The sequence below is a fragment of the Dialister succinatiphilus YIT 11850 genome (genome assembly GCF_000242435.1).
GTDB lineage: Bacteria > Bacillota > Negativicutes > Veillonellales > Dialisteraceae > Dialister > Dialister succinatiphilus.
On sequence record NZ_JH591188.1, the window covers coordinates 112,807 to 161,843 of the forward strand.

At 52.7% G+C, this 49,037-nt stretch carries 43 protein-coding genes and 1 riboswitch; of the genes, 35 read left to right on the forward strand and 8 right to left on the reverse strand.

The features are described from left to right. From HMPREF9453_RS05865 to HMPREF9453_RS05880, 4 genes are all read right to left on the reverse strand, one after another. Positions 1–585: IS256 family transposase (locus tag HMPREF9453_RS05865; protein ID WP_008859641.1), on the reverse strand; the 585-nt coding region annotated here is incomplete at its 3' end. 1,319 nt (positions 586–1,904) lie between these two features. Further along, complete coding sequence (locus tag HMPREF9453_RS05870; protein WP_008859642.1) at positions 1,905–2,807, reverse strand: metal ABC transporter solute-binding protein, Zn/Mn family; 903 nt, start codon at positions 2,805–2,807, stop codon at positions 1,905–1,907. Beyond that, positions 2,804–3,598, reverse strand: a complete 795-nt coding sequence (locus tag HMPREF9453_RS05875) for a metal ABC transporter permease (RefSeq protein WP_008859643.1) — start codon at positions 3,596–3,598, stop codon at positions 2,804–2,806. The genes HMPREF9453_RS05870 and HMPREF9453_RS05875 overlap by 4 nt, the downstream gene beginning before the upstream one ends. After that, positions 3,585–4,253, reverse strand: coding sequence for a metal ABC transporter ATP-binding protein (locus tag HMPREF9453_RS05880; protein ID WP_008859644.1), 669 nt, complete (start codon positions 4,251–4,253; stop codon positions 3,585–3,587). The genes HMPREF9453_RS05875 and HMPREF9453_RS05880 overlap by 14 nt, the downstream gene beginning before the upstream one ends. Before the next feature lie 350 nt (positions 4,254–4,603). On the opposite strand from HMPREF9453_RS05880, the gene HMPREF9453_RS05885 reads away from it, so the two are divergent. The 9 genes from HMPREF9453_RS05885 to HMPREF9453_RS05925 all read left to right on the forward strand — a co-directional run bounded on the left by HMPREF9453_RS05885 (position 4,604) and on the right by HMPREF9453_RS05925 (position 16,712). Next, positions 4,604–5,059, forward strand: coding sequence for an Hsp20/alpha crystallin family protein (locus HMPREF9453_RS05885; RefSeq protein WP_232217332.1), 456 nt, complete (start codon positions 4,604–4,606; stop codon positions 5,057–5,059). 458 nt (positions 5,060–5,517) lie between these two features. Beyond that, entirely contained in the window at positions 5,518–7,230 is a 1,713-nt protein-coding gene (locus HMPREF9453_RS05890; RefSeq protein WP_008859646.1) for an ABC transporter ATP-binding protein/permease, read from the forward strand. Positions 7,231–8,982: 1,752 nt separating this feature from the next. Then, complete coding sequence (gene nikB, locus HMPREF9453_RS05895; protein WP_083827287.1) at positions 8,983–9,891, forward strand: nickel ABC transporter permease; 909 nt, start codon at positions 8,983–8,985, stop codon at positions 9,889–9,891. Between the two features lies 1 nt (position 9,892). Continuing rightward, positions 9,893–10,720, forward strand: coding sequence for a nickel transporter permease (nikC, locus tag HMPREF9453_RS05900; RefSeq protein WP_008859648.1), 828 nt, complete (start codon positions 9,893–9,895; stop codon positions 10,718–10,720). A gap of 104 nt (positions 10,721–10,824) precedes the next feature. After that, on the forward strand, positions 10,825–12,402 hold the full coding sequence (locus tag HMPREF9453_RS05905; RefSeq protein ID WP_008859649.1) for an ABC transporter substrate-binding protein: 1,578 nt from the start codon (positions 10,825–10,827) through the stop codon (positions 12,400–12,402). Positions 12,403–12,617: 215 nt separating this feature from the next. Then, positions 12,618–13,403, forward strand: coding sequence for an ABC transporter ATP-binding protein (locus tag HMPREF9453_RS05910; RefSeq protein ID WP_008859650.1), 786 nt, complete (start codon positions 12,618–12,620; stop codon positions 13,401–13,403). Then, the gene (locus HMPREF9453_RS05915; RefSeq protein ID WP_008859651.1) at positions 13,400–14,212 is read left to right on the forward strand and encodes an ABC transporter ATP-binding protein; all 813 of its coding nucleotides are present in this window, start codon (positions 13,400–13,402) and stop codon (positions 14,210–14,212) included. The genes HMPREF9453_RS05910 and HMPREF9453_RS05915 overlap by 4 nt, the downstream gene beginning before the upstream one ends. A gap of 211 nt (positions 14,213–14,423) precedes the next feature. Further along, positions 14,424–15,644: an S-layer homology domain-containing protein gene (locus HMPREF9453_RS05920; RefSeq protein WP_008859652.1), complete on the forward strand. Its 1,221-nt coding sequence runs from the start codon at positions 14,424–14,426 to the stop codon at positions 15,642–15,644. 273 nt (positions 15,645–15,917) lie between these two features. Continuing rightward, the gene (locus HMPREF9453_RS05925) at positions 15,918–16,712 is read left to right on the forward strand and encodes a substrate-binding periplasmic protein (RefSeq protein ID WP_008859653.1); all 795 of its coding nucleotides are present in this window, start codon (positions 15,918–15,920) and stop codon (positions 16,710–16,712) included. A 66-nt stretch (positions 16,713–16,778) separates the two neighbouring features. On the opposite strand, the gene HMPREF9453_RS05930 is transcribed toward HMPREF9453_RS05925, so the two are convergent. Continuing rightward, positions 16,779–18,107, reverse strand: coding sequence for an MATE family efflux transporter (locus tag HMPREF9453_RS05930; RefSeq protein WP_008859654.1), 1,329 nt, complete (start codon positions 18,105–18,107; stop codon positions 16,779–16,781). Positions 18,108–19,200: 1,093 nt separating this feature from the next. On the opposite strand from HMPREF9453_RS05930, the gene HMPREF9453_RS05945 reads away from it, so the two are divergent. Both HMPREF9453_RS05945 and HMPREF9453_RS05950 read left to right on the forward strand, forming a co-directional pair. Next, positions 19,201–20,229 (forward strand): YitT family protein, encoded by a 1,029-nt coding sequence (locus HMPREF9453_RS05945; RefSeq protein ID WP_008859656.1) that lies wholly within the window; start codon positions 19,201–19,203, stop codon positions 20,227–20,229. A 149-nt stretch (positions 20,230–20,378) separates the two neighbouring features. Then, positions 20,379–20,759 carry a hypothetical protein gene (locus HMPREF9453_RS05950; RefSeq protein WP_008859657.1) on the forward strand — a complete coding sequence of 127 codons (381 nt, stop codon included), beginning with the start codon at positions 20,379–20,381 and terminating at the stop codon, positions 20,757–20,759. Positions 20,760–21,388: 629 nt separating this feature from the next. Here the strand turns inward: HMPREF9453_RS05950 and HMPREF9453_RS05955 are convergent. Continuing rightward, on the reverse strand, positions 21,389–22,372 hold the full coding sequence (locus tag HMPREF9453_RS05955) for an ABC transporter substrate-binding protein (RefSeq protein ID WP_008859658.1): 984 nt from the start codon (positions 22,370–22,372) through the stop codon (positions 21,389–21,391). Positions 22,373–22,524: 152 nt separating this feature from the next. Then, positions 22,525–22,759, forward strand: a riboswitch (cobalamin riboswitch). Between the two features lie 92 nt (positions 22,760–22,851). Between HMPREF9453_RS05955 and HMPREF9453_RS05960 the strand changes: the two genes are divergently transcribed. Beyond that, positions 22,852–24,780 (forward strand): TonB-dependent receptor plug domain-containing protein, encoded by a 1,929-nt coding sequence (locus HMPREF9453_RS05960; protein ID WP_008859659.1) that lies wholly within the window; start codon positions 22,852–22,854, stop codon positions 24,778–24,780. Between the two features lie 54 nt (positions 24,781–24,834). Here HMPREF9453_RS05960 and HMPREF9453_RS05965 read toward each other — a convergent pair whose 3' ends face one another. Then, positions 24,835–25,464, reverse strand: coding sequence for a flavodoxin family protein (locus HMPREF9453_RS05965; protein ID WP_008859660.1), 630 nt, complete (start codon positions 25,462–25,464; stop codon positions 24,835–24,837). 263 nt (positions 25,465–25,727) lie between these two features. Between HMPREF9453_RS05965 and HMPREF9453_RS05970 the strand changes: the two genes are divergently transcribed. From HMPREF9453_RS05970 to HMPREF9453_RS06015, 9 genes are all read left to right on the forward strand, one after another. After that, entirely contained in the window at positions 25,728–27,314 is a 1,587-nt protein-coding gene (locus HMPREF9453_RS05970; RefSeq protein WP_008859661.1) for an ABC transporter substrate-binding protein, read from the forward strand. Between the two features lie 235 nt (positions 27,315–27,549). Beyond that, positions 27,550–28,575 (forward strand): ABC transporter permease, encoded by a 1,026-nt coding sequence (locus HMPREF9453_RS05975; RefSeq protein ID WP_008859662.1) that lies wholly within the window; start codon positions 27,550–27,552, stop codon positions 28,573–28,575. Next, a complete protein-coding gene (locus tag HMPREF9453_RS05980; protein WP_008859663.1) occupies positions 28,568–29,455 on the forward strand; it encodes an ABC transporter permease subunit in 888 nt (295 codons plus the stop codon). The genes HMPREF9453_RS05975 and HMPREF9453_RS05980 overlap by 8 nt, the downstream gene beginning before the upstream one ends. 24 nt (positions 29,456–29,479) lie before the next feature. Next, a complete protein-coding gene (locus tag HMPREF9453_RS05985) occupies positions 29,480–30,457 on the forward strand; it encodes an ABC transporter ATP-binding protein (protein WP_008859664.1) in 978 nt (325 codons plus the stop codon). A gap of 1 nt (position 30,458) precedes the next feature. Then, positions 30,459–31,277 carry an ATP-binding cassette domain-containing protein gene (locus HMPREF9453_RS05990; RefSeq protein WP_008859665.1) on the forward strand — a complete coding sequence of 273 codons (819 nt, stop codon included), beginning with the start codon at positions 30,459–30,461 and terminating at the stop codon, positions 31,275–31,277. Between the two features lie 502 nt (positions 31,278–31,779). Further along, positions 31,780–33,228, forward strand: a complete 1,449-nt coding sequence (locus HMPREF9453_RS06000) for a serine hydrolase (protein ID WP_008859666.1) — start codon at positions 31,780–31,782, stop codon at positions 33,226–33,228. Between the two features lie 67 nt (positions 33,229–33,295). Continuing rightward, positions 33,296–33,787 carry a GNAT family N-acetyltransferase gene (locus HMPREF9453_RS06005; protein ID WP_008859667.1) on the forward strand — a complete coding sequence of 164 codons (492 nt, stop codon included), beginning with the start codon at positions 33,296–33,298 and terminating at the stop codon, positions 33,785–33,787. A 193-nt stretch (positions 33,788–33,980) separates the two neighbouring features. After that, positions 33,981–34,427, forward strand: a complete 447-nt coding sequence (locus tag HMPREF9453_RS06010; RefSeq protein ID WP_040380074.1) for a hypothetical protein — start codon at positions 33,981–33,983, stop codon at positions 34,425–34,427. Between the two features lie 174 nt (positions 34,428–34,601). Further along, complete coding sequence (locus HMPREF9453_RS06015) at positions 34,602–35,072, forward strand: MarR family winged helix-turn-helix transcriptional regulator (protein ID WP_008859669.1); 471 nt, start codon at positions 34,602–34,604, stop codon at positions 35,070–35,072. 131 nt (positions 35,073–35,203) lie between these two features. Here the strand turns inward: HMPREF9453_RS06015 and HMPREF9453_RS06020 are convergent, their stop codons facing one another. After that, complete coding sequence (locus HMPREF9453_RS06020; protein ID WP_008859670.1) at positions 35,204–35,929, reverse strand: gamma-glutamyl-gamma-aminobutyrate hydrolase family protein; 726 nt, start codon at positions 35,927–35,929, stop codon at positions 35,204–35,206. Between the two features lie 1,236 nt (positions 35,930–37,165). Here HMPREF9453_RS06020 and HMPREF9453_RS06025 point away from each other — a divergent pair. The 14 genes from HMPREF9453_RS06025 to HMPREF9453_RS06090 form a co-directional block, all read left to right on the forward strand. Beyond that, positions 37,166–38,227 (forward strand): glycosyltransferase family 4 protein, encoded by a 1,062-nt coding sequence (locus HMPREF9453_RS06025; RefSeq protein ID WP_008859671.1) that lies wholly within the window; start codon positions 37,166–37,168, stop codon positions 38,225–38,227. Positions 38,228–38,293: 66 nt separating this feature from the next. Further along, positions 38,294–39,436, forward strand: a complete 1,143-nt coding sequence (wecB, locus tag HMPREF9453_RS06030; RefSeq protein WP_008859672.1) for a non-hydrolyzing UDP-N-acetylglucosamine 2-epimerase — start codon at positions 38,294–38,296, stop codon at positions 39,434–39,436. Positions 39,437–39,537: 101 nt separating this feature from the next. Next, a complete protein-coding gene (locus tag HMPREF9453_RS06035) occupies positions 39,538–39,768 on the forward strand; it encodes an AtpZ/AtpI family protein (RefSeq protein ID WP_008859673.1) in 231 nt (76 codons plus the stop codon). A gap of 1 nt (position 39,769) precedes the next feature. Further along, positions 39,770–40,150: a hypothetical protein gene (locus HMPREF9453_RS06040; RefSeq protein ID WP_008859674.1), complete on the forward strand. Its 381-nt coding sequence runs from the start codon at positions 39,770–39,772 to the stop codon at positions 40,148–40,150. Between the two features lie 43 nt (positions 40,151–40,193). After that, positions 40,194–40,856, forward strand: a complete 663-nt coding sequence (gene atpB / locus HMPREF9453_RS06045) for a F0F1 ATP synthase subunit A (protein ID WP_008859675.1) — start codon at positions 40,194–40,196, stop codon at positions 40,854–40,856. Between the two features lie 127 nt (positions 40,857–40,983). Further along, positions 40,984–41,235, forward strand: a complete 252-nt coding sequence (gene atpE / locus HMPREF9453_RS06050) for a F0F1 ATP synthase subunit C (protein ID WP_008859676.1) — start codon at positions 40,984–40,986, stop codon at positions 41,233–41,235. Positions 41,236–41,268: 33 nt separating this feature from the next. Beyond that, a complete protein-coding gene (atpF, locus tag HMPREF9453_RS06055) occupies positions 41,269–41,763 on the forward strand; it encodes a F0F1 ATP synthase subunit B (protein WP_008859677.1) in 495 nt (164 codons plus the stop codon). A gap of 2 nt (positions 41,764–41,765) precedes the next feature. Continuing rightward, positions 41,766–42,305 carry a F0F1 ATP synthase subunit delta gene (locus HMPREF9453_RS06060; RefSeq protein ID WP_008859678.1) on the forward strand — a complete coding sequence of 180 codons (540 nt, stop codon included), beginning with the start codon at positions 41,766–41,768 and terminating at the stop codon, positions 42,303–42,305. Between the two features lie 19 nt (positions 42,306–42,324). Then, positions 42,325–43,869 (forward strand): F0F1 ATP synthase subunit alpha, encoded by a 1,545-nt coding sequence (atpA, locus tag HMPREF9453_RS06065; RefSeq protein WP_008859679.1) that lies wholly within the window; start codon positions 42,325–42,327, stop codon positions 43,867–43,869. A gap of 5 nt (positions 43,870–43,874) precedes the next feature. Continuing rightward, the gene (atpG, locus tag HMPREF9453_RS06070) at positions 43,875–44,753 is read left to right on the forward strand and encodes an ATP synthase F1 subunit gamma (RefSeq protein ID WP_008859680.1); all 879 of its coding nucleotides are present in this window, start codon (positions 43,875–43,877) and stop codon (positions 44,751–44,753) included. A 30-nt stretch (positions 44,754–44,783) separates the two neighbouring features. Further along, on the forward strand, positions 44,784–46,217 hold the full coding sequence (gene atpD, locus HMPREF9453_RS06075) for a F0F1 ATP synthase subunit beta (protein ID WP_008859681.1): 1,434 nt from the start codon (positions 44,784–44,786) through the stop codon (positions 46,215–46,217). A gap of 3 nt (positions 46,218–46,220) precedes the next feature. Then, a complete protein-coding gene (locus HMPREF9453_RS06080; RefSeq protein ID WP_008859682.1) occupies positions 46,221–46,640 on the forward strand; it encodes a F0F1 ATP synthase subunit epsilon in 420 nt (139 codons plus the stop codon). A gap of 133 nt (positions 46,641–46,773) precedes the next feature. Continuing rightward, positions 46,774–47,463 carry a hypothetical protein gene (locus HMPREF9453_RS06085; RefSeq protein ID WP_008859683.1) on the forward strand — a complete coding sequence of 230 codons (690 nt, stop codon included), beginning with the start codon at positions 46,774–46,776 and terminating at the stop codon, positions 47,461–47,463. An 881-nt stretch (positions 47,464–48,344) separates the two neighbouring features. Then, positions 48,345–49,037: UPF0236 family transposase-like protein (locus tag HMPREF9453_RS06090; RefSeq protein ID WP_008859684.1), on the forward strand; the 693-nt coding region annotated here is incomplete at its 3' end.

Consider the following 49,037-nt stretch of genomic DNA (forward strand, 5'->3'; position numbering starts at 1 on the left):
CCCAAGGATGACGTAGACAGCCTTTTGTTTCAGGGCTCTGTCAGTCTTCATGGGAACATACAGACAGTCGATGAAGAGAAAGGTATAAAAAGGAAACAGTGGGCGATTCTGCCACGCATATACTTCGTCCAGGATCCGGTCCGTAATATGGGCAATCTGTTCATGGGAGATGGAGAAACCGTAGATTTCTTCAATGGTCGAAGAGATGTCTCTCTGGCTCATTCCACGGCCATACATCGCAAGGACTTTCCCTTCGATAGAGGAAACATCACGCTGGTATTTTTGGATTAACTGGGGTTCAAAAGTACCTTCCCGATCACGAGGGACTTGGATGGGTACCGTTCCCATGGAGGTCTTCAGGTTCTTCCTGGAATACCCATTTCTCGTATTCTTGGAATCCTCAGGGGTGCTGCCGTTCTTGGGATAGCCTAAATGGTTATCCAATTCACCCTTAAGAGCTGCTTCAAACAATGGTCCAAAGACACTCTTTAAGGCGGACTGCATCTCTTCGACAGTGGTCGGTTTGTAGGTTTCGTAGATTTCCTGCGCAATTTTTTCGCCAGGGGTAGGGGTACGCTTTGCCATGGTAGTAACTCCTTTTCCTCTTTCTCCCCTTAAGTATGAGGCTCCCCTTAAGTATGAGGTATGAAAATATTTTGAGCAAGATTCATTTACACAAAATATTTTACACTACCTGTGTTCCCGACCACAAGAAAGATTTCTCGACTCCTCGTAGCTGTAGCGGCTTTGGCAGTATCCTCAAGCGGCATGATACCACCGCTCGAAATGACGGGGAGCGGGATGGTCTCGTACATCAGGTATACTGTCTTCACCGATGTGGCTCTTTCGGTCTGTCATCATCTCAAGACCCATCAATCCATCCTGCGCCTTTGGCGCGACCCTTCTCTAAGGGCCTGCATGATAAGGAAAGAAGCTTGAAACATAAGCTCCCGACAACAAGCCTGCTTTAAGGGTAACTTTATAAAGCCCCTGGAAAATCTAATTTTTTCGGGGTTATTCCCTCCTAAAGCTGTTGTATAATAACTTTAGGTTCTTTATGAACCGGACGTGGTTAATTATGGAATTGGGGTGATGGGCGAGATCGTGAGATCCTGTGCTGGGGGAGTCTGCGGCTGCTGTCCGGCGTCAGCTATCCGCTGTCCGCCGACTGATGACTCCGGACCGTATTCCCGAGAGCAGAGAGACATCAGACGGTCAGACCTCAGAGGATGCTGAGGGTCATAGCGGTGCTTTCCAGTATTCCCGAAGGTTGACACGCCCTTACGGGCGTGAGGGTTGATGGCGCCGCCGGGCCTTTGGCCCTGGGCGCCAAGGGTTCTGTCCGGGACCGGCTGACGCCTCCCGGACGGGTTGAGGGCTCCGCCCTCGGGAGGTATGAAGTACCGTTCCACTGGGGAGGTACGGCGCCTTCGGCGCCATCATATATATGCCTATACCGCCTGCGGCAGGGGGGGACAATAAAGCTTCGTGACGCTATCTTTTGATAAGTGACTCTACTTTAAGCACAGGTTGTTCTTCCCCCTGAACCGGGGGAAGTCCGGCGCAGCCGGATAGGGGGAGGCGAACGCAGTGAGCCAATCCGCAGAATTGTTTTTCATACCATATGATACTGAAAGTAAATCCCGTAACGCTGACTTTATAAGCATTGCCGCAGAGCGGCAATACAGCAACCCTCGGGGCCGAAGGCCCCGTCAAACTTAAGAACCTTTGGGCCGAAGGCCCATCCATCTTAAGAACCTTTTTCCACAACCCTTCTACACAACCCGCGGCGGAGCCGCGCCCCTTTTTTTATTTGCGGCGGAGCCGCCACCACCACCCTCTGAACCTTTTGAACCCTCTGAACCCTCACGCCGCAGGCGTGTCCATAGGGTGTCCCAAATCCTCTAGTTCAAGGCTTTATCTATTTTTTCCAGATTGTCCCTCATGGTATCCAGGTAGCCTTCGCTGCCCGGCTCTTCCAGGGTGGACAGGGTTTCGGCGCTGGCGCCGGCTTCGCTGGCCAGGGTGCGGGCCAGGGCGGGGTCCATCATTTCTTCGGTAAATATGGTTTTCACATGATGAGCGCGGCAGAAGCGGATGAGTTCCACCAGTTTTCTGGCCGGCGGTTCTCCGGTGGCGAAGGCATCTTCCACGCTTTCCTGGGTAAGGGAGAAGTCCCGGGCCAGGTAGCCGAAGGCGGCGTGGCCGGTGACCAGCTCTTTCCGGGGGGCCTTGGCCAGTTTTTCCCTGTATTCCTGCTGCAGGCTGTCGATGCTTTTGGCGAAGGTGTCGTAGTTTTTCATGAAGCGGTCTCTGTTTTCCGGGGAGGCGGCGATGAGGCCGTCCCGGATGGCACGGGCCTCTTCTTTCGCTTCAGACAGGCCCAGCCAGGTATGGGGATCGTAGTCGCCATGTTCTTCTCGCTCTTCTTCATCTTCCAGAGGGATAGGAGCCACCTTTTCGGACGCCTTGACCACCACCTGGTTTTCGGCGCCTGCACTCTGCAGGGCCTTCTCTGCCCAGTGTTCCATGCCCATGCCGTTGTAGACGAAGACTCTGGCCTGTTTCAGCCTGATCAGGTCCCCGGCCCGGGGTTCGAAGTCGTGGGGCTCGATGCCCTCGGGCACCATGACGGAAATGGAGACGGCGTCTCCTCCGATGGCTTCTGTCAGTTTTTCCATGGCGCCGAAGGAGGCGGCCACCGGGATTTTTCCTTCTTCCGCCGGCGGCGCTTCTCTGCCGCAACCGGCCGTGAGGGCCAGCAGGGTGAGGAGAAGGGCCATTTCTTTCTTGAAATAGGATTTCATGGGCGGAGCACCTGCTTTACAAAGATGGTCACAAGGAGCAGGAAGGCGGCGGTGAGGGCTGTCACGCCGCCGGGGGCAGCACCGATGAAGTAGGACAGGAAGAAACCGGACAGAATGGAAAGGAAGCTGTATGCAAGGGAAGCCAGGAAGGTGGTTTTGAATCCCTTCTGCAGCTGCAGGGCGCTGGCTACAGGCAGGGTAATCATGGACGTAATGACCAGAATGCCTACGGAGCGGATGGATACGGAAATAGCGGCGGCCACCAGAAAGGCGAAGAGGTAGTTCAGCCGCTTCACGTGGACCCCGGCAATGCGGGAGGCCTCTTCGTCATAGGTGATGTAGAGAAGCTGGTGGTAGTTCAGGATGACCGTCACCACAGCGAAAAGGCTCAGCACGGCGGTGACAGCCATGTCTATGGGAGACACGGTAAGCATGGAGCCGAAAAGGTAGGCGTCGGCGTTGGCATGAAGATGGCCGGAGCTGATGAGGGTGATGGCAATGCCTACGGATACGGACAGCACAATGGAAAGAATGAGATCCGTATATTTTTTGAAATACTGGCGCAGAAATTCGATAAAAAGCCCCGAGAGGGCGGTGAAGGCAAAGGAAGCCAGCACCGGACTTTCCCGGAAGAGAAGGCCCAGGGTGACGCCGGCCAGGGATGAGTGGGCCAGGGTGTCCCCAATCATGGAGTAGCGCTTCAGTACGATGAAAATACCGATGCAGGGGCAGAGGATGGCGATGCAGATGGAAATGAAAAGGGCATTCTGCATGAAATCATAACTGAACATGGCCGCCCTCCTTTTTGATATACTCTTCTATATAATGGGATACGCTGCAGAGGTGGCCTTTTCCGCCGTCCACATGGTAGAGGCCGGAAGACACCTGGCCGGCTTCCTCCATATTGTGCTCCACCGCCAGCACGGTGAGCCCTTTCTCCCGGTTCAGCCGGGACAGCTCTCCGTAAATCTCCCGCTGGCTTGCAAGGTCCACGCCTGTGGAAGGTTCATCCAGAATGAGAAGGTCCGGGCTGCCCATGAGGGCCCGGGCAATGAGTACCTTTTGGTGCTGCCCGCCAGACAGATTTCCCATCAGCTCTCCTCTATAATCCTCCATACCGGTGACGGAAAGGACATCCTTCAGGGAAATGGATTTCAAATGGAGCAGCTTTCCATAGGAATGAATCACCTCGGCCACCGTAATGGGGAAGGCATGGTCCCGGGAAGGCATCTGAGGCACATAGCCGATCCGACTGGCCTCACAGCGGATGGTGCCCTTCACGGGGGCTAAAAAATGAAGGATCAGTTTCAGCAGGGTGCTTTTGCCGCTGCCGTTGTTTCCTACAATGGAAATATAGGACCCCTTCGGCACATGGAGGGAAATATCCTCCAATAGCCAGGGCTCCCTGCCAGTGTAGGAAAAATACAGGTTTTCTATGTCCAGCATAATGGCTCCTTTAAGGAAGCGCAGGCTTCCGGAATACAAATATCTTCTCTCATCATATCATAGCGGGGAAGAAAATCTGAAGCATGAAGTTTCCCAGGGCCTGTCCGTGGGGCCCCATCAAAAAAATTGTGAAAAATTTCTGGAAATCTGAGTATAAAATAGTCAAATAAACGACTTTAAATAGTCAAAAACATTAGATATTATCGGAATAGTCAATACATTAAAAAGAAAAGTCAAAAATATTTTAGCACTCGCTTGACAAGAGTGCTAAAAGTGCTATACTATAGTTGTCAGGAGGGAAGGGAACCGGACAGGGAAACCGGAAAGGTTCCCGGACACCTGAACATCACATGAAAAATAAAGGAAAGAGGTCTTTGATTATGGGTAGCATGATTCCGTTTGATGGTTTGTTTGGTGACAGCGTTCTGGATCATTTCTTTGATGATGTTCCCACCATTTATAAAGATTATGTAGCAGTACCGAAAGTAGATATCGAGGATCTGAAAGACCGTTATGAAATTACCTGCGATATGCCGGGATTCACCAAAGATGAAGTTCATATCAGTTATGAAAACGGCATCCTCTCCATTGCTGCTAAGAAAGAGAACAAGACAGAAACGAAAGACGAAGAGAAACATTACATTCGTCACGAAAGAGGCGCCGTTGGATTCCAGCGTCAGTTCTCTGTGAAAGGCATCAAGGAAGACGGCATCAAAGCCAGCCTGAAAGACGGCGTGCTGAAGATTGCCCTTCCGAAAGAAGATCAGAAGAAAGTGGAAGAATCCCATCGGATTACCATTGAATAATTGATTCTGTTTGTGAAACGAAGATTCCTGGTGATGCCAATGAAAATGGTAACTCCAGAGGTATGATTCCTGCCGGCTGAAGCACGGTCAGGCGGCAGGAATATCCTCTATAGGGACCTGCCCTTGGAAGGGCAGAGCCCCTTTCGCAGGAGAGAAAGGCAGATGCCGCTGCCGCCGGCTGCGGCTATGATTCCTCTCCTGCAAAGAAACGATTGCTTTTCTTACAAATTATCTCCCTCCCAAATCCCAAAATATTTGTTCATACTAACCACCCCTGAAAGGCCCGGAAAAGAGCGCTCCTCTTTTCCGGGCCTTCTGCGTTGGCCGGATTCCTTTATCAAGTCTGATCATCACATGCCGGGCAAGGGGCATGGAGGTTAAACCGCTGGATTTTCGCGCCGCCTTTCTGCCTGTAGTATAATAAAAAATATTTTCATCATAACTGTGAAGGAGGACCTATGGTTTCAGGGCAGTGGAACCGGGAGACGGTGAAGGCTTTATGGCAGCTCACCAGCCGGTATTGGAGAAGTGAAGAAAAGAAAAGCGCCTGGATGTACCTTGTGGGCATTATTATCCTTACCATGGCAGCAGTGTACATGACGCTCCTTTTGAATGATTGGTTTAATGAATTTTACAGCGCCCTGCAGAATTACGACAGCACCGCCGTGTACCACGGACTCATCCGGTTCACTGCCATTGCCTTCGGGCACATCGCCTTTTCTGTCTATGCCTACTACCTGCAGCAGACCCTGGCCCTCCGCTGGCGCCGGTGGATGACGGAGAAATACCTGTCCCGCTGGACGTCCCGCCACATGTTTTACCGGCTGGAAATGTTTTCCGGCGGCCGTTCGGACAATCCGGACCAGCGTATTTCCGAAGACATCAATCTATTCACCACCCGCACCCTGTCCTTCATGGCCGGCCTGCTCAAAGCCATTACCACCATATTCTGCTTCATCTTCGTCCTCTGGTCCCTGTCGGAACCGCTCACCCTTCCTCTGCCGGGCTTCACCATCCACATCTACGGCTACCTGGTATGGACCGCCCTGGCCTATTCCGTGATAGGCACCTGGATTACCCACAAAGTGGGCCATAAACTGGTGGGGCTGAATTTTGTGCAGCAGAAACTGGAGGCCGACTTCCGCTATGCCATGGTGCGGCTCCGTGAAACTTCGGAAAGCGTGGCCTTCTACCATGGCGGGAAAGAAGAAAAGAAAATTCTCTCCGGCCGTTTCCATAAACTCCTGGTGAATACGGTGTACATTATCAGAAAACAGAAACAGCTGTCCTGGCTCACCAATTCCTATGGACAGATTGCCATTATCTTCCCCTTCGTGGTGGCGGCGCCCCGGTACCTGTCGAAAAATATTTCCCTGGGCGGCCTGATGCAGGTGGCCAACTGCTTTGGAAAAGTACAGGAATCCATGTCCTACTTCGTGGATGTCTACTCCTCCCTGGCGGAATGGATGTCCTGCGTGGAACGACTCCTCACCTTTGATGCTCATATGGACCATATGCTCCGGGAAACGGAAAAAGAACAGGGCCATCTGGCGCGGAAAGAAGGAGGTTCATCCCTCATCCTCTCCGACGTCACCGTCCGCCTGCCCCAGGGTAAAACACTGCTCTCTTCCCTTTCCTGCACCATTCAGGAAGGAGAAAAGGTGATTCTGAAAGGCCCCTCGGGCTCCGGAAAATCCACCCTCCTCCGCCTGCTGGCCGGCCTCTGGCCCTACGGCGAAGGAGTCATCCAACTGCCTTTGACCTCTGAAGTCCTCTTCATTCCCCAAAAACCCTACATGCCCATGGGCACCCTGGAGGAAGCCGCCTTCTATCCCAAAGGAAAAGGAAACAGGGAAGAACTAGTGAAACTCATGGAAGAATGCGGCCTCTTGCGCTGGAAGGACCATCTGGAAGAAGAAGGAGACTGGAGCCATATCCTTTCCCTGGGAGAACAGCAGAAACTGGCCTTCGTCCGCATTTTCCTCACCCGTCCCCGCTGGGTATTCCTGGATGAGGCCACCTCCGCCATGGATGAAGAAACGGAAAATCACCTCTACCGCCTCCTCACCTCCATTCCCAATATCACCGTCATCAGCGTAGGCCACCGGTCTACACTGGATAAATACCATACCCGGGTGCTGAAAATCCAGGAAGGAAGACTGGAAGGGTAGGCTCCTGCACTTCGTCATGCACTGCTGGAGGCATAAAAAGTAAGCCCGTAACGCTGACTCCTTATGGACAAGTCCCTTTGGGGGCTTGAGGGTTCAGGCGCCTGTGGCGCGGTCGGGATCGGGACCGGGGCGGTGCTTGCCGGTATTCCCGAAGGTTGACACGCCCTTACGGGCGTGAGGGTTGAGCCAGCCGCCGGGCCTTTCGGCCCTGGGCTGCCAGGGTTCTGCCTGTGATCGGCTTCGCCTTACAGGTGGGTTGAGGGCTCTCGCCCTCGGGAGTTATATAGCATCGCTGCGCTGGCGAGGTGCGGCGCCCTTTCGGGCGCCATTTTTTATGCCGCCTTTGGCGGCGAAAACCTTTACAACCGCCCTGGCGCCCTTATGGGCGTGAAGGTTCTAAAGTTTGACGGGGCTGTGGCCCCGAGGGTTCTTAAGTTTGACAGCGGCTCTGCCGCTGAGGGTTGTGGTGGGCGCCTTACATTTATAGAAGGCGCCCTCTTATAATAAAACCTTTACAACCGCCCTGCGGGCGTTGGAAATGAATCCCCCCCCCTTTGGTGGCTGGCGCCACCACCTTTCCGCCCCGCTGGGAAGCGTGTCACTGGATTCTCAGTCGCCTACGGCTCCCTGCGAATCCAGTTCCCTTGCCACCCGGTGGGAAGCATGTCACTGGATTCGCGGGTCGCGGGGCTCCCCTATGAATCCAGTTCCTTTGCCACCCCCGCAGTTCGGTGGGGCGGCAAAAGGAAAGCGCCTTAATGGGCAGGCTAGGCGCCTTACTTCGCCCCACTTGGAGGTCCTATGCAGGACCTCCACAGGGGACTATAAAGCTCCGTTATGCTGTGAGCTGCTTATGAAAGGACTGCTTTTCAGAGCTTTATTCTGCCCCCTGAACAGGGGGAAGTCCGGCGCGGCCGGATAGGGGGAGGCGAGCGCAGCGAGCCAATCCGCAGAATGGTTATTTTGCCATATGATGCAGACAGGTTAATCCGTAACGCTGACTTTATAAGCATTGCCCGCAGGGCAATCCACCACCCTCAGCCCGTCAGGCGCTGTCGCTCCCCTGAGCGCTAGCGAACACAACCCTTCTACACAACCCGCGGCGCCAGCCGCACCCCTTTTTTATAAAACTTGCGGCGAAGCCGCCACCACAACCCTCGGCCCAAAGGGCCGTCAAACTTAAGAACCTTTAGAACCCTCGGGGCGAAGACCCATCAACCCTCATGTGCGCATTCTGCATAGAATGCGCAAGTCAGCCGAAGTTGGCCCTTAGCCTGCCCATAAAAGGGCCTTCCTATTGTCGGCTGACCGTTCGCAGGCGTGTCCCCTGAACCCTCACACCGTAGGTCTGTCCTTCAGGGGGCTTTTTTTATGAAAAAAGCAGGGAATCTAAACCATGAAATAAAATCATGCCATGATTGAATATTAGCATTTCATAAATAATTGTTAAATAAATTATTGCGAATTTCAAAATATAATGATATACTGTTTTCATAAAAAACCAATGATAGCGAGGGCGAGACGTCACGCTAAGAAGGACGCAGCCGGTATCGTTGGGAAATTTAAAGAGTGATGAGGAAACAGCTCTTTATCTGTTATGGGGTAAAGCAAGCATTTATTTTTTGTTTATGTTTCTACAAGGTCCCTGTTTCCGGCCTTGCTTTTTTCGTGCTTTTTTTTGAAATGTGAGTTGACTAAAACAGGAGATGGTGGGATTTGGGAAAGAAACAGTTGGCCCTGAGGCTGGGAGAAATGGTGCTGGTTCTTCTGGGCATCAGCTTTATCACGTTCTGCCTGGTCATGCTGGCGCCGGGGGATCCGGTGCGTCAGATGATTGCAGGCAATGAAGATATTGTGGTGAGCCAGATAGAAATCGATGCGCTCCGTCATGAGCTGGGATTGGATAAGCCTTTCCTTTTCCAGTATCTGGACTGGCTGGGAAGGGTGCTTCATGGTAATTTCGGCTATTCCTTCATGATGAAGAAGCCGGTACTGGAGGCCCTCATGGGAGGCCTGCCGGCTACCCTGATTCTGGCGCTGGCATCTACTGTGTTTATGCTTGTTTTTTCCATTCCTCTGGGGATTTATACGGCGGTGAAGAAAAACAGCTGGTTTGATTACCTGGTCCGGGGCTTTTCCTTCCTGGGCGTTTCGGTGCCCAATTTCTGGATGGGCCTTATGCTTCTCTGGATTTTTGCCCTGAAGCTGGGAATGCTTCCCATCGTGGGCGGCAGCATTTCTTTAGAAAACCTGATCCTCCCCATGGTGACGCTGGGCGTGGTAATGACGTCCAAGTACACCCGGCAGGTACGGGCGGCGGTGCTGGAGGAGCTGAACCAGGACTACGTCATGGGCGCCAGGGCCCGGGGATTTTCGGAATCCCATATCCTCTGGAAGGAAGTGCTTCCCAATGCCCTGCTTCCGCTGGTGACCCTGCTGGGGCTGGCTTTCGGCTCCCTTCTGGGCGGCGCAGCGGTGGTGGAAATCGTATTTTCCTGGCCGGGCCTGGGATATATGGTGGTAGAAGCCATTACCTACCGCGATTTCCAAACGGTGCAGGCCATTGTGCTCTGGATTGCTTTCATGTACATGGTGATTAATCTGGTGGTGGATCTGTCCTATCGCCATCTGGATCCGAGACTTCGAAAAGGAGGCCGGTAATATGGGGAATCTTTGGAAAGGATTCAAAGAACATCGAACCTTCCGGTTCACCAGCCTGCTGGTTATCCTGCTTATCGCCCTGGTGGTGCTGGCGCCGGTGATTGCTCCCTATAACCCCCTGGAAACGGTGATGAAGGACGCCAACCAGGCGCCTTCCATGGCCCATCTTTTCGGCACGGACAAGCTGGGGAGAGATGTGCTGTCCCGCATTCTCTACGGCGGAGCCTACTCCCTGTCCAGCGTGCTGGCCCTGGTGGCCATCATCTTCTGCGTAGGCACCTTTCTGGGCCTTGTGGCCGGCTACTTTGGCGGCCTCATTGACACCGTCATCATGCGTATAGCAGATATGATGATTTCTTTCCCCGGCGTTATCCTGGCCATTGCCATTGCCGGTATCATGGGCGGCAGTCTGGTGAATGCCATGATTGCCCTGACAGCGGTGACCTGGACCAAGTACGCCCGCCTGTCCCGGTCCATGGTTTTGAAAATCAGGAAACGGGATTTCGTGGATGCTGCCATTGTCAGCGGTGGTACCAGTTCCCATATCCTCTGGACCCATATCATGCCCAACGTAGTGCCTATTCTGGTGATTACAGCGGTATCCGACATCGGTGCCATGATGATGGAACTGGCAGGCCTGTCCTTCCTGGGCTTTGGCAGCCAGCCGCCGGCACCGGAATGGGGCCTCATGCTTAACGAGGGCCGTCAGCAGCTGCAGACAGCCCCCTGGCTCATGGTTTTCCCGGGGCTTGCCATCTTCATTTCTGTGGTCATCTTCAACCTCTGGGGCGATGCGCTCCGGGATGTACTGGATCCAAGAGATCAATAGCGGGTCGGCGGTATGGTGAGCCGGTAGGCCGCGAAACGGCTCTTCCCATCGTTTTTTTCACGCCTATGGCGTTTATTTCCATATAGAAAGGAAGCGTTCAACAGATGAAATCAATTTACAAGAAAGGTGCTCTTTTGGCTGCAGCTGCTTTGATGGCCTTTGCCATTACGGGGTGCGGCGGATCAGGATCCAATTCCAAAACAGCCAAAGACACCCTCACCGTGGGGGTAACGAACTTTGCAGACAGCCTGGAACCGACAGACAACTACTTCGGCTGGCAGGTCATGCGCTATGGTATCGGCGAATGCCTTGTCCATTTTGATGACAAAATGAATGCAGAACCCTGGATTGCAGAAAGCTGGAAGGTGTCCGATGACAAAATGTCCTGGACCTTCAAAATCAAGGACATCAAGTTCTCCAACGGCACACCGGTCACCGGCGAAGCAGTGAAGAAATCCATTGAACGTACCTTTGCCAAGGCGCCCCGGGCGAAAGCCATGTTTGAGCTGGACCACATCACCGCTGACGGCCAGAACGTGACTATTTATACGAAAAAACCGGTGGCTACTCTGCCGGGCATGCTGGGGGATCCGCTCTTCATTATTGTAGACACTGATTCTGACGGCAAGGTGGACTTTGCCAAGCAGGGCCCCGTTTCCACAGGCCCCTACATGGTGAAATCTTTCTCCAAGTCCAAGACAGAACTGGATGCCAACCCCCATTACTATGACAAGGTGCCCTTCGCTCACGCCCAGATCAATACCATTGATGATCCCAATACCCGGGCCATGGCTCTCCAGAAGGGGGAAATCGATGTGGCTGTCAACATTGCCCCCGGCGATATGCAGCTTTTCCAGGATAAGAATAAATTCACCGTGAGCACCATTTCCTCCATCCGCGATGTACTGGCCCGCCTGAACGTTTCCAATGGCAAGCCCCTGGCTGACAAGAATGTAAGAAAGGCACTCCTCCAGTCCCTGGACCGGGACACCTACTGCAAGGTGCTCCTGAAAGACACCTTTACTCCTGGCGGTCCTCTCCTTCCGCCGTCTGTGGACTATGGCTTTGACAAACTGAAGGCGGAATATCCGGATAACTACAATGTGGAAAATGCGAAGAAACTGCTGGCAGACGCTGGATGGAAGGATACCGACGGCGACGGCTATGTGGATAAAGACGGCAAGAACCTGGAACTGGATTTCATTTACTACAGTGGACGCGCAGAACTGCCTCTCTTTGCAGAAGCCACCCAGTCGGATGCCAAGAAAGTAGGCATCAAGGTGAACCTGAAGAACGTGGACTACAACGTCCTTGACGGCATTGGCACCCGCGGCGAATACGACCTGCTCATTTCCAACGTACTGGCCGAGCAGGCAGGGGATCCGGAAGTTTTCATCAACATGTACTGGAAGACCAATGTAAACGGCAGCAACCCCCAGAACGGCTCGGGCTACAGCAATCCTGCCTATGATGCTCTCTCTGACCAGCTGAGCCAGGAATTTGATCCGGCGAAGAGAAAAGACATTATCGAACAGATGGAAAAAATCATTCAGGACGATGCGGCTACCCTGGTCTTTGGCTACCCCCAGACCAATATGATTTCCAGTAAGAAGGTAAAGAATGCGGACATTAAGCCCTGCGACTATTACTGGGTAACAAAGAGCATCGTTCCGGCGGAATAAGGGCTGCTGTCCGCTGTCCGCTTACCGCCTGTGCGGGAAGGGGCCGCGAAGCGGTAGAAGCCGGTACTATAAAACTTGCGGCAAAGCCGCCACCACAACCCTCGGCCCAAAGGGCCGGTCAATCCTAAGAACCTTTCCCCTATGAACTCTCTGAACCTTCTGAACCCTCGCGCCCACAGGCGCATCCATAGTATTCATCATTCACAGGAGCCAATATGCTGTTAGAAATCAAAGATCTGGGCATTGCCTATGGTAAGGCAGAGCCTGTAGTACGCCACGTTTCCTTTACGTTAGACCAGGGAGAAATCCTTGCCATTGTAGGGGAATCGGGGTCAGGAAAGACCACGGTGATCCGTGCCATCCAGCATGTGCTGCCTGGAGGCGGGCACATTGCGGAGGGCACCATGATTTTTGAAGGAGAAGACACCAGGAAGCAGTCTGCCGAAAAGCACCGCAGTCTGGATGGGAAGGACGTTTCCATGATATTCCAGGACAGCGGGGCCATGATGAATCCCATCCGGCCCATTGGCGTCCAGTTCCGGGAGTACCTGGCCCTTCACGGCATGACCGATGAAAAAGAAGCCCACCAGCGCATGGTGGACATGCTCTCCATGGTACGGCTGCCGGACCCGGAGCAGATTCTGAAAAGCTACACCTTCGAACTCTCCGGCGGCATGCGCCAGCGCGTGGGCATTGCCATGGCCATGGCCTTCCATCCGAAACTTCTCCTGGCCGACGAACCCACCAGCGCCCTGGATGTAACCACCCAGGCAGCCATTGTGAAGGAAATGATGGAAGTAAGAAAAAAGATGAACACCGCCATTATCATCGTCACCCATAACATGGGGGTGGCAGCCTATATGGCAGACCGCATCATGGTGATGAGACAGGGCCGGGTAGTGGAATACGGGAAAGCAGAAGACGTTATTTATCATCCCAAAGAAGACTATACGAAAATGCTTCTGGCTGCTGTACCGGTGCTGGGAGGTGAAACGGCATGAAGGGATATGGAGAAGAAATCCTCCGCATGGAAGATATTGTCAAAACCTTCGACCTTGGCGGCGGGAAAAAGCTGACAGCTTCCGATCATGTGACCGTCAGCCTCCACAAAGGAGAAACCCTGGGAATCGTAGGCGAGTCAGGCTCCGGGAAATCCACCCTGGCCAAAATTCTGACCCGGCTCTACACCATGGACAGCGGGCGCATCCTCCTTCACGGGAAAGACATGACTGCCCTGAAGGGCGAGGAATTCCGGCAGGCCAGGAAGAATATCCAAATGGTTTTCCAGGACCCCTCTACAGCCTTCGACCCCAAACAGCGGGTCCGGGATATTATCTGCGAGCCCCTCAGGAACTACGGCCTCATCGGAAAAGAAAAGGTGGATGAAAAAGCGCGGGAAATGCTCCGCCTCGTGGATCTGCCCGAGGACTTTGCAGACCGCTATCCCAACAGCATGTCCGGCGGACAGCGGCAGCGTATCGCCGTTGCCCGGGCCCTGGTGCTGAAGCCGGAAATCATTATCTGTGACGAAGCCACCAGTGCCCTGGACATGTCGGTACAGAAGACGGTGATCGAACTCCTTCACCGTCTGCAGCTGGAAACAGGAGTGGCCTACTTCTTCATCTGCCACGACCTGGCCCTGGCCAACATGTTCTGCGACAACATCGTGGTCATGCAGCATGGCAGGGTAGTAGAAAAAATCAAAGACCTGTCCGAAGCGAAAGATCCCTATTCCAGAAAGCTGCTGGCCTCCGTCTTCACCATTGAAGAAGGCAAAAACAAAGTCCTGCCGGATGAACTGTTCGGCTGAAAGGCAGCAGGGGCTGGCTTGTTCCCTGCCGGCAGAAAAGGCCATAGTGCCACGCCGGACAGGAAACCATTCGCAAACCGTTTCCTGCGGGTAAGGAATACCATCAGTGTCCTGCCGGACAGGAAACTTTATGCGAACAGTTTCCTGCCGGCAAGAAACACACTGTTCCCAAGCCGGACAGGAAACCTATTATATCAAAGGAGAGTACATTATGAAGAAAATCATGGTCCTGGCTGCAGCGGCAGCCCTGACTGCCGGCGTTTCCGCCCTGGCAGCCAATCCCTTTTCCGATGTAAGCACCGATGACTGGGCTTACCAGGCGGTATCCGACCTGTCTGACCAGGGAGTGGTGGAAGGATACCCTGACGGCACCTTCAAAGGGGAAAGAAATATCACCCGCTTTGAACTGGCCCAGATCATTGCCCGCCTTATGGCAAAGGAAGATCAGCTGAATGCAGAGCAGCGTGCCACCCTGGATAAGCTGGCCGGTGAATATGCCGACGAGCTCTCCAACCTTGGCGTCCGCGTATCCAATCTGGAAAAGAAAGCGGGCAATCTGTACTGGTCCGGCGATGCTAAAATGTGGTATATTAACAACTCCAAGGAAACCCGCGCAGATACCTGGAAAGGCCGTATGAGAATCAAAGTGAAGGGCCAGGTGAATGACTCTACCTATGTACAGGGCCGTATCAAGAACCAGATGGATTTCAAAGGGGACGATACGTCTAAGACCGTCATGGACTGGCTCTATGTGAATCATACCTTCGGCGATGCCAATGTGACCCTGGGCCGCATGCCTGTCACCATTTATGACGGCTTCATGTTCGACGCAACCCTGAAGGGGGCAAAACTGGCCTACGGCAGGAATGCATTTGATGCCTCCGTTTCCTTCGGACGTCTCATGAATAATGGATGGCTGTATGACTCCTCCACCTTCGACACTTTCCTGGCGGAAGCAGGCTATGACTTCGGTGCTGCCAAACTGCGGGCAGCCTATGTGAAGCTGCCGGGAGACAAGGGCAAGGAAACAGCCCACTTTGACAATATGTGGAGTACCCACCTTTCCATTCCGGTGGACAATTTCCAGATTTTCGGCGAATACTGGGATTCCAATGCCAAAAAGGCGGACAAGTCCTGGCAGGCCGGCCTGGGATACAGCAATTTCTCCATGAAGAAACCGGGCTCCTTTGACCTTAATGTGGCTTACAACAAGGTGGGCTATAATGCCAATCTGGACGGCACCACCTATGATACAGGGGAAATCTGGAACGGCATAGCGAAAGACAAGACCCTTACCTACTGGAGCGTATTCGGTGATGTGGCTCTCATGAAGAATGTGTCCCTCCATGGTGAATATGCCTTTGACCTGGACAATCAGAAGGATGGATTTGATGATAAAGCCTGGACCCTGGCACTGAACTATAAATATTGATGGGGATTTCCTGTAGCTTCATCTGCGGGATGCCGGTACCAATGAAAAAGACTCTGCCTTCCAGGGCAGAGCCTTTTTTCGTACCCGGGAGAGGATTCATGGGATTTCCTTCCTCCTCCGGGGCATCGGGCCGCCATCTGCTTTATAAGTTTTTTATACGCACACGATTAAAAAGAATTGAATAATTAAAGCTGAAAAATTAGAGGGAATAATATATATTTAATATAAATGATTTATAAATCGTTATAATATAAAAATTAGAGGGAGGCTTCTATGAATAACTGGAAGAAACTGGCAGTTGCCGTCATGCTGGCAGGGGCCGTCGTCATGATTCAGGGGTGCGGCGGAAACGGGGAAGAAGCAAAAAGCATGGAAAAAGGCAAGGTATGGAAGGCAGCCACGGAAGCGGCCTATCCGCCCTTCCGCTATGTGGATGAGAACAGCAACCTGGTGGGCTTTGAGGTGGACCTGCTCAAGGAAATCGGCCGCAGAACCGGAGCGACCATCGAGTTCAGGGATATGCCCTTTGACAGACTGCTGGACGCGGTGGCCGGAAAACAGGTGGACATGGCCATAGGGGCTATCACAGTGACGAAAGAAAGAGAGAAACTGGTGGCCTTTTCAGACTCCTACTACCGGCTGAGCGGATACTCTCTCCTTGTAAAAAAAGGAAATCCACCGGTGCGGAATGAAGAAGAACTGGCTGGCAAAGTGGTGGCGGCCAAAAGGGGATCTACCAGTGAAGCCAGGGCAAAAGCCCAAAATCCCAAAGAAATCATATCCATGGACCATTATGAGGACATTTTCAAAGCCTTGGAAGCAGGAAAAGCGGACGTGGGCATTACAGGAGACCAGGCGGCCCTTTACGAACTGGAGCATGGCGGCAGCAGCCGGCTGTCCCTGTCCGGCACCATTCCTACGGAAGACAATTTTGCGATTGCCCTTTCCAAAGATAATCCTCAGCTGAAGAAAGAAATCAATGAGGCCCTGAAAAGCATGATGGATGACGGCACCTATGACAGCCTGGCCCATAAATGGTTCTTTGTCAAAGCGGCTGACAAAGAATGAACCCATCACAGGCCAATCAAAAACTGTGCGGAAATGAGAAATTTCTGCACAGTTTTTTGATTTCTTTTATCCCGCATCGGGAAGGAAGCCCCTCTTTGCGGAAAGGCGGTTCACCAGAAAGGCGGCGCAGGAGGCGCGGATGACCTGGTCAATGAAAAGGGCGCACCAGGTGCCGATGAGGCCCATGTCCAGCACATAAATGAAGAAGGCTGTCATGAGAGGCCTGAGGAAGGTGATGGACAGGAAAGAATAGGCCGCCACCTGGGCCGTCTGTCCGCTGCCCCGAAGGATGCCGGCGCCCCAGAGGGCCAGCGCCTCGGGGTAGCTCACCAGGGCGATGAAAACCATGATGGGGCCCGCCAGCACGTGAAGGGCGGGATCGGAAGAATAGATAGAAAAGAGGGAGTCCTCAAAGAAAAGAATGCTGACGCAGGCTGCCGTGGAAAGGAGCAGGCACCAGCGGAGCCCTCTTTTCCGGTACTGCTGCCAGTCGGCCATGCTGCCCCGGCCCACAGCCTGCCCGGCGCTCACCATGCCTGCTTTGCCGAAGCCCATAATGAAATCATAGTAAATATCGCAGATATTCATGCAGATGCTGTGCACCGCGAAGGGCACCGTACCAAGACCGGCGGCCATACGGGAAAAGAGCACCATGCCCATGCGCTCGCTGCCCTGCTCGCTTAATACACTGCCGAAAAGGGGACCCACCTTTTTGAAATAGGCGGTATCGGGAATCCAGCGGCCCCCATGGAAGAAGCCTTCCCGTTTCAGAAGGAACCAGGCATAGAGAAGAGAGAAAAGAGTGCCGGCAGCGGTGCCTATGGCAGCACCAAAAACGCCATAGGCAGGTACAGGCCCCAGCCCCCGGATGAGGAGGAAACTCAGCGCTGCGTTCAGCAGATTTCCGCAGATATTGGTTTTCATGATGGAAGCCGTATTTCCATACCCCAGCTGCACCGCCTGCAGAATGAGGGTAAGGGAAGTGAAATACACCGCCAGAAGGGCCAGGGGGCTGTACTCCATGGCCATGGGCAGGTAGTCGGAAGAGGCGCCCATGAGGATTAATATATCTTCAAGAAAAATGAAAAAAATCCCGTGCAGCAGTCCCAGGGCCAGGGCACCCAGGAAAAGAGACTTCTTCAGAAGATCCGCCGACGGCTCCTTCTCTCCCCGGCCTGCATAGTTACAGGACACCAGCGTCACCGCCGACGCCAGGGAACGGGAAAAGCAGAGAAGGATGAGACGAGGCTGGAGAAAGATGCTCACTGCAGCCACCGAAAGGCTCCCCAGAGCTCCCACCAGTATGAGGTCCGTGGAAGCAAGGAGAATCATAAAAAGCCCCTCCAGTGCGGCAGGCAGTGCGATTTTCAGGTAATGTCTGTCGTAACAGTTCATAGGAAATCCTTAAAATACAATATTAAAACATTAAATTATTATAACAATATTGTACAGGAAAATGAGAAAACAGGCAACTTGATTCTTTCAAGTATCCCTGTCCGCCTGTGGCGCGGTCGGGACCGGGACCTGGTCGGTGCTTTCCAGTATTCCCGAAGGGTCCTGCGCCTGCGGCGCAGAGGGGCATATGGCATCCATCGGGCCTCTGGCCCTCGGTGCCAAGGGTTGTGTAGAAAGGTTGCATCGCTTCGCTCAGGGGGCCGCCGATTGGCGGTCAGGACCGCGATGGACCATCCTATCGGTGCTCTGCCCCTACACCCTTTCCCGCTTCGCGGGACTTCCCCTCAAGGGGAAACGAGAAAATAGGTGTCACTGGATATTGTGTCACATATGACACAGACAGCCAATCCCGTAACGCTTCTTGCGTCCCCTTTAGGGGAAGAGGGCCACAAAGTGGCGAAGGGGTGGACGGTGGTAATCCTGATTATGATACTCGATGTGGACGTGACTGCCGAAGGTGGCCCTCCGGCCCTTGGTGCCAAGGGTTGTGTAGAAAGGTTGCATCGCTTCGCTCAGGAGGCCGCCGATTGGCGGTCAGGAAAACGATAGAGTATCAAATCGGTGTTTTACCTCGTACACCCTTTCCCGCTGCGCGGGAATTCCCCTCAAGGGGAAACGAGAAGGATGGAGAGGAAAAACAGAGAGTCATATATTTCATGTACCATTCCGCAGTTTCCCCCTTTGGTGGTGAACGCAGTGAGTCAATCACCGGAATGCGTATCATGCCATATGACCTATAAAGCCAATCCCGTAACGCTGACTTTATAAGCATCGCCCCATAGGGCGATACCACAACCCTCGGCCTGAAAGGCCGTCAAACTTAAGAACCCTCGGGCCAAAGGCCCGTCAACCCTCCCCTCTGAACCTTTTGAACCCTCTGAACCTTCTGAACCTTCGCGCCAAAGGCGCGTCCTTGAACCCTCACGCCGCAGGCGTGTCCCGTACCCCGTTTATCCTCTGCTTATCTTCCTGAAGAATGATATAATAATAAATAATTCAAAGCTTTCAAAGGCAAAGGAGAAAGGACAATACTATGTCAACCACATTAGGAGCGGATTTCCGCAGCCCCACGTTCTGGCAGCGGCTTGCTTTTATTATCGGGATTACCCTGGTGGGTACCTTTTTATACTCCGTAGGCGTCAATGCCTTCCTGGTGCCTCACCAGTTCCTTTCCGGCGGGCTCACCGGTATGGCCATGGTGCTTTACTATCTCACCGGCTTCCCCATCGGCATGGCAAACCTGCTTATGAACATTCCTATCCTTCTTCTTTCCCTGAAATTCATGGGAAAATTCTACACCCTCATTACCATTCTGGGCACCGTGTGCTGCTCCGTTTTCATTGACCTGACATCCTTCCTGGCAGACTACAATGTGGTGAAAGAGCCGCTGGTGGCAGCTATTTCCGGCGGCGTGGTGCTGGGCCTTTCCATGGGTCTCCTCTACCGATATAACAGCAACACCGGCGGCCTGGATGTTGTGGGAGCCATTTTGAAGAAATATTACAATCTGGAAATCGGCTACGTGGTTTTCGCCCTGAACTTTGTCATTGTCACTGCCGGCGCCTTCATCTTTACTCTGGAACCGGCCATCTGCACCCTGATTTCCATGTATATCAATGCCAATCTCTCCAGCCGCATTGTCATCGGCTTTGCCCAGCGCAAAGCTGCCTTCATCGTGTCCGACAAGCCTCTGGAAATTTCCGATGCCATCCTTCGGAATATCCATCACGGCGCCACTCTTCTCTATGGCCAGGGCGCTTTCTCTGGCGTAGAAAAGAAAATCGTCTTCGCCATTGTGGACCTCACCCAGATTACCAGGGTGCGCCATCTCATCGAAGACATAGACCCTTCGGCCTTCCTCTTCATCATGAATACCACCGACGTCATAGGCCGCGGCTTTACCAGCCCCCTTTCCACTGCCAGAACCATGCCCAAGTCCGTGCGCTATACCTGCGATAAGGATGGAAATATGATTCCCACTCACATGTGGTCCTATGAAATGGAAGCAGAAGCCCATCCGGAAGCGGACAAGCAGGAACCGCCCCGGGAAGACGGGAAGTAAAGGGGCGCTGACCGCTGGGAAGGTATGTAACAGACTTTCCGCTCATTGCCTGCAGGGCCTGTTAAATCTGAGAACCCTCCGGCCCATGGGACCGGAGGGTCTGAACCATTCGCACCGGTAGGTGCCTTTTTATCAGCAAGGAGATTATGATGGAATACCTCATTGACGACAACTATGTACCCCTGGACAGTACCCTTGGAAACGTGGAATACCTGATGGAAAAGATCCTGCTGGATGCCCGGTATATGGAAAATCTGGCAGAACGCCTGGACGATAACGATGATGATTATGATGATGACTATGATGATGACTATGATGATGAAGACGAGGATCATGAAGGCCGTGCCAGCCTGGAGATCATCAAACTGAAGGGCCAGATCCGGCTGCTCCAGATGGAAAAGGAAATGCTTCGGCAGAATTTGGCAACGGTGACAAGCATGGTAGAAGACTTGAGAAGGGATGCCGAGGAAGCAAAGGACAAGGTGCATAAGCTCAGGCACGACATCGACTGGTACGGAGAAAGACGATAAGATTTTGTCCCATGGAGATACTATAAGAATAGAGAGACCGAAAGATCCGGGCTTTATTCCATCCATTTCCCGAAGCCCTTGATCCATGGAAAAGGGGAAGGAAAAGGGCGCTTCCTTAATCCCACCTCTCCGGTGTACCAATCATCGGAATATTGTTCTTGTTGATGGTTTTAAAAGTACAAGTCGGAATCAGCCCGCAGCCGGAAGCTGACTGCTTTCGGATCTGCATGCAGCGGCTCTTTCCAGCCGACTGGTATTTAATGACAAATGATTCATATACGGCATGTACCGAGATTCTTCGCTGGCGCTCAGAATGACTGCAGTGGAGGCAAGAACGTAACGCTGGCTCCTTCCTCTGGAAGGAGCTCCGCGATAGCGGTGAGGATAGACCTTTGCTGCGCAAAGGCGCCGACAGGCGGCATTAAAACTCATGGCCCAAAGGGGCGATACCACAATCCTCGGCCCGATAGGGCCGTCAAACCTGAGAACCTTTGCGCCGTTAGACGCATTAAACGTAAGAACCCTTTCGTTCACAACCTTTCTACACAACCTGACTGCGTCAGCAGGCCACAACCTGCGGCGAAGCCGCACCCCTTGAACCCTTTGAACCCGGGCCGCGAAGCGGCCCTTTAATACCCTTTTATCTGCCCTTCGCCGCTCATGTCGAAAATGGGTCCGTAGGCGGCGTTGGCCAGGCCTTTGATGGCCCATACGCAGTTCTGGGAGGCGGAGTAAATGTAGCGGTCTTCCACCGGTACAATGTGTCTGGCGGCCCGCATGGAGGCGATGGCGGGATTGGAGAGGAAATCATCCCTGTATTTGGCGGCGCCGGTGGTATCAGAGGTGCGGTCGGTGGATACGAAGAGCATGTCCGGGTCTGTCTTGATAATAAGCTCCGGCGATGTGGCCTGGCCGTTGACGCCGCCGGCCAGGGTGATGGCGTTGTCAATGCGGGCTGCCGTGAGGAGTTCGTTGAACATGGAGCCGGGCCCGCCGTAGCGGGTCATCTGGGATACCAGGTATACCACCGGCTTTTTTCCTGTTTCTTTGGAAAGGCGGCTTTGGATTTCCGAAAGGGTCTTGTCCATCTGGGAAATCACCTGGTTTCCCCGTTCTTTTTCGTCCACTGCTGTAGCAATGATGCGCACATCCTCCTTCACCTGGTCAATGGACCGGGGGCCGTCGATGACCACCACCGGAATGCCCAGGTTCCGGTAGAGATCCAGTTCTTTGCCGTCGGTATAGGTAGAGGCCACGATGAGGTCCGGCTTTGCTTCCGTCACCACTTCCATGGAAAGACCGGTAAGAGGGACGGTGAGGGGAATGTCTTTCGTTTCATTGGCAATATAGGAAATATTGGGGTCCCGGTCTGCTTCGGTGGCGGCCATCAGTTTGTCCGGCGTCACCACGGAAAGGAGCATGGTGTCGATGGAAGCGGAATTTCCCAGAATCCTCTTCGGCTTGGCAGGAATTACCACTTCTTTCCCTGTGGCATCGGTGACGGTATAGCTTTTTCCTTCTCCGGAAGGGGCCATCTGCTTCATGCCGCAGCCGGAAAGGGTCAGAAGAATGAGAAGACTGGCGCATAAAGCGCCGGCTTTTGCGTATTTCATAATAACCTCCCTGGAAAAGCGGATTCCATGAGTGAATCCGTTCTTCTGCACGAAAATATCAGCTTCATTATAGCATAGAAGAAAAGATTCAGTCCGAAATATTAAAAAATAGTTTACAAAATCTGAGATTTATGTATAATAAAGAGGTAAGTTTATTAAGAATTCCGTAATGGTTTGAATCCGGGAGATTCCCGGAGGAGATGAAAAGGGAAGCGCGGTGAGGGGAGACCCGATTCCGCCACGGTCCCGCCGCTGTGAAGCTTCGGAAAGCAGGCAATGATTGAATCGGCCCTTTCCAGGGAAATTTCATGATGTCACTGGGAAACTGGGAAGACGAAATCTCTGAGGAAGCTGAGTCAGAAGAACTGCCTTATGGAACCGGTTTTCCGCCTTGCAGGATAAGGGGTACGATGTATACTGCTTCCCTGCGGGCGGCATGGTTTCATATACCCTGATTGGGCAGCGAGGGAGGAACTTTTATGAACAGGAAAATTATGGCAGCGTCACTGGCAGTTTTATCACTTTCCGGCGGCGCTTTTTGCGTGGAAGCATCCGATATGCCGGTGTACACCTTAGACGGCATCGTGGTCACCGCCAGCCGGGTGCCGGAAAAGAAAATCGACTCCAACGCCGATGTGTCCGTGGTGACGGCGAAGGAAATCGAAGAGAAGCACTATGACGATGTGAGTGAGGCCATCCGCCATGTGCCGGGGGTGATGGTAGGATATCAGGGAGCGTCCGGGCAGACCAGTTTTAGCAATCCGCTCTTGATTAACGGGTCTGAAAATGTGGTGGTCATGGTGGATGGTATGCGAGTGAATACGAATGGTACCATGGGTGGTCATGCTCCTATAGCCACGCTGACCAATATGGACGGAATTGACCACATTGAGGTTTTGAAAGGGGCCGCCTCTACTCTTTATGGTTCTGATGCTGAAGGCGGAGTTATCAATATTATTACAAAGAAACCGGCAGAGGGAACCGTAAAATCCAAGGTGACCATTTCCCGTTCCAGCTATGATGGTGAAAAATACAGTCTCTACAATGAGGGGAGAAAAGATGGATTCTTCTGGGCAGTGAATGCACAGAAGGAGCTTATGGGGGAATACAAGGATGGCTGGGACCGCCATGTGATTAACCATTTGAACAGCAAGTCCTATGGCGTTAAGCTAGGATATGATTTTGAAAATGATAATGACCTGATTTTTAATTATCAGACATATGATGGGAAGTATACGCGTCCGGACAATGGGACGAACGATAAGACCGCAGATTTAGGAAAACAGGACACGGACAGAATCAGCCTGCAGTATGATTCCAGAATCAACCGGCGCCTGACCAATCGCTTCTCCGTGTATAGAAACAGAAATCATATCAATGATAACTATAATGCGGGACCCAGCGGTGTCACCAATATTCGCATGAAGACCATCGGTATTTCTGACCAGATGGTATATCGTATGGATCACCATACCATTACCGGCGGGGTTGACTGGTATGAAGATAAAATTCCTACTTATCTGACAACCCTGTATGAGACACATCCTCCTTATGCATCTTATTACGGGCATTCAGCTATGGAAGGCCATTCAGTTACCAATACAGGCTATTATATCCAGGATAAATGGGATATTAATGATCGCTGGAATGTGACGCCGGGGATTCGCTTTGACCATAACAGCCAGTATGGAAATCATACTTCTCCCAGCGTGACTGTGGGATATAAGGCTGGTGAAGCAACCAATTACTATATCAGCTATAAGAAATTCTTCCGTGCACCCAGCTTAATGCAGTTATACTATCCCAACGGCGGTAATCCGAATCTGGACCCTGAGATCGGATATACAGTGGAGCTGGGCGCTGCCCATCGGTTTAATGATACCCTTTCCGGAACACTCAGCGTGTATCGCCAGTGGTCAGATAATCAGATTACATGGCCGGAAAGCGGGTACATCAATACGGGGAAAATGATTCAAACCGGTGTGAATGCTTCATTGAATAAAGACTTTGGTGATCACGTAACTGCTACTGTAGGATATAGTTATATTGATGCTGACACACATAATATTAATGTTTCCTATCTGCCGAAACATGAGCTGAATGTTGGGGTTGACTATCATAATGCCGGCTTTAAAGCATCCCTTTGGGGCAGAGGCATTATAGATAGATACACATCTCCCAAATATCCTGCCATGAAAGACTATGCAAACTTCTGGGTATGGGATTTGAGTGCCAATTATCGGATTAACAAAGAGGCATCCCTTTTTGTAAAGGTGAACAACATTTTTGACCAGTTCTATACCGATGTAGGCAGCTTCTATGGTCCCAGTGCCGATCCGGCAAAGTCTAAGGGCTGGTATTCCGCACCGGGCCGCAATTTTGAGGTGGGCATGCAGTTTACCTTCTGATGGAGCAGCAAAAATCCCCCAGCCAGGCTGGGGGATTTTTTGTATCCGGATTTCCTATGTGTTTTGGATGAAGTGGGTGGGAATCCAGGGCTCCTGCAGGGGCTGGGGGACGCTTGCCTTTTTCCCTGCGTCCAGGCATTTCAGAATCCAGGCGGTCTGCCGGGCCAGGGTGCGCATGGTCTGCAGGCCTTCCTTGTCCTTCAGGGCGTCTTCCCTGGTGAGGCCGTGAATCTGGTTCCAGTACTGGGAACCGGGCACAATCATGCGGTTCATGAGGAAATATTTATTCATCCTGTCAAAAGCGGCAGTGGCGCCGCCGCGGCGGCAGCTGACTACGGCAGCACCGATTTTTCCTGCCATGCGGTTTCCGGCTGCATAGAAAAGACGATCCATGAAAGAGGTAATCTGGCCGTTGGGACCGCCGTAATATACGGGAGAACCGAAAATCAGCCCGTCCCAGGTGTCCAGCTTTTCAATGACCCTGTTCACCGAGTCCTTATCCTGCACGCACCGTCCATGGGACTGGCAGTAATTGCAGGCGATACATCCGGTTACCGGTTCCCGGCCGATTTGAAGAATTTCCGTGTCTATGTTCTCTCCTTCCAGCGTTTTGGCGATTTCTTCCAAAGCAGTGTACACGCAGCCTCTTCTGTGGGGACTGCCATTGATCAGTAAAATTTTCATGAGATGCCTCCTTCTGCTTTTACGCGGCTGTACTGTTCCTGTCTTTATTATAGCAGGCAGGAATAGAGGACCCTCTGTTTTCTTACTTTCTGCCATTTCCCTATTTACAAGCGCATACTTATCAACTATACTGTATACATATTGATAGAAAGACGAAGGTGCCCTTTTTGCCGCAAGGCAGGAAGGGCTTTTCTGTCTTTCATGGCAAAGAGGCTGCACTCATCTTTGATGACTGCGGCCTTTTTTCGTAAGGGGGAGAGACTATGAAAAAACTTCTGAAAGCTGTACTGACCGGTTCCCTTCTGGGCCTGACGGTCCTTGGTTTTGCAGGCTGCGGCGGGCAGTCGGGAAGTTCTTCTTCCGGCGGTTCCGTGCCTAAGGACACCATTGTGGTGGGCATGGCAGTGGATCCGGAGACTCTGGACCCGGCGGTGACCATGGACAATAAGGGCTGGCAGATTACCTATCCCGCCTATGAACGGCTGGTGAAATACAAGGTGGCAGACGGCAAGGCCACTACGGAGGTGGAACCGTCCCTGGCCAAGTCCTGGACCGTCAGCGATGACGGACTCACCTGGACCTTTACTTTGAATGAGGGACATAAATTTGCCGACGGTTCTCCGGTGGACGCCAAAGCGGTGAAGTTCTCCATCGAAAGGGTACAGAAAATGAAGAAAGGACCTTCCGATTATTTCAAAGTGGTGAAATCCATCGAAACGCCTGATGATAAGACTGTCATTTTCCAGCTGGACAAGCCTTTTGCGCCCTTCCTCTACACCCTGGCGGTGAATGGCTCTTCCATCGTGAATCCGAAGGTCATGGACCAGGCAAAGGATAACGATATGGGCTCCTCCTACCTGGCCACCCACACCATGGGTTCCGGTGCCTATGAAATCACGTCCTACACCCCCAGCCAGTCCATCAAACTGGATGTACAGAAAAATTATGCCGGCAAGGCGCCTTCTATTAAGCATATCCTCTTCAACAGCATCAAAGATCCCTCGGCCCAGCGGCTGCAGCTGGAAAAGGGGGATATTGACATTGCCGAAGGCATTCCCATGGACCAGATCGACCAGCTGAAGGATAACAAAGCCATCCATATTTATGAAGATCCTTCCCTCCTCTGCTCCATCGTATACCTGAACAATCAGAAACTGCCTACCAGCAATAAAGTATTCCGCCAGGCCCTTTCCTATGCCATTGACTACAATGCCATCATCGACGGCGCTGTGAAAGGCCGGGGCCAGCAGCTTACCAGTGCTGTGCCGGAAGGCATGTGGGGCAAAGATGAATCTATCAAGGGCTATTCTTACAACCTGGACAAAGCAAAGGAACTTCTGGCCAAATCCGGCGAGAATGTGACGGAAATCAATCTTCTCTACTCCGGCCACGCAGCCTTCGACGAGGCGGAAGCCCTCATTATCCAGAATAATCTCCAGCAGCTGGGCATCAAGGTGAACCTGGAAAAGGTGGCCTGGGCTACGTTCCGGCAGAGAGCGGACAAAGGCGATTTCCAGATGGCCCTGGGCACCTGGAGCCCGGACTACAGCGATCCCCAGTTCTTCCTTTCCTACTGGCTTGATTCCTCCTACTGGGGCCTTCCGGGGAACCGTTCCTTCTATAAGAATGACGAAGTGGACAAGCTCCTCCGTGAGGCAGAGGTGATGACCGACAAGGATGGGAGGACGGACATCTACAAGAAAGTGCAGCATATCGCCTTTGACGATGCTCCCTACCTCTTCCTTTTCCAGACCAAGGTACTCACCCCCATGAGGGCCAATATCAAAGGATTTGCCTACAACCCCATGCTGGACAGCATGTTCGATTTCGAGCACCTTTCCAAGGAATAAAGGGCCCTTTTCGGACAGGGGCTGCGGGCACGGGAACTACGGATGCCTGGGGCCGAAGAAAAGAACCGCTGTCTGCTATCCGTTATTCGCTGTGTGACTCCCTGCAGTCACCGCCGTAAGGCGGATTTCCCCTGGCAGCTGACGCAGCCCTTGCGGCGAGGCCGTGGCAGCCTTCGGGAGTACAGTCATTTCCCGCAAGTGTTACTCATGTCCATTTATCATACAAGGAGGGCTTATGATTTCATGGCGATTTGTATTTCAAAAACTGATTCATCTCATCCTTGTCTTTATAGGCGTTTCCATCGTTACCTTCTGCATTTCCCATGTCATTCCCGGTGACCCGGCCCGCATGCTGGTGGGGCCTCATGCGTCGCCGGAAACGCTGGAGGCGGCGCGGCAGTCCCTGGGACTGGATAAGCCGGTGCTTACCCAGTACGTTCTCTACATGGAAGGCCTTTTCCACGGAGACATGGGCGTGTCCATCCGCACCCAGATGCCTGTGGCCGGCGAACTGGCCCGCTATTTCCCCGCCACCCTGGAGCTCACGTTGGCGGCCATGGTGATTGCCGTGTTTTTTGGCATTTTCCTGGGAGTGCTGTCGGCGGTGCATCGGAACTGCTGGATCGACCATATCTGCCGGGTGATTTCCATGGTGGGCGTATCTATTCCCCTCTTCTGGTCCGGCGTGGTGTGCCTCATTCTTTTTTACAAAGTATTTCCCCTTTTCCCCGCTTCCGGCAGGCTGGACACCTTCCTGACGCCGCCGCCTGCGGTGACGGGACTTTATGTGATTGACGGGATTCTTTCTGGAAATATGGACGTAGTGATTTCTGCCATCCATCATCTCCTTCTCCCGGCCCTCTGTCTGGCCTATGCCCAGCTGGCCATCATTGCCCGGCAGGTCAGGAGCGGCATGGTGGACGTGCTGGAGCAGGACTATATCCGCACCGCCCGGGCCTGCGGCATTCCAAGGCGCCGCATCATTTACCGCTACGCTTTGAAAAATGCACTGATCCCCACAGTCACCATTACGGGCCTTACCATGGGAGAGCTTCTGGGCGGCGCCGTCATTACGGAAACCATTTTCGGCTGGCCGGGCATGGGAAAGTATGTGATGGATTCCATTGCCTACCTGGATTTTCCGGCCATTATGGGCTTTACCCTGGTGGTGTCCGTGGGCTATGTGGTGATTAATATGGTGGTGGATATGATTTACAATATCCTGAATCCACAGATCAGCGGAGGTGATGGCCATGACTGACGTGAAGGCAGAGGAAATTCGGGAAGAGGGGGAAGGCTTTTTCCATAAATCCCTGGATATCCTTCTGAAGAACAAGCTCACCCTGGCAGGCATGGTCATTGTGGCCCTCATTATCCTGCTGGGACTTCTGGCACCCCTCATCAGTCCCTGGGACCCCAATCTCATGAACGTGGCAGGCAGGCTCCAGGCACCTTCCCTTCATCATTTCTTCGGTACCGATGAAATGGGACGGGACATTTTCTCCCGCATCCTTTACGGCGCCCGGATTTCCATTACCGTAGGCCTGTCCATCGTCATCATTGCCGCCGCAGCAGGCGTGGCCATCGGAAGTGTTTCCGGCTTTTGCGGCGGGAGGGTGGACCGCATCATTATGGCGCTGACCGATATGATTTTGTCCTTTCCCTCCATGGTGCTGGCTCTGGCTTTGACCGCCGCCCTGGGGGTAGGTCTTTTCAATACCATGCTGGCGGTGTGCATCGTCAGGATTCCCCTCTATGTGCGCCTCGTGCGGGGGCAGGTGCTGTCCCTGAAAGAGGAGCCCTATGTGAAGGCATCCAGAACCTTCGGCGCTTCGCCCGCCTGGATGGTGGTGCACCATATCCTGCCCAGCTGCCTGTCGCCCCTCATGGTGCAGATGACTCTGGGCATTGGGGATGCCATCCTCATTGCCTCCTCCATGAGTTTCATCGGCCTTGGTGCCCAGCCGCCCATGCCGGAGTGGGGCGCCATGATTTCCACCGCCCGGGTCTATGCCATTGACCAGTGGTGGTACGCCGCTTTCCCGGGGCTGTTCATCCTGGTCACAGTGATGGGATTCAACCTGCTGGGTGATGGCCTCAGGGACATTCTGGATCCCCGGGAAGGGTCTAATCATTCATAGGTCCTGGAAGTGGAGAGTGATGATATGAAAAATATACTTGAAATCGAACATCTATCCCTGTCCCTTCCTTCCAGGAAGGGCATGGTGCCTATCCTTCACGATGTGAACCTACATGTGGGAGAGGGAAAAATTCTGGGACTGGTGGGAGAGTCGGGCAGCGGCAAATCCATGACCGCCTTTGCGGTGACCCGCCTCCTTCCCGGCGGAGAAAAGGCGGAGCTTGACGGTTCCATCCGCCTCTGCGGCCGGCAGCTTCTGGGTATCAGCAGGAAAAGCATGGAAGAAGTGCGGGGGCGGGACGTGTCCATGATATTTCAGGAACCCATGACCTGCCTGAATCCCGTCTTTACCATAGGCACCCAGATGATGGACGTCATCAGGACCCATGAAAAAGTGACCAGAGGCGATGCCCGGAAGAAAGCCCTGGCCATGCTGGAAGCGGTGCATATACGGAACGGGGACGACGTGATTTCCTGCTATCCCTACCAGCTTTCCGGCGGCATGCGGCAGCGGGTGATGATAGCCATTGCCCTGTCCTGCCATCCCAAGCTCCTCATTGCCGATGAACCCACCACCGCCCTGGACGTGACGGTGCAGGCCCAGATTCTCTACCTTATTAAAGAAGCCTGCCGGAAACTGAAAACGGCGGTGCTCTTCATTTCCCACGACCTGGGAGTGATTTCGGAAATCTGCGATTCCATTGCCGTCATGTACTCCGGCCACATTGTAGAGTCCGGTGACACGGCGTCGGTACTGACAGCCCCTTCTCATCCCTATACCCGGGCTCTCATCGGCGCCCTGCCTAGGTTCACCGGCAGCCATACCCATGACCGGCTCACCGCCATTCCCGGCATGGTGCCGGATCCGTCGGAACACATAGGGGGCTGCCGTTTCGCACCCCGCTGCCCGAAGGCCAGCGCCGCCTGCCGGGAAGGCCTGCCGCCGCCTCTGGAAATCCGCCCGGGCCACCGGGTGTACTGCTGTCATCCCGAGGAGGTGTGACATGGATATACTGGAAATCAGGAACGTAACGAAAACCTTTCATACCCGGAGCTTCTGGGGAAAATCAAAGACCGTGCATGCCTTAAACGGCATCAGCCTTTCCCTGGCCAAAGGGGAGTCTTTAGGTATCGTAGGGGAGTCGGGCTGCGGCAAATCCACCCTGGCCAGCCTTATCATCCGTCTGGCAGAGCCTACCTCCGGAGAAATTCTGCTCTACGGACGAGATATTTCCCATGTAAAGGAAAAAGAACTGAAAGACATCAGGAAGAAAATACAGATCGTCTTCCAGGACCCCTATTCTTCCCTGTCGCCCCGCATGAAAATAGGGGACATCCTCATGGAGCCTGCCAGGGTAATGGGCGAATTTTCCGAAGCCCATCGGAAAGAGCGGGCAGAAATGCTGCTGGAAATGGTGGGTCTTCGGAAAAACGTGATGGACCGCTATCCCCACGAATTTTCCGGCGGCCAGCGCCAGCGCATCTCCATTGCCCGCTCCCTCATGACCAGCCCGGAAATCCTGATTCTTGACGAGCCCACCTCTGCCCTGGACGTGTCAGTGCAGGCCCAGGTGCTGAACATCCTCATGGACCTTCGGGAAAAACTTCACCTCACCTATCTCTTCATCTCCCACAACCTGGCAGTGGTGCGCTATATTTCCGACCGCACCGCCGTCATGCAGAAGGGAAAAATCGTGGAAATCGGTGGGTCCGATGAAATTCTGACCCATCCCAGGGACCCCTATACCCGGGAACTCATAGCGGCCGTACCTATGATAGGGAAACCCTTCGTACCGCCGGACAGAATTATGGAATTGGGGTGATGGGCGAGATCGTGAGATCCTGTGCTGGGGGAGTCTGCGGCTGCTATCCTAATGTTACAGGAAGTCAATCCCCTGACACCACTCGCTCCCCTGCTTGTCAAGTGATACGATTCCCCGCGGGGCGGAGGGGAACCGGCAGGGGAAAACCTGCCAGCCCTCCGAGACCTGGGGCTCCCCCTTTGGTACTGCGTACCACCTTCCCCCCGCAAGCGGTGGGACAATAAGAGCGATGGGAAGAACCTTTTCCCTGCCCCCTGAGCGCTAGCGAACAAACCCTTCTACACATCCTGCGGCGGAGCCGCGCCTCTTTTTCTAAAAATTGCGGCGTCAGCCGCCACCACAACCCTCGGGGCCAAAGGCCCCGTCAAACTTAAGAACCCTTGGGCCGAAGGCCCATCCATCTTAAGAACCTTTCCCTTTGAACCCTCTGAACCCTCTGAACCCGGGCCGCTCTGCGGCGCCAGCCGCAGCCCTTTATATAAGATATAAGGAGGTGCCATCCATGACCATGGATTATGAAAAACTGTTTTCTCTCATCCGTCAGATGATGGATTATTACTCCATTCCCGGCATGGCGCTGGGGATTATTACGCCGGACAAGGTGCATACGGAAGGCTTTGGCATCCGGGACGGAGCGGGCCATCCTTTTTTACCTGATACCATCAGCGGTATTGGCTCCTGCAGCAAGTCCATGACGGCCTTTGCGGTGATGAGACTGGCAGAGAAGGGACTGCTGGATATCGATGAACCGGTGGCTTCCTATATCCCCGGCTTTGCCCTCTGGGATGAGGCGGCTTCCCGGCAGGTGACGCTTCGGGATATGCTCTGCCACCGGACGGGGGTGGGCGGTCACGACGGAGCCTGGCCGGATAATTCCATTTCCCGTGTGGATTACCTGAAGCGGCTGAAGTATCTGGAGCCCAATGCCCCTTTCCGCAGCCTGGCCCAGTACAGCAATGTCATGTATGCGGCCATCGGCGGCATTATGGAAGCGGTTTCGGGAAAGAAATGGGAAACTATTCTTCGGGAAGAAATTTTCGAGCCTCTGGGAATGGACCGCACTTTCTGCCTTATGGATGAGGCTGCGTCTGATGAAAACTGCGCCATGCCCTTCCGCTGGAATCAGGGCCTTCATGAGATTCCCCGCTGGAACATCGACCAGGCCGGGCCCTGCGGTTCTGTGATGAGCAGCGCTGAAGATATGGTGAAATGGATTTCCCTTCATATGGAAGGGGGAAAGAAAGAGGGAGCCTATCTTCTTTCTCCCTCTGATTTCATGGAAATGCACAGGCCCCAGATTCTCATGGATTATCCCCATGTGCGGGGCGGACGGAGCCTGGGTTATGGCTTCGGCTGGCGGGTGATGGAATACCATGGCGCCCTGGTGCAGCAGCACACCGGAAAGATTGAAGGATACAGCGCCTTCCAGTTCTACATTCCCTCTTTATCTTCCGGCGCCGTGTACCTCCAGAATCTTCATGCGCCGGACAATCCTTTGATTTTTGCTCTGCAGGGATTCCTGCTGGATGCCTTCCTTGGGCGGGAAGAGGAGGACTGGTATGGCATGTACACGGAAAAAGGAAAATCCCATGCCCCCGAGGATATGTACCATCATCTGGAGTTTGACTGTCTGCCGAAGAGCAGCGCCCGGGGGCCCCTGTCCCATGGCGCAGAAGATTACAGGGGCACCTATTTCCATCCCGGCTACGGCACCTTCCGGGTAACGGAACGGGAAGGGCGCTTCTATCTCCAGGAGCGGGAGGTGAAGGACCGGCCCATGACCCATCTCTATTACGACACCTTCAGCGTGGAGAACGTGAAGGAGGATACGGACCTGTATCGTCTGCCCCTTACGTTTTACGCCGATGACGCCGGAGACATAGCGGGATTTCATCTTCTCATGGAACCGAAGGTTCATCCCCTCTGTTTTAAAAAGGTAGAGATGGTATAATAAAACAGCACAGGATGATACCGCAGGTATGACCTGCGGTATTTTAATGACAGATAAGGGGATATATATGATATCGTATACCATCAGACAGGGCAGGGCAGGGGACGCAGCGGCGCTGGCGTCAGTGGAGGCGGAATGCTTTCCGGCGGCGGAAGCGGCCACGGCAGAGGAAATCGGAGAAAGACTCTCCGTGTATCCCACCCATTTCCTTCTCCTTTACCGGGACGGGAAGCTGGCAGGATTTATTGACGGTATGGTCACTGATGAAAAGGATCTTCGGGATGAAATGTATGAAAAGGCATCCCTCCACAACGAGAAAGGGGCCTGGCAGATGATTTTCGGCCTGAATACCATTCCTCCTTTCCGAAGGGAAGGCTGCGCCGGACGGCTCATAGAAGCCTTCAAGAAGCAGGCAAAGGAAGAAGGCCGGAAGGGCATGGTCCTTACCTGCAAGGACAGGCTGGTTCATTACTATGCCCGATTCGGCTTTGAAAATGAAGGGGTTTCCACCTCCACCCACGGCCATGTGGTGTGGTACCAGATGCGGCTCACTTTCTGAATCAAAAGCGCTGATTTGCTATAGAATCTATTTATAAGTACTGAAAAGAAAAACGGATATGCATAGATATCATTGGAAAATTTCCGGTCTCCCGGGGAAATGGGATGATTCTTTTCTTCCATAAGTCCATGCATTATAATAAATGCATATAGATTTTACTATGAATTCCATGGCTTATTTGGGGGTTGTTTTTATGAAACGCTCTATCGTGAAAGGGCTGTTCCTGGCGCTCTGCCTTCTTCCTGCTGCGGCTGGCGCCACGGAGGGAGGAGTCCCCGATAGAAATGAGGACAGGGGCATACAGTTTTCCTCGGCCTTTTCTTCCGTAGAAAAGGGCGGAGAATCGGAATCGACCCTGTATTTCAATGACGGCTTTGGCCGGATGACCGAGTTTCATATGGTATCTGACAATCATGTAATGACCGTGACCATACGGCAGAATATGAGAATCGTGTGGAAAGGCAGCTGCCACGTGAAAAATGATGATTTCTCCGTGGTCCGTAGAGAAGGGGAAGGACATATTTATTTTCTCATCACCATGGGAGAACATACCTATCGCGGCGAAATTACCGGAGACGACAGCTGGGATGTGCAGGAAGTCAGAAAGACACTGCCTGTTCATGCTTTAACAGCAGAATAAATGATTTTTGCACTGAAATTGAATATTTTCCCAATTTTTTGACTGGCAGTAGAAATCTGTAGTATAATAAAAACACAATCTGAGTTAAACATCCTATCGTATGCTATTATAAAAGAATTGTTTCAGAGGAATTGGAAAAGAATTTCATTAGCGTCTTAGAGTAAGGTGAGAGTTATGAAAAGACAAATACACTTAAAACCGGAAGATTTAAAAGGAAGCGATAAACTGGGACTGACCTACAACTTGGGGCAGGCCCATAAAATGATGCTTCTCCGCCAGTCGGGCATTATGAAGAAGTTTGGACTGACAGCCCGCCAGTCTCTGATTATCGCCTATTTGTCTACCCATAAAAAGGAAGTGGTTACCCAGAAAACACTGGAAGACCACCTTCACCTGACCAATCCCACCATTACGGTCATGGTGAAATCCATGATTGAAAAGGGACTGATCCGCAAGGAAAGAATGCCCGATGATGCCAGGAAGTACCGCCTTTTTATGACAGAAAAGGCAAAGCAGGTGGAACAGGCCAGCCAGAAGGCGTCCAAGGATCTGGACGAATCTTTCTATGAAGGCATTCCGGAAAGCGATATGCAGGTGTTCAAGGGCGTGCTCAGCCGTATTATGAAAAACCTGGATATGGGCTGATTCATAAGAAATAAAAAGAACTGTGAGAGAAGGGGCTCACAGTTCTTTTTTTATGGCATGGGCCGGGCGAAAAGCTCCGCCTGCCCCTGAGGCGGCAGGGGAAATGATGCTCTATGCCGTCCCGGCTGCGCCTATTTCAGCCGTATGATTCTATCTGCAAAGGCACGGAAGAGGGGATCCATGACACCATCCTCCATATTTTCCGGATGCCACTGCACCGCAGCAACCAGTTCATTATCCCGGCTCTCCACCGCTTCGATGATGCCGTCTCTGGCGCGGGCGGCTTCCTTCAGGGAAGGCGCCAGTTTCTTGATGCCCTCTCTGTGACGGGAGTTCACATAGAGGCCGTCGCCCAGAATATCATGGAGACGGCTTTCCTTATTGATTTCCACGTAATGGGTGGCTATGTTTCCCGGTGCCTTCTGCATATGCTGGATGAAAGCCTTGGGGTTCTGGGAGGGCATGTCCTGCCAGAGCGTGCCGCCCAGGGCCACGTTCAGAATCTGCATGCCCCGGCAGATGCCAAGAATGGGCTTTCCCATTTTCAAGCAGGCCTTGATGAGCCTGATTTCAAAGATATCCCTTTTTTCATAGGTGGGTCCGATGCACCACAGCGGCTCTTCTCCGTAGAAGCGAGGCGACGGATTGGGGCCGCCGGGAATCACCAGAGCGTCAAAGGTTTCCACAAACTCCTCGGGATCCGCATAGTCGTCATAAGCCAGAATCACGGGCAGAAGGCCTGCCTTTCCCAGAGCATTTAAAAGAGGCCGGGGCGCATAGTCCGCCATTTTCTGGTTTATGGGCTTCATGTCTGCCAGAAGGGTGTCGGCGGTGACCGCAGCGATTGGTTTTTTCAAGATGAATTCCTCCTTTTGGAAATCTGTTTCCTACATCATACCATGAATGGGGACACAGGGTGAGGGGGAGATAGACGCCGCCTTCTCGTTTCGAATTTCAGGTGTATCACTGGCAGTGTATTTGTCCGCTGTCGGCTTACCGCTGCCTGCTGACCGTGGGATGGTATTCCCGAACGAGGCCATGGACTTCAGACTATCAGACTTCAGACAGTTTCGCCATCCGCTTACCGCTGTCCGCATAACACAAAAAGCCAACCCGCGGCGCTGACTTCTTATGGACAAGTCCCTTTGGGGCTTGAGGGTTCAGGCGCCTTTCGGCGCCCGGGTTCTATCGTTCGTGTGCTGCGCACCGAACGATGGGTTCGGCCCACAGAGCGGGCTGGTTCAGAGGGGAGTTTTATATGCCGCTGCCTGAGGCAGCGAAAACCTTTACAACCGGGCTTTCGCCCGTGGGTAAACAGGCTAACCGCCCTGCGGGCGATGGAGATTCCCCCTTTGGTGGCTGGCGCCACCACCTTGCCCGGTGGGAAGCATGTCACTGGATTCGCGGGTCGCCTACAGCTCCCCTATGAATCCAGTTCCTTTGCCACCCCCGCAAGCGGGGGCACTATAGAGCTCCGTCATGCTGTGAGCTGCTTATGAAAGGACTGCTTTGCGGGTCTTTATTGTCCCACCGCTCAGCGGGGGGAAGGTGGTGCCGTAAGGCACCAAAGGGGGGGAAGCCACCGGAGGTGGCTGATCGAAGTAATGCTTTTCATAACGTATGACACAGAAAAGCCAATCCCGTAACGCTGACTTTATCATCTGCGGCGAAGCCGCCACCACCACCCTTTGAACCTTTTGAACCCGAGCGCCGAAGGCGCTTGTCCATAAGGCGGTTGTATGGTTTTCGCCGCCAAAGGCGGTATAAAAAATGGCGCCCGAAAGGGCGCCATACCTTCCCAGCGGAGCGGTGCTATATACCTCCCGAGGGCGGAGCCCTCAACCCGCCTGTAAGGCGAAGCCGATCACAGGCAGAACCCTGGCAGCCCAGGGCCGAAAGGCCCGGCGGCTGGCTCAACCTTCACGCCCGTAAGGGCGTGTCAACCTTCGGGAATACAGCTTTCTGCCGATTCCTCACAAAAGTTCATGATTTTCGCCGCCGCAGGTGTCCCCTGATTCCCTCTCTTCTTTCACAAACAGGGGCCTATGTGATAAAATAACGTAGAAGTATTGTCTTTTTTAGGAGGTGTTACGTTGTTCGCCTATGCGTTCACGTTCCTGACGGCCCTGGTAGTCACCTTTGTACTGACGCCGGTGGTGAAGAACCTGGCTATCCGTATCGGCGCCGTGGACAAGCCCGATGCCCGCAAGGTGCATCATGGACTGATTCCGCGGCTGGGAGGCCTTGCCATTTATGCGGGCTTTATGGTATCCGCCGTGGCTACCATCGGGTTTACCTATGAAATGGTAGGCATTATGCTGGGGGCCACGTTCCTCATCATTGTGGGCATTGCAGATGATGTGGTATCCCTGCCGCCGAAGGTGAAGCTTTTGGGACAGATTATTGCCGCTGCCATTCCGGTGGTGATTTTCAACATCAACATCGACTGGATTCACATTCCCCGGCTGGGGATTATTTACCTGCCGGAAATCATTTCCCTGCCGCTCACCATTTTCTGGATTATCGGGTTTATCAATACGGTGAACCTCATCGACGGCCTGGATGGGCTGGCTGCAGGCATTGCCACCATTGCCTCCATTGCCATTGCCCTTCTGGCATTCCAGATGGGCCAGTGGACGGCGGCTGCTGCCATGGTGGCCATGACCGGCGCCTGCCTGGCTTTCCTGCAGTATAATTTCAACCCTGCCAAGATTTTTATGGGTGATACGGGCTCCATGTTCCTGGGATACATCATTGCCGCCGTTTCCGTGATGGGTTCCATGAAGACCGCTGCCGCAGCGGTACTGGTGGTTCCACTGGTGGCACTGGCTGTGCCTATTACCGATACCTTCCTGGCCATTATCCGTCGGAAGAGCAGCGGCGTGCCCATTTTCTCACCGGATAAGAACCATCTTCATCACCGCCTTCTGGCGAAGGGGCTCAATCAGAAGCAGGTGGTGCTCATCATGTATGCCCTCACCGCCTTTTTCTCCTGTGTGGCCCTTCTGGTTATCCATCTCCGCACGCTGGTGGGGATAGCCATCGTGGTCATTGCCCTCATCCTTTTCATCCTGTGGGCGAGAAAGCTGGGAGTGATGAAGGAAATCGTTCCTACTCCCTACCAGATGGAACATAAGAAAGACAAGAAGAAATAAGATTTCATTTGCCGCCTTTCTCTTTCTCCGGAAAGGGGAGAGCTGTTATTTATAAAGAGGTATAGTATGAAAGTCATGACCATTTTCGGCACAAGGCCGGAAGCCATTAAGATGGCCCCTGTTGTGAAGGAGCTTTTGAAGCACAAGGAAATAGAAACAAAGGTGTGCCTCACTGCCCAGCATCGTGAAATGCTGGACCAGGTGGTGGACCTCTTCCAGCTTCCTGTAGATTATGACCTGGACATCATGAAGAGCGGACAGACGCTCTATGATATTACAGCCCGGGTCCTTCGGGGGCTGGAGGAAGTATTGAAACGGGAAAAACCGGACTACGTACTGGTGCATGGCGATACCACCACCACCTTTACCGCCGCCCTGGCTGCTTTTTACCAGCAGATCAAAGTGGGCCACGTGGAAGCAGGCCTTCGCACGGGCAATCTTCTTTCGCCCTATCCGGAAGAAGCAAACCGCCAGCTCACCGGCGTACTGGCCAATGTGAACTTTGCGCCCACCGAAACGGCCAGACAGAACCTGCTTCGTGAAAACAAGAAAGACAGCTCTATTTTTGTGGTGGGAAATACGGTGATTGATGCGCTGCTGCATACGGTGAAAAAGGATTACCATTTCGAAGACCCGGAAATCGAAGCCATTGAAGAACATAAAAGGGTCATCCTCGTCACCACCCACCGCCGTGAAAACCTGGGAGATCCCATGCACCAGGTATACCGGGCCCTGCGCCGTCTGGTGGAAGCAGTTCCTGATACGGAAGTGGTTTTCCCGGTTCACCGGAATCCGCTGGTGCGGGAGGCTGTATCGGAAGAACTGGAAGGGGTGCCGGGCATCCATCTGGTGGAACCCATGGAGTACGAACCCTTCACCAACCTGATGGCCAGAAGCGCCATCGTACTCACCGATTCCGGCGGAATCCAGGAAGAAGCGCCAAGCCTTGGCAAGCCGGTACTGGTACTCCGGGATACCACGGAACGTCCGGAAGCGGTAGAAGCGGGCACTGTCCGCCTGGTAGGAACCGATGAGGACAAGGTATTTGAAACAGCCTACAAACTTCTTACCGATGATAAGGAGTACCGCTCCATGGCGGAAGCAGTCAATCCCTATGGCGACGGACATGCGGCCGGTCGTATCGTAGATGCTCTTTTGTGGATTGAAGGAATTAGTGACAAAAAACCTGCTAAATTTATAGCCAAGTGACAATGGTTATGGTATACTGTAGCAGTATAAATGCAATTTGTGTTTAACGTGCCCATTTTTGAAAATGCAAATCCGGCCCGGCCGGAGACAGTGGAGAGGACATGGATAAGAGGAAGGACAGGAAGGCCGATGATTTTGACCCGCTGCACAGCATTGCGGTAGCGTCGGGGGCAGGCCTCACCATTCTCTGTTCCATCGGCATAGGCCTCTGGCTTGGCATGAAGTGTGATGAATATCTGGGGACCACACCCTTTGGCATCATCATTTTCTCCATTGTAGGAGCCATGTCCGGCATGTATTCGGTGATTAAACAGATTTTGGGAAAGAAATAGCATGAAATTTGATCTTACATTTCCAAAGTATGCAGCTCGCATGACCAGGTTTCTCCTTGTATTTCTCATCGTCGGCACAGGAATCCTCTTTGCGTGGAAGGGTTGGACCTACGGCGCTGCCTGGGCCCTGGGGACTCTTTTCCATATACTTTTCTATAAATTAATGGTGGTCAAGTTTAACCAGTGGGTTAAAGCTGAAAGGGAGCCGGAGTTTATTGGACAGCATCTATTCATATTCACTACAATGCGGTTCATTCTGGAAATACTTTGCGCCCTGGCGGTGGTATTTAGCCCGCTGGATATACTGGCCTTTTTAGGTGGCTTACTTACACTGCCCGTCGCGACTCTGGCAGAGCGCGTGGTCGGTTTAATTAAGGAATAGGGACTTTTTCTTGACATCCTTGTAAGAGAGAGGGGGTGAGATTATGCATCTGCACACAGGTACACACGTTGTAGAGCAGCTTTTCGGCATGTCTGTGAACATGGACACGATTTTTACCACGTGGCTTACAGCCCTTATCGTTTTCATCCTTGTCTTTGCCGCTACCCGGGGCAAATCACTGATTCCCGGCGGCTGGCAGAATATGGTGGAATGGCTTATTGAAGGTTTGTGCAATCAGTTTGACAGCAATCTGGGGCATAAATACCGTCAGGTAGTCAACATTCTTCTGACCTTTTTCCTGTTTATCTTTACAGCCAACCAGATCGGTCTTCTGCCTACGGAGCATCTGACTGCTTCACCAACCAATGACGTGAACACCACACTGGGTCTGGCTATTGCCAGTTCTCTGCTCCTTCACTTCTACTTCATTAAGAATAAAGGTGTTGGACACTGGCTGAAGCACTTTTTTGAACCGTTCCCGGTTTTCGTTCTGATGAACCTGATTGAAGAGATTGCAAGGCCGGTTACGCTGGCTATGCGTCTATTCGGCAACATCTTGGCCGGCGAAATCCTGCTGGAAATTCTGTATTTCCTCTGCCCGTGGTTCGTACCTATGATCTGGATTGCTTTCAGCTTGTTTGTCGGAGCAGTTCAGGCATACATTTTCACCACCCTGGCTTCCGTGTACATGAAGGAAAGCCTCTAATCTTCGGTGGAGCAGAGCGCCGCTCTTTATCAAACGGCACGGCACCGTCCGTCCAAACGGCTTGTCAATCTATCGGTACCGGCCGTCTCCGGAAATATTTAAGTGATTCTCAGGAGGAATTATTATTATGGATCAGACAATCGTCGCACAGTATTCTCTTATCGCAGCCGCTTTCATTGCTGGCCTGGCATCTATCGCAGCTGCCTTCTCCGACTCCAAGGCAGCTTCCCATGCTCTCGAAGGCATGACCCGTCAGCCTGAAATGGCAGGCAAGCTCTTCACCAACATGCTGGTTGCCATCGGCCTTATCGAATCTATTCCGATTATTGCTATCGTTATCGCTCTGGTTCTCGTATTCGCTAACCCATTCCTTAAATAATATTACTCAATATTACCTTAAGGAGGGATCGAATTGGTAGAACTGAATGGTACACTGCTGATTCAGATCATCAACTTCGTTATTCTGTGTGCAATTCTCGGTCATTTCTGCTACAAACCGGTACTGAAAGTTCTTGATGAACGTAAGAACCGCATTAAGAATGACCTGGACTCCGCTGCCGCTTCCAAGGCAGATGCTGAAAAGCTGAAGGAATCCTATGAAGAACAGCTCCGCGATGCACAGGCTAAAGCCCAGGAAATTGTGGACAAGGCTGTAAAAGAAGCCAAAGTCCAGGCAGATGCCCAGATTAAGGAAGCTCATGCCGCTATTGAGAAGGAAAAAGAAAACGCAACCAAACAGATTGAGAGAGAACGCAAGGATGCTCTTGAAGAATTGAAATCTCAGGTTGCCGGACTCTCCTGCGAAATCGCAGCTAAGATCATCAGCAAAAATATGACGCCGGAAACAAATGACCGGCTGATTGCGGAAAGCATCGCCAAGCTGGATGCCCGCAAAGCAGGTAAGTAATCATGGATAAGAACGTAATCCTTGCAAAAAAGTACGGACGTGCTATCTATGAGATCGCTGCTCAGCAGAACAGCCTGAAAAAAACAGAAGAAGATCTGGTACTGATTGCAGATGCTATCCGCAAAAATCAGAACCTCAAGGATTTTCTGAATCATCCTCTGCTTGCCAGGGATGTCAAGAAAGATACGTTAACAAAACTCTTTGCAGACAAGGTACAGCCGGTTGTCATGCAATTCTGCTACGTGGTTATGGACAGAGACCGTTTTGAGGTATTCCCCATGATGGTTGACTACTACGTGACCATGGCCCACCAGGGCATGGGCGTGGAAGAAGCGGTGGTAACATCCGCCCTCCCGCTCAGCAAGTCTCAGGCTGAAACGCTGAAGGAAAAACTCTCTGCCATTACCGGCAAGAAGATTCTCCTGAAGCAGAAAGTGGATGCAGCCTTAATCGGCGGATTCACCGTCCAGGTGGGCGACCGCCTCATCGATGGCTCCGTAGCAAGGTCCCTGCAGACACTGAAAGCGAAAATGATGCAATAATTGAGGTGACTTATAGGAAATGAAAATCAGTTCAGATGAAATCACATCTGTCATTAAAAAACAGATTGAAAACTACAAAGTAGACCTCAATGTCGATGAAGTTGGTACAGTCCTTGAAGTCGGCGACGGCATTGCCCATGTATATGGCCTGCAGAACTGCATGGCCGGCGAACTCCTTGAACTGCCGAACGGCGTTTACGGAATGGCACTGAACCTGGAAGAAAGCAACGTAGGTGCCGTACTTCTGGGTCACTCTGAAACCATTAAGGAAGGCGACACTGTTAAAAGAACAGGCCACCTTATGCAGGTACCGGTAGGCAACGCAGTTATCGGCCGCGTTGTAAACGCACTGGGCCAGCCGATTGATGGCAAAGGTGAAATCAAAACCGACGAATATCGCGACATTGAAATCAAAGCACCGGGTATTGCCGACAGACAGCCGGTTAATGTCCCCCTGCAGACAGGTCTTAAAGCTATCGACTCCATGGTTCCTATCGGAAGAGGCCAGCGTGAACTTATCATCGGCGACCGCGGCACCGGTAAAACAGCCATCGGCATTGATACCATTCTGAACCAGAAGGGTCAGAACGTCATTTGTATTTATGTATCCATCGGCCAGAAGAACTCCAACGTTGTTCGTGTATACGAAAAATTGAAGGCAGCTGGCGCCATGGATTACTCCATCATCGTCCATGCAGGCGCATCCGAAGGTTCCCCGATGCAGTACCTGGCACCATACTCCGGTGTCTCCATTGCAGAACACTTCATGCACCAGGGCAAAGATGTGCTCATCATTTATGATGACCTCTCCAAACACGCTGTAGCATACCGTGCCATGTCCCTGCTGCTCCGTCGTCCACCGGGACGTGAAGCATATCCGGGCGATGTATTCTATCTGCATTCCAGACTGCTGGAACGTGCAGCCCGCCTCTCCGATGCACTGGGCGGCGGCTCCATTACAGCACTTCCTATCATTGAAACCCTGGCAGGCGACGTAGGCGCATACATTCCGACCAACGTTATTTCCATTACCGACGGCCAGATTTACCTGGAAACCGGCCTCTTCTACTCCGGTGTCCGTCCGGCAATCAACGTAGGCCTCTCCGTATCCCGTGTAGGCGGCGCTGCCCAGATTAAAGCCATGAAACAGGTAGCCGGCACCCTCCGTCTGGACCTTGCCCAGTACAGAGAACTGGCAGCCTTTGCACAGTTCGGCTCTGACCTTGATCCGGCCACCAAAGCCCAGATCGACCGCGGCCAGAGAACCACCGAAATCCTGAAACAGCCGCAGTATTCCCCGTACCCCGTCGAAGACCAGGTACTGGCTATCTACATCGCTGTTAAAGGTGCCCTGGACGACATCGAAGTCAGCCAGGTCGTGGACTTTGAACACAAGTTCATTGATTTCATGCACAGCAGCCATCCGGAAGTTGGCGAAGACATTAAGAAGGCAAAGAAACTGACCGACGAAAATGAAGCCAGACTGAAAGATGCCATCGCTGAATTCAAAGACCGCTACAAAGCAGCTGAATCTGAAGAAAAGTCGGAAAAGAAAGAGGGGTGATCTGATTGGAAAGTACGCGTGATATAAAAGGGCGCATTAAGTCTGTCACCAACATCCAGCAGATCACAAAAGCAATGAAGATGGTAGCCGCTGCCCGTCTGCGCAAAGCAGAAGAAAAGGCAAACGGCTCCCGTCCCTATGCTGAAAAAATCGGAGAACTTCTGCGCCGGGCTTCTTCCGTAACCCCAGGCTTCACCAGCCCCCTCCTTGCGACGAGACCGGTGAAGAAGGTCGGCTATCTCATTATCAGCTCTGATAAAGGCCTTGCCGGCGCTTATAACTCCAACGTTATGAAGCGGACCATACAGGAAATCTCCGGTAAGGATCCGGCCAGCTACAGCATTTATATGTGTGGGAAACAGGGAAGAAATTTCCTGAAATTCCGTGGCTACGAACTGGCATCCTACCATTTCGGCTTTTCTGATAAACCATCCGCCCAGGACTCCATTGACATCGCCAAGGAAATGGTGAAATACTTCGTTGACGAAGATGTGGATGAAGTTTATCTTATTTACACGAAATTTATCACTGCCCTCCGTCAGCAGGTACGGTGCGACCGGCTTCTGCCGATTGAAACCCCCGATGACGGTGCGGCAGAAGGAGCAGCTGAAGAATCTGCTGCCAGCGATGAATACATGTTCCTCCCTGACGCAAACAAGGTTCTTTCCAAACTGCTTCCTGAATATGTACAGGTCCAGGTTTACAACGCCATGCTCCAGTCTGCCGCTTCCGAACTGGGAAGCCGTATGGCTGCCATGTCCGCTGCCACCGACAACGCAACCGAAAGAATCGCCGACCTCAACCTTACCTACAACAAAGCACGTCAGGCCCAGGTCACCAACGAAATTTCCGAAATTGTCGGCGGCGCAGCTGCGCTGGAATAACCTATATCGATTAAGGAGGAATGCTTCTTCATGGCAAATGAACAGGAGATGCAGGTGGGTAAAGTCGTCCAGATTATCGGCGCCGTTGTCGATATCGCCTTCGACGATGACAAAGAACTTCCTGCCATCTATAATGCAATCCATGTAAAAGACGACAAAGGCAGCGTTCCTGTAGATGTTATCTGTGAAACCATGCAGCACCTCGGCGACGGCGTCGTCCGCACCGTAGCCATGAGCTCCACAGATGGCATGGTACGTGGAATGAAAGCTGTCGACACCGGCCGTGCAATCGCTACCCCGGTAGGCGACGGCGTCCTTGGACGTATTTTCAACGTATTAGGCCAGACCGTAGATAAAGACCCCACACCGGTCAAAGCAAAAGACTACTGGCCCATTCACCGTCAGGCACCGGCCTTCAAAGACCAGTCCCCGGCAGCTGAAATTTTCGAAACCGGCATCAAAGTCGTTGACCTTATCTGCCCATACGCAAAAGGCGGTAAAGTAGGTCTGTTCGGCGGTGCAGGCGTAGGCAAAACAGTCCTGATTCAGGAACTGATTCACAACGTAGCATCCGAACATAACGGCTGCTCCGTATTCTGCGGCGTAGGCGAACGTACCCGTGAAGGCAACGACCTCTGGGGCGAAATGAAAGACTCCGGCGTATTAAACAAGGTAGCCCTTGTATACGGCCAGATGAACGAACCGCCGGGAGCTCGTATGAGAGTAGCCCTCACCGGCCTCACCATGGCAGAATACTTCCGTGATAAAGAACACCAGGACGTACTTCTCTTCGTAGATAACATTTTCCGTTTCGTACAGGCAGGCTCCGAAGTATCCGCACTGCTCGGCCGTATGCCATCTGCCGTAGGTTACCAGCCAACCCTGGCCACCGATATCGGCGAACTGCAGGAACGAATCACCTCCACCAAGGAAGGCTCCATTACATCCGTACAGGCAGTCTATGTACCGGCCGATGACCTCACCGACCCGGCTCCAGCTGGCGTATTCACCCATCTGGATGCTACCACCGTACTGAACCGTTCCATTGCAGAACTGGGTATCTATCCAGCCGTTGACCCCCTGGACTCCACTTCCCGTATCCTTGATCCGAACGTACTCGGCAAGGAACACTACGAAGTAGCCCGCGGCGTACAGGCTATTCTGCAGCGCTACAAAGAACTGCAGGATATCATCGCCATCCTCGGTATGGAAGAACTTTCCGACGACGACAAAGTCATCGTTGCCCGCGCCAGAAAGATTCAGAGATTCCTGTCTCAGCCATTCTTCGTAGCTGAACAGTTCACCGGTTCCCCAGGAAGATATGTACCGCTGAAAGAAACCATCAGAGGCTTCAAGGAAATCCTTGCAGGTCAGCATGATGATATGCCGGAAGGTGCATTCTACATGGTGGGCACCATTGATGAAGCAATCGAAAAGGCTGAAAAGATGAAGAAAGGGGAATAAGCCATGGCTGATACCCTTACTAATCCTATGCACGTGGAAGTCATCAGTCCTGACGGCGCCATCTACCAGGATGACGGCGTAGACATGGTGGTAGCCCGTGCAGAAGATGGCGAATTCGCTGTCATGAAACGCCATCTTCCCCTTGCTGCCGCTCTTTCCATGTGCGTTGTGCGCATTAAAAAAGCGGACCAGGAGGAAAGAATTGCTGTATTTGGCGGATTCCTTGAAACCAAGAACAGCAGAGTCAATGTCATTGCCCCGCTGGCTGAACTGGCGGAAAACATTGACGTAGCCCGTGCCCAGGCGGCTAAGAAGCGCGCCGAAGACCGGCTGGCCAGCCGCGCCGAAGATATCGACGTGGACCGCGCCAGACTGGCCCTCATGCGTGCCCTCATCCGTCTTTCCGCAACGAAAAGTCTCTAATTCCTACAAAGGAGCTGCAGATTTCTGCAGCTCTTTTGCTTTTGGAAAAAAAGGGCTGTGAAAAAATGATTTCCATTTTTTCACAGCCCCTTTTTTCATATGGTAAGATAAAGAAAAAGAAAGGAGCATGACCATGAGAAAACAACTCACCGCCTTCCTCACCGCCCTCTTCCTTCTTCTCTCCGGCGTCGCCGCCTGGGCAGACTACACCGAATGGAAAGACAGCAGCTATCCTTTTTCCGCAGCCAAAACCATTTACCTGGACCAGGTGGACACCGCCCAGGTGGAAAATCTCTCCCCTGTGGAAGAATGGAAACTGAAAGACACCTTCTACCGTAAAATTTCAAAAATCAAAGATATCACCATCCTCATAAAAGAACCAAAACCGGAAGGACATCTCGCCTCCGGCACCGGTACAGAAGACGCCCTCATAGGCGGCAGCGACACCGCCATTCCCAAAGAAGCCGTAGAAAAAGGAGCAGACATCTACATCCTGCCCCGGATCACCACCTGGCAGACAGACTCCTACCTGGTACCGGCCCATACAGAATGGAGAAATCGGGAAATCCGCGACGCCTGGCGCGATAAAGATGGAAGATGGCACGAATACTACCGCACCATCACCTACCCCGAATACGTGCCGGACTACTGGGTCCCCTATGCCGAAGTGACAGTCACTTTCGAATGGTACGACACCAAAACAGGCAGCCTCATTGCTTCCAGCGAAGACAAAAGACTGAGAGGGTCGGAAACCCATCCCGAAGACCTCTACGGACGAATCGTGGACCGGTTTATTAAAAATATGAAGAAGACCCTGGGATAGGGGCGGCGGTCGGCTTATGGACAAGCCCCTGTGGGGCTTGAGGGTTGACGGCCCGCTGGGCCGAAGGTTCTTAAGGGGCTTAAGTTTGACGCGCCTTTGACGCGAGGGGTGTTGTAGGGCGCCTCTAAATTATAGAAGGCGCCAGTTTGTATAAAACCTTAACAACCGCCCTGCGGTCGTCGGAAATGCAATCCCCCTTTGGTGGCTGGCGTCACCACCTTGCCCGGTGGGGAGCATGTCACTGGATTCGCGGGTCGCGGGGCTCCCCTATGAATCCAGTTCCTTTGTCACCCCCGCAGTTCGGTGGCACAATAACCCGTGCTTACTGCAGAGCCAGAGACGCTTACGAAGAGAGGTTTCGAGGTGTTTTATTCTGCCCCCTGAACAGGGGGAAGTCCGGCCCAGCCGGATAGGGGGAGGCGAGCGCAGCGAGCCAATCAGCAGAATTGTTTTTCATGCCATATGACACTGAAAGTAAATCCCGTAACGCTGACTTTATAAGCATTGCCCCCTAAAGGGGAAACGACTCACTACATTTTGCGCGTCGCTAGCGCTCCTTCAAAATGTGTTCTCTGTGCACCGTAGGGCAATCCACAACCCTCGGGGCCGAAGGCCCCGTCAAACTTAAGAACCCTCCGGCCCATAGGGCCGGTCCATCTTAAGAACCCTTTTCCACAACCCCTCTACACAACCCGCCGCCGACAGGCGGCCATAACCTTCGGGCCAAAGGCCCGTCAACCCTCACACCGAAGGTGTGTCCCTTAGTGTAAAATTTTACTCGGTAGGGGAATTTTCCAGAAACAATAAAAGAGGAAAGCCTCCCCTTGAGTGGAAATGTTATAATTTCCGTGCACAAATAAAACAAAGAAAGGGCTTTCCTCATGGATATTATAACAAAAACTGGAGAAATTTGGAGTGAAAATGCAATTGGAGCAGTCATTTCTATCATCAAGGAATCTGATGATTCTATTGAGTCTGAAAGGAAGCTAACTCATTGGCTCACTGAAATGAACTGTCAGCTTATAGCTATGGCCCTGGCGCGTATTGACACTGAGCTGTATCAGATTTACAAGGTACAGGGGTGGCGTGTGGCACGCCGGGACTCTAGGACGATTTGCTGCCGCTATGGAGAGCTGACCTATGCTCGAAGACTTCTGCAGAAAGATGGGAAGAGCTTCTATCCCCTGGACCGTAAAATGGGCTTTGAGCCCAGAAAACACTACAGCTTGGGAATGATTGAGCGGATTGTCGAAGCTGTCGCAATTACCACATCTCGCAGTGCCAGCGAACTCCTGCAAAGCCTGGCAGGGATTACCATCTCCCATCAGTCCGTTATCTCACTCAAGAATTATGCCGGTAAGAAGGCAAAGGCTTATGAAAAAGCATTGGCAGAAGAGGAAAAGGTTGAAAAGCCGACACAGCCGGAAATTATAGCGATTGAAGGAGATGGAATTGTACTCAAGAACAAGGAGAAAGGCGGCGTTTCGGAAGTGCACCGCCTCCAGGTATATGAGGGGGTCAGGAAAAATGGCAACAGGACAGAACTGGTAGGACTTCGCTGCTTTGCATCTACC

Excerpts from the sequence above, each read along its gene's own strand:
- nikB (WP_083827287.1), top strand. The coding sequence starts at position 8,983 with ATGGTGCTGGTTCTTCTGGGCATCAGCTTTATCACGTTCTGCCTGGTC.
- HMPREF9453_RS05955 (WP_008859658.1), bottom strand. The coding sequence starts at position 22,372 with ATGAAATACGCAAAAGCCGGCGCTTTATGCGCCAGTCTTCTCATTCTT.
- HMPREF9453_RS05925 (WP_008859653.1), top strand. The coding sequence starts at position 15,918 with ATGAATAACTGGAAGAAACTGGCAGTTGCCGTCATGCTGGCAGGGGCC.
- HMPREF9453_RS05975 (WP_008859662.1), top strand. The coding sequence starts at position 27,550 with ATGATTTCATGGCGATTTGTATTTCAAAAACTGATTCATCTCATCCTT.
- HMPREF9453_RS06080 (WP_008859682.1), top strand. The coding sequence starts at position 46,221 with ATGGCTGATACCCTTACTAATCCTATGCACGTGGAAGTCATCAGTCCT.
- HMPREF9453_RS06085 (WP_008859683.1), top strand. The coding sequence starts at position 46,774 with ATGAGAAAACAACTCACCGCCTTCCTCACCGCCCTCTTCCTTCTTCTC.
- HMPREF9453_RS06010 (WP_040380074.1), top strand. The coding sequence starts at position 33,981 with ATGAAACGCTCTATCGTGAAAGGGCTGTTCCTGGCGCTCTGCCTTCTT.
- atpE (WP_008859676.1), top strand. The coding sequence starts at position 40,984 with ATGGATCAGACAATCGTCGCACAGTATTCTCTTATCGCAGCCGCTTTC.
- wecB (WP_008859672.1), top strand. The coding sequence starts at position 38,294 with ATGAAAGTCATGACCATTTTCGGCACAAGGCCGGAAGCCATTAAGATG.
- HMPREF9453_RS05930 (WP_008859654.1), bottom strand. The coding sequence starts at position 18,107 with ATGAACTGTTACGACAGACATTACCTGAAAATCGCACTGCCTGCCGCA.
- HMPREF9453_RS06000 (WP_008859666.1), top strand. The coding sequence starts at position 31,780 with ATGACCATGGATTATGAAAAACTGTTTTCTCTCATCCGTCAGATGATG.
- HMPREF9453_RS05990 (WP_008859665.1), top strand. The coding sequence starts at position 30,459 with ATGGATATACTGGAAATCAGGAACGTAACGAAAACCTTTCATACCCGG.
- HMPREF9453_RS05970 (WP_008859661.1), top strand. The coding sequence starts at position 25,728 with ATGAAAAAACTTCTGAAAGCTGTACTGACCGGTTCCCTTCTGGGCCTG.
- HMPREF9453_RS05965 (WP_008859660.1), bottom strand. The coding sequence starts at position 25,464 with ATGAAAATTTTACTGATCAATGGCAGTCCCCACAGAAGAGGCTGCGTG.
- HMPREF9453_RS05985 (WP_008859664.1), top strand. The coding sequence starts at position 29,480 with ATGAAAAATATACTTGAAATCGAACATCTATCCCTGTCCCTTCCTTCC.
- HMPREF9453_RS05885 (WP_232217332.1), top strand. The coding sequence starts at position 4,604 with ATGAAAAATAAAGGAAAGAGGTCTTTGATTATGGGTAGCATGATTCCG.
- nikC (WP_008859648.1), top strand. The coding sequence starts at position 9,893 with ATGGGGAATCTTTGGAAAGGATTCAAAGAACATCGAACCTTCCGGTTC.
- HMPREF9453_RS05890 (WP_008859646.1), top strand. The coding sequence starts at position 5,518 with ATGGTTTCAGGGCAGTGGAACCGGGAGACGGTGAAGGCTTTATGGCAG.
- HMPREF9453_RS06005 (WP_008859667.1), top strand. The coding sequence starts at position 33,296 with ATGATATCGTATACCATCAGACAGGGCAGGGCAGGGGACGCAGCGGCG.
- HMPREF9453_RS05910 (WP_008859650.1), top strand. The coding sequence starts at position 12,618 with ATGCTGTTAGAAATCAAAGATCTGGGCATTGCCTATGGTAAGGCAGAG.
- atpD (WP_008859681.1), top strand. The coding sequence starts at position 44,784 with ATGGCAAATGAACAGGAGATGCAGGTGGGTAAAGTCGTCCAGATTATC.
- atpB (WP_008859675.1), top strand. The coding sequence starts at position 40,194 with ATGCATCTGCACACAGGTACACACGTTGTAGAGCAGCTTTTCGGCATG.
- HMPREF9453_RS06015 (WP_008859669.1), top strand. The coding sequence starts at position 34,602 with ATGAAAAGACAAATACACTTAAAACCGGAAGATTTAAAAGGAAGCGAT.
- HMPREF9453_RS05945 (WP_008859656.1), top strand. The coding sequence starts at position 19,201 with ATGTCAACCACATTAGGAGCGGATTTCCGCAGCCCCACGTTCTGGCAG.
- HMPREF9453_RS05960 (WP_008859659.1), top strand. The coding sequence starts at position 22,852 with ATGAACAGGAAAATTATGGCAGCGTCACTGGCAGTTTTATCACTTTCC.
- HMPREF9453_RS06060 (WP_008859678.1), top strand. The coding sequence starts at position 41,766 with ATGGATAAGAACGTAATCCTTGCAAAAAAGTACGGACGTGCTATCTAT.
- HMPREF9453_RS06040 (WP_008859674.1), top strand. The coding sequence starts at position 39,770 with ATGAAATTTGATCTTACATTTCCAAAGTATGCAGCTCGCATGACCAGG.
- HMPREF9453_RS05870 (WP_008859642.1), bottom strand. The coding sequence starts at position 2,807 with ATGAAATCCTATTTCAAGAAAGAAATGGCCCTTCTCCTCACCCTGCTG.
- HMPREF9453_RS05915 (WP_008859651.1), top strand. The coding sequence starts at position 13,400 with ATGAAGGGATATGGAGAAGAAATCCTCCGCATGGAAGATATTGTCAAA.
- HMPREF9453_RS05980 (WP_008859663.1), top strand. The coding sequence starts at position 28,568 with ATGACTGACGTGAAGGCAGAGGAAATTCGGGAAGAGGGGGAAGGCTTT.
- HMPREF9453_RS05880 (WP_008859644.1), bottom strand. The coding sequence starts at position 4,253 with ATGCTGGACATAGAAAACCTGTATTTTTCCTACACTGGCAGGGAGCCC.
- atpA (WP_008859679.1), top strand. The coding sequence starts at position 42,325 with ATGAAAATCAGTTCAGATGAAATCACATCTGTCATTAAAAAACAGATT.
- HMPREF9453_RS06035 (WP_008859673.1), top strand. The coding sequence starts at position 39,538 with ATGGATAAGAGGAAGGACAGGAAGGCCGATGATTTTGACCCGCTGCAC.
- HMPREF9453_RS05920 (WP_008859652.1), top strand. The coding sequence starts at position 14,424 with ATGAAGAAAATCATGGTCCTGGCTGCAGCGGCAGCCCTGACTGCCGGC.
- HMPREF9453_RS05950 (WP_008859657.1), top strand. The coding sequence starts at position 20,379 with ATGGAATACCTCATTGACGACAACTATGTACCCCTGGACAGTACCCTT.
- HMPREF9453_RS05905 (WP_008859649.1), top strand. The coding sequence starts at position 10,825 with ATGAAATCAATTTACAAGAAAGGTGCTCTTTTGGCTGCAGCTGCTTTG.
- HMPREF9453_RS05875 (WP_008859643.1), bottom strand. The coding sequence starts at position 3,598 with ATGTTCAGTTATGATTTCATGCAGAATGCCCTTTTCATTTCCATCTGC.